The sequence below is a fragment of the Sphingopyxis sp. Soil_C_28 genome, assembly GCF_057657055.1.
Genome location: NZ_JBDGJE010000001.1, coordinates 1,416,113 through 1,472,051 on the forward strand (window position 1 = coordinate 1,416,113; position 55,939 = coordinate 1,472,051).

General features: G+C 63.6%; 57 protein-coding genes and 1 tRNA gene (2 of these 58 cut by a window edge). 29 read left to right on the top strand and 29 right to left on the bottom strand.

What is annotated here, in order from left to right; all coding sequences use genetic code 11:
• Positions 1–37: the 5' portion of a 3-hydroxybutyrate dehydrogenase gene (locus AC3A43_RS06690; RefSeq protein ID WP_487791734.1), read on the bottom strand. 749 nt of this gene lie to the left of the window's left edge; the window shows 37 of its 786 coding nt (coding positions 1–37); it begins with the start codon at positions 35–37; its stop codon lies off the left edge, out of view.
• 27 nt (positions 38–64) lie between these two features.
• Positions 65–1,222 carry a patatin-like phospholipase family protein gene (locus AC3A43_RS06695; protein WP_487791735.1) on the bottom strand — a complete coding sequence of 386 codons (1,158 nt, stop codon included), beginning with the start codon at positions 1,220–1,222 and terminating at the stop codon, positions 65–67.
• A 152-nt stretch (positions 1,223–1,374) separates the two neighbouring features.
• Between AC3A43_RS06695 and ypfJ the strand changes: the two genes are divergently transcribed.
• Positions 1,375–2,280, top strand: a complete 906-nt coding sequence (gene ypfJ, locus AC3A43_RS06700) for a KPN_02809 family neutral zinc metallopeptidase (RefSeq protein WP_487791736.1) — start codon at positions 1,375–1,377, stop codon at positions 2,278–2,280.
• Positions 2,253–3,536, top strand: coding sequence for a metal-dependent hydrolase family protein (locus tag AC3A43_RS06705; protein ID WP_487791737.1), 1,284 nt, complete (start codon positions 2,253–2,255; stop codon positions 3,534–3,536). Before ypfJ ends, AC3A43_RS06705 begins: the two co-directional genes overlap by 28 nt.
• A 5-nt stretch (positions 3,537–3,541) precedes the next feature.
• Here the strand turns inward: AC3A43_RS06705 and AC3A43_RS06710 are convergent, their stop codons facing one another.
• Positions 3,542–4,213 carry an HPP family protein gene (locus tag AC3A43_RS06710; protein WP_487791738.1) on the bottom strand — a complete coding sequence of 224 codons (672 nt, stop codon included), beginning with the start codon at positions 4,211–4,213 and terminating at the stop codon, positions 3,542–3,544.
• A gap of 186 nt (positions 4,214–4,399) precedes the next feature.
• On the opposite strand from AC3A43_RS06710, the gene AC3A43_RS06715 reads away from it, so the two are divergent.
• The 6 genes from AC3A43_RS06715 (at position 4,400) to AC3A43_RS06740 (ending at position 13,294) form a co-directional block, all read left to right on the top strand.
• Entirely contained in the window at positions 4,400–6,466 is a 2,067-nt protein-coding gene (locus tag AC3A43_RS06715; RefSeq protein WP_487791739.1) for a S9 family peptidase, read from the top strand.
• A gap of 148 nt (positions 6,467–6,614) precedes the next feature.
• Positions 6,615–9,350: a valine--tRNA ligase gene (locus AC3A43_RS06720; protein WP_487791740.1), complete on the top strand. Its 2,736-nt coding sequence runs from the start codon at positions 6,615–6,617 to the stop codon at positions 9,348–9,350.
• A complete protein-coding gene (locus AC3A43_RS06725; RefSeq protein WP_487791741.1) occupies positions 9,347–9,835 on the top strand; it encodes a hypothetical protein in 489 nt (162 codons plus the stop codon). Before AC3A43_RS06720 ends, AC3A43_RS06725 begins: the two co-directional genes overlap by 4 nt.
• A complete protein-coding gene (locus AC3A43_RS06730) occupies positions 9,832–11,292 on the top strand; it encodes an MATE family efflux transporter (RefSeq protein WP_487791742.1) in 1,461 nt (486 codons plus the stop codon). The genes AC3A43_RS06725 and AC3A43_RS06730 overlap by 4 nt, the downstream gene beginning before the upstream one ends.
• 94 nt (positions 11,293–11,386) lie before the next feature.
• Complete coding sequence (locus AC3A43_RS06735; protein WP_487791743.1) at positions 11,387–12,559, top strand: sensor histidine kinase; 1,173 nt, start codon at positions 11,387–11,389, stop codon at positions 12,557–12,559.
• Between the two features lie 3 nt (positions 12,560–12,562).
• Positions 12,563–13,294 (top strand): LytR/AlgR family response regulator transcription factor, encoded by a 732-nt coding sequence (locus AC3A43_RS06740; protein ID WP_487791744.1) that lies wholly within the window; start codon positions 12,563–12,565, stop codon positions 13,292–13,294.
• Positions 13,295–13,355: 61 nt separating this feature from the next.
• On the opposite strand, the gene AC3A43_RS06745 is transcribed toward AC3A43_RS06740, so the two are convergent.
• Positions 13,356–13,706: a UrcA family protein gene (locus AC3A43_RS06745; RefSeq protein WP_487791745.1), complete on the bottom strand. Its 351-nt coding sequence runs from the start codon at positions 13,704–13,706 to the stop codon at positions 13,356–13,358.
• Positions 13,707–13,992: 286 nt separating this feature from the next.
• Between AC3A43_RS06745 and AC3A43_RS06750 the strand changes: the two genes are divergently transcribed.
• Positions 13,993–14,442, top strand: a complete 450-nt coding sequence (locus tag AC3A43_RS06750; protein ID WP_487791746.1) for a hypothetical protein — start codon at positions 13,993–13,995, stop codon at positions 14,440–14,442.
• A 4-nt stretch (positions 14,443–14,446) separates the two neighbouring features.
• Here the strand turns inward: AC3A43_RS06750 and AC3A43_RS06755 are convergent, their stop codons facing one another.
• A complete protein-coding gene (locus AC3A43_RS06755) occupies positions 14,447–14,845 on the bottom strand; it encodes a hypothetical protein (RefSeq protein WP_487791747.1) in 399 nt (132 codons plus the stop codon).
• A gap of 134 nt (positions 14,846–14,979) precedes the next feature.
• Here AC3A43_RS06755 and AC3A43_RS06760 point away from each other — a divergent pair, with 134 nt between their 5' ends.
• Positions 14,980–16,512, top strand: a complete 1,533-nt coding sequence (locus AC3A43_RS06760) for a BCCT family transporter (RefSeq protein WP_487791748.1) — start codon at positions 14,980–14,982, stop codon at positions 16,510–16,512.
• Between the two features lie 16 nt (positions 16,513–16,528).
• Here the strand turns inward: AC3A43_RS06760 and AC3A43_RS06765 are convergent, their stop codons facing one another.
• Positions 16,529–18,604: a M13 family metallopeptidase gene (locus tag AC3A43_RS06765; protein ID WP_487791749.1), complete on the bottom strand. Its 2,076-nt coding sequence runs from the start codon at positions 18,602–18,604 to the stop codon at positions 16,529–16,531.
• A gap of 242 nt (positions 18,605–18,846) precedes the next feature.
• On the opposite strand from AC3A43_RS06765, the gene uvrA reads away from it, so the two are divergent.
• The 3 genes from uvrA (at position 18,847) to AC3A43_RS06780 (ending at position 23,454) form a co-directional block, all read left to right on the top strand.
• Positions 18,847–21,738, top strand: a complete 2,892-nt coding sequence (uvrA, locus tag AC3A43_RS06770; protein ID WP_487791750.1) for an excinuclease ABC subunit UvrA — start codon at positions 18,847–18,849, stop codon at positions 21,736–21,738.
• Positions 21,739–21,875: 137 nt separating this feature from the next.
• Positions 21,876–22,580 carry a hypothetical protein gene (locus tag AC3A43_RS06775; protein WP_487791751.1) on the top strand — a complete coding sequence of 235 codons (705 nt, stop codon included), beginning with the start codon at positions 21,876–21,878 and terminating at the stop codon, positions 22,578–22,580.
• A gap of 190 nt (positions 22,581–22,770) precedes the next feature.
• A complete protein-coding gene (locus tag AC3A43_RS06780) occupies positions 22,771–23,454 on the top strand; it encodes a DUF1444 domain-containing protein (RefSeq protein WP_487791752.1) in 684 nt (227 codons plus the stop codon).
• A gap of 90 nt (positions 23,455–23,544) precedes the next feature.
• Here the strand turns inward: AC3A43_RS06780 and AC3A43_RS06785 are convergent, their stop codons facing one another.
• The 4 genes from AC3A43_RS06785 to AC3A43_RS06800 form a co-directional block, all read right to left on the bottom strand.
• On the bottom strand, positions 23,545–24,096 hold the full coding sequence (locus AC3A43_RS06785; RefSeq protein WP_487791753.1) for a hypothetical protein: 552 nt from the start codon (positions 24,094–24,096) through the stop codon (positions 23,545–23,547).
• Between the two features lie 389 nt (positions 24,097–24,485).
• On the bottom strand, positions 24,486–24,794 hold the full coding sequence (locus tag AC3A43_RS06790; RefSeq protein ID WP_487791754.1) for a putative quinol monooxygenase: 309 nt from the start codon (positions 24,792–24,794) through the stop codon (positions 24,486–24,488).
• Positions 24,795–24,811: 17 nt separating this feature from the next.
• Complete coding sequence (locus AC3A43_RS06795; protein ID WP_487791755.1) at positions 24,812–25,300, bottom strand: hypothetical protein; 489 nt, start codon at positions 25,298–25,300, stop codon at positions 24,812–24,814.
• Between the two features lie 12 nt (positions 25,301–25,312).
• On the bottom strand, positions 25,313–26,290 hold the full coding sequence (locus AC3A43_RS06800) for a hypothetical protein (protein ID WP_487791756.1): 978 nt from the start codon (positions 26,288–26,290) through the stop codon (positions 25,313–25,315).
• 190 nt (positions 26,291–26,480) lie between these two features.
• Between AC3A43_RS06800 and AC3A43_RS06805 the strand changes: the two genes are divergently transcribed.
• The 6 genes from AC3A43_RS06805 (at position 26,481) to phoB (ending at position 32,467) form a co-directional block, all read left to right on the top strand.
• Positions 26,481–27,530, top strand: coding sequence for a substrate-binding domain-containing protein (locus tag AC3A43_RS06805; RefSeq protein WP_487791757.1), 1,050 nt, complete (start codon positions 26,481–26,483; stop codon positions 27,528–27,530).
• A gap of 80 nt (positions 27,531–27,610) precedes the next feature.
• Entirely contained in the window at positions 27,611–28,987 is a 1,377-nt protein-coding gene (gene pstC / locus AC3A43_RS06810; RefSeq protein WP_487791758.1) for a phosphate ABC transporter permease subunit PstC, read from the top strand.
• The gene (gene pstA, locus AC3A43_RS06815) at positions 28,980–30,236 is read left to right on the top strand and encodes a phosphate ABC transporter permease PstA (RefSeq protein ID WP_487791759.1); all 1,257 of its coding nucleotides are present in this window, start codon (positions 28,980–28,982) and stop codon (positions 30,234–30,236) included. Before pstC ends, pstA begins: the two co-directional genes overlap by 8 nt.
• Positions 30,237–30,241: 5 nt before the next feature.
• Positions 30,242–31,024, top strand: a complete 783-nt coding sequence (gene pstB, locus AC3A43_RS06820; RefSeq protein WP_487791760.1) for a phosphate ABC transporter ATP-binding protein PstB — start codon at positions 30,242–30,244, stop codon at positions 31,022–31,024.
• A 25-nt stretch (positions 31,025–31,049) separates the two neighbouring features.
• Positions 31,050–31,769: a phosphate signaling complex protein PhoU gene (gene phoU / locus AC3A43_RS06825; RefSeq protein ID WP_487791761.1), complete on the top strand. Its 720-nt coding sequence runs from the start codon at positions 31,050–31,052 to the stop codon at positions 31,767–31,769.
• Complete coding sequence (gene phoB, locus AC3A43_RS06830) at positions 31,769–32,467, top strand: phosphate regulon transcriptional regulator PhoB (protein ID WP_487791762.1); 699 nt, start codon at positions 31,769–31,771, stop codon at positions 32,465–32,467. Before phoU ends, phoB begins: the two co-directional genes overlap by 1 nt.
• Positions 32,468–32,479: 12 nt before the next feature.
• Here phoB and AC3A43_RS06835 read toward each other — a convergent pair whose 3' ends face one another.
• Both AC3A43_RS06835 and AC3A43_RS06840 read right to left on the bottom strand, forming a co-directional pair.
• A complete protein-coding gene (locus tag AC3A43_RS06835) occupies positions 32,480–33,418 on the bottom strand; it encodes an alpha/beta hydrolase (RefSeq protein ID WP_487791763.1) in 939 nt (312 codons plus the stop codon).
• A gap of 228 nt (positions 33,419–33,646) precedes the next feature.
• Positions 33,647–35,005: an OprO/OprP family phosphate-selective porin gene (locus AC3A43_RS06840; protein ID WP_487791764.1), complete on the bottom strand. Its 1,359-nt coding sequence runs from the start codon at positions 35,003–35,005 to the stop codon at positions 33,647–33,649.
• A gap of 200 nt (positions 35,006–35,205) precedes the next feature.
• Between AC3A43_RS06840 and AC3A43_RS06845 the strand changes: the two genes are divergently transcribed.
• The 3 genes from AC3A43_RS06845 (at position 35,206) to AC3A43_RS06855 (ending at position 37,972) form a co-directional block, all read left to right on the top strand.
• Positions 35,206–36,108 (top strand): SDR family NAD(P)-dependent oxidoreductase, encoded by a 903-nt coding sequence (locus AC3A43_RS06845; RefSeq protein ID WP_487791765.1) that lies wholly within the window; start codon positions 35,206–35,208, stop codon positions 36,106–36,108.
• 59 nt (positions 36,109–36,167) lie between these two features.
• Positions 36,168–36,821, top strand: coding sequence for a DUF4328 domain-containing protein (locus AC3A43_RS06850; RefSeq protein ID WP_487791766.1), 654 nt, complete (start codon positions 36,168–36,170; stop codon positions 36,819–36,821).
• A gap of 77 nt (positions 36,822–36,898) precedes the next feature.
• Complete coding sequence (locus AC3A43_RS06855) at positions 36,899–37,972, top strand: hypothetical protein (protein ID WP_487791767.1); 1,074 nt, start codon at positions 36,899–36,901, stop codon at positions 37,970–37,972.
• Here AC3A43_RS06855 and AC3A43_RS06860 read toward each other — a convergent pair.
• The 7 genes from AC3A43_RS06860 to eno form a co-directional block, all read right to left on the bottom strand.
• Complete coding sequence (locus tag AC3A43_RS06860; RefSeq protein ID WP_487791768.1) at positions 37,950–38,297, bottom strand: DUF2794 domain-containing protein; 348 nt, start codon at positions 38,295–38,297, stop codon at positions 37,950–37,952. The two genes, AC3A43_RS06855 and AC3A43_RS06860, sit on opposite strands and share 23 nt — an antisense overlap.
• Positions 38,297–39,007 (bottom strand): serine O-acetyltransferase EpsC, encoded by a 711-nt coding sequence (gene epsC, locus AC3A43_RS06865; protein WP_487791769.1) that lies wholly within the window; start codon positions 39,005–39,007, stop codon positions 38,297–38,299. Before epsC ends, AC3A43_RS06860 begins: the two co-directional genes overlap by 1 nt.
• An 84-nt stretch (positions 39,008–39,091) precedes the next feature.
• A complete protein-coding gene (locus AC3A43_RS06870) occupies positions 39,092–39,688 on the bottom strand; it encodes a hypothetical protein (RefSeq protein ID WP_487791770.1) in 597 nt (198 codons plus the stop codon).
• A 28-nt stretch (positions 39,689–39,716) separates the two neighbouring features.
• Entirely contained in the window at positions 39,717–41,105 is a 1,389-nt protein-coding gene (locus tag AC3A43_RS06875) for a pyruvate dehydrogenase complex E1 component subunit beta (protein WP_487791771.1), read from the bottom strand.
• 1 nt (position 41,106) lies between these two features.
• Positions 41,107–42,177, bottom strand: a complete 1,071-nt coding sequence (gene pdhA / locus AC3A43_RS06880) for a pyruvate dehydrogenase (acetyl-transferring) E1 component subunit alpha (RefSeq protein WP_487791772.1) — start codon at positions 42,175–42,177, stop codon at positions 41,107–41,109.
• Positions 42,178–42,315: 138 nt separating this feature from the next.
• Complete coding sequence (locus tag AC3A43_RS06885) at positions 42,316–42,642, bottom strand: FtsB family cell division protein (RefSeq protein ID WP_487791773.1); 327 nt, start codon at positions 42,640–42,642, stop codon at positions 42,316–42,318.
• A gap of 69 nt (positions 42,643–42,711) precedes the next feature.
• Positions 42,712–43,986, bottom strand: coding sequence for a phosphopyruvate hydratase (eno, locus tag AC3A43_RS06890; RefSeq protein WP_487791774.1), 1,275 nt, complete (start codon positions 43,984–43,986; stop codon positions 42,712–42,714).
• 202 nt (positions 43,987–44,188) lie between these two features.
• Between eno and AC3A43_RS06895 the strand changes: the two genes are divergently transcribed.
• The 5 genes from AC3A43_RS06895 to AC3A43_RS06915 all read left to right on the top strand — a co-directional run bounded on the left by AC3A43_RS06895 (position 44,189) and on the right by AC3A43_RS06915 (position 46,233).
• Positions 44,189–44,734, top strand: coding sequence for a hypothetical protein (locus AC3A43_RS06895; protein ID WP_487791775.1), 546 nt, complete (start codon positions 44,189–44,191; stop codon positions 44,732–44,734).
• A gap of 7 nt (positions 44,735–44,741) precedes the next feature.
• The gene (locus tag AC3A43_RS06900) at positions 44,742–45,209 is read left to right on the top strand and encodes a phage holin family protein (protein WP_487791776.1); all 468 of its coding nucleotides are present in this window, start codon (positions 44,742–44,744) and stop codon (positions 45,207–45,209) included.
• Positions 45,193–45,582, top strand: coding sequence for a DUF3618 domain-containing protein (locus AC3A43_RS06905; RefSeq protein ID WP_487791777.1), 390 nt, complete (start codon positions 45,193–45,195; stop codon positions 45,580–45,582). Before AC3A43_RS06900 ends, AC3A43_RS06905 begins: the two co-directional genes overlap by 17 nt.
• Positions 45,566–45,928, top strand: coding sequence for a hypothetical protein (locus tag AC3A43_RS06910; RefSeq protein ID WP_487791778.1), 363 nt, complete (start codon positions 45,566–45,568; stop codon positions 45,926–45,928). Before AC3A43_RS06905 ends, AC3A43_RS06910 begins: the two co-directional genes overlap by 17 nt.
• An 86-nt stretch (positions 45,929–46,014) precedes the next feature.
• Entirely contained in the window at positions 46,015–46,233 is a 219-nt protein-coding gene (locus tag AC3A43_RS06915; protein WP_487791779.1) for a DUF4170 domain-containing protein, read from the top strand.
• Between the two features lie 30 nt (positions 46,234–46,263).
• Here the strand turns inward: AC3A43_RS06915 and AC3A43_RS06920 are convergent, their stop codons facing one another.
• The 4 genes from AC3A43_RS06920 to AC3A43_RS06935 form a co-directional block, all read right to left on the bottom strand.
• On the bottom strand, positions 46,264–46,542 hold the full coding sequence (locus AC3A43_RS06920; RefSeq protein ID WP_487791780.1) for an ETC complex I subunit: 279 nt from the start codon (positions 46,540–46,542) through the stop codon (positions 46,264–46,266).
• A gap of 66 nt (positions 46,543–46,608) precedes the next feature.
• Positions 46,609–49,074 (bottom strand): ATP-dependent helicase HrpB, encoded by a 2,466-nt coding sequence (hrpB, locus tag AC3A43_RS06925; RefSeq protein ID WP_487791781.1) that lies wholly within the window; start codon positions 49,072–49,074, stop codon positions 46,609–46,611.
• The gene (locus AC3A43_RS06930) at positions 49,071–49,457 is read right to left on the bottom strand and encodes a DUF1801 domain-containing protein (RefSeq protein WP_487791782.1); all 387 of its coding nucleotides are present in this window, start codon (positions 49,455–49,457) and stop codon (positions 49,071–49,073) included. The genes hrpB and AC3A43_RS06930 overlap by 4 nt, the downstream gene beginning before the upstream one ends.
• A gap of 7 nt (positions 49,458–49,464) precedes the next feature.
• On the bottom strand, positions 49,465–50,478 hold the full coding sequence (locus tag AC3A43_RS06935; RefSeq protein ID WP_487791783.1) for a polyprenyl synthetase family protein: 1,014 nt from the start codon (positions 50,476–50,478) through the stop codon (positions 49,465–49,467).
• Between the two features lie 104 nt (positions 50,479–50,582).
• On the opposite strand from AC3A43_RS06935, the gene AC3A43_RS06940 reads away from it, so the two are divergent.
• Together AC3A43_RS06940 and AC3A43_RS06945 are read left to right on the top strand one after the other, a co-directional pair.
• Positions 50,583–50,870, top strand: a complete 288-nt coding sequence (locus AC3A43_RS06940) for a chorismate mutase (RefSeq protein WP_487791784.1) — start codon at positions 50,583–50,585, stop codon at positions 50,868–50,870.
• A complete protein-coding gene (locus AC3A43_RS06945; RefSeq protein WP_487791785.1) occupies positions 50,867–51,562 on the top strand; it encodes a glutathione S-transferase N-terminal domain-containing protein in 696 nt (231 codons plus the stop codon). The genes AC3A43_RS06940 and AC3A43_RS06945 overlap by 4 nt, the downstream gene beginning before the upstream one ends.
• Here AC3A43_RS06945 and AC3A43_RS06950 read toward each other — a convergent pair.
• The 6 genes from AC3A43_RS06950 to lon form a co-directional block, all read right to left on the bottom strand.
• Positions 51,559–52,863, bottom strand: coding sequence for a sensor histidine kinase (locus tag AC3A43_RS06950; protein WP_487792036.1), 1,305 nt, complete (start codon positions 52,861–52,863; stop codon positions 51,559–51,561). The genes AC3A43_RS06945 and AC3A43_RS06950 overlap by 4 nt on opposite strands.
• 105 nt (positions 52,864–52,968) lie before the next feature.
• A complete protein-coding gene (locus AC3A43_RS06955) occupies positions 52,969–53,631 on the bottom strand; it encodes a response regulator transcription factor (protein WP_487791786.1) in 663 nt (220 codons plus the stop codon).
• Positions 53,632–53,745: 114 nt separating this feature from the next.
• On the bottom strand, positions 53,746–54,054 hold the full coding sequence (locus AC3A43_RS06960; RefSeq protein ID WP_487791787.1) for a PepSY domain-containing protein: 309 nt from the start codon (positions 54,052–54,054) through the stop codon (positions 53,746–53,748).
• An 87-nt stretch (positions 54,055–54,141) separates the two neighbouring features.
• Positions 54,142–54,216, bottom strand: a tRNA-Val gene (locus AC3A43_RS06965).
• A gap of 172 nt (positions 54,217–54,388) precedes the next feature.
• Positions 54,389–54,661 carry an HU family DNA-binding protein gene (locus AC3A43_RS06970; RefSeq protein WP_037510426.1) on the bottom strand — a complete coding sequence of 91 codons (273 nt, stop codon included), beginning with the start codon at positions 54,659–54,661 and terminating at the stop codon, positions 54,389–54,391.
• Between the two features lie 174 nt (positions 54,662–54,835).
• A protein-coding gene (gene lon, locus AC3A43_RS06975) for an endopeptidase La (RefSeq protein WP_487791788.1) crosses the window boundary here: on the bottom strand, positions 54,836–55,939 show its 3' end. 1,293 nt of this gene lie beyond the right edge of the window; only the last 1,104 of its 2,397 coding nucleotides appear in the window; its start codon lies beyond the right edge, outside the window; it ends in the stop codon at positions 54,836–54,838.

Below are 55,939 nucleotides of genomic sequence, written 5' to 3' on the forward strand. Positions count from 1 at the left end.
ATCCGGTGACAAGGGCGGTCTTTCCTGTGAGGCGCATGGATTGGGTCCTTTCGGTGGGGGAGAGTCAGGAAACGTCGGGGATGATCTTTGGTCGCAATGCATTCGATTGCACCGCAAAACTGTCCGACCGCCCCTCGGCGATGCTGTCGGCGAGCAGGTGGCCGTCCTTCATCGCCGCCTCGACCGCATCGCGGCCGAGGGCCCAATTGACCTCCATCGTCGATCGCGAGAATTCGAAATCGCGCGCGCCCGTCTGCCACGCCGGCGGCTGGTGGACCAACTGCACGACGTTGAGTGCCTTGCTGTCGACCATTTTGCGCACGGCCTTGGCCTCGGGCAGGTCGGAAAACTCCGGTGGCAGCTTCTTGAGCAACCGGTCGATCAGCCGATGTTCCTTGCGCCGGCGCACCAGACCATCCGAAATCCGGCGCGTGCGGCTGGAGTAGCGGATGTCCTTCTCGCGCGACCATGCCTCTTCCATATCGTGCGGTCGTTCCCCGCGCGCGGGGAACAGGTCGACCTGGAACACCAGCATATCCTCTTTCCCCGCCTCGACGACATGTTCGAGCGGGGTGTTCGACACGAGCCCCCCGTCCCAATACCAGGTACCGTCGATCTCGACCGGCGGCAGGCCGGGCGGCAGCGCGCCAGAGGCGAGGATGTGCCGCGCGTCGATCGTATCGGATTGCGTATCGAAATAGCGGAAATTTCCTGTCTCGACCGCAACCGCACCGACCGATAGCCGCACCTTGCCGTTATTCACCCGGTCCCAGTCGATCAGCCGGTTCAGCGTCTCGACCAGCGGCGCGGTGTCGTAAAAGCTGACAGCCTCGGGCGTCTGCCGCGTCGCGAAGGCGGGTGGCGGAAAGCGCGGGGTGAAAAAGCCGGGCACGCCGAACGCCGTCACCTGCGCCGCCGCCGCCATATGCGTCCACTCGCGCGCCCAGTCGTTGTCGATGGTCGGCAGCGAGGGCAGCGCCGACGACACGCCTTGCCAGAAGGTCCGCATCTTTCCGACCGCCTGGTCACGCTCGTTGCCGGCGATGATGGCCGCGTTCACTGCACCGATCGAAATCCCCGCGACCCAATCGAGTTCGATACCAAGCTCGATCATCGCCTCATACACGCCGGCCTGAAACGCACCGAGCGCACCGCCGCCCTGAAGAACAAGGACGACGAGGTCGGGCAAGGGCAATGCGGCACGGGCAGCGCGACGGGGCATGGACTCGGGAAAACCTCAAATTGGCGGAGAGCGATTTGTGCACTGCAACACAGCCTATTGCAATGGCTCGATTATATGCGAAGCCCCTTCCAATTGCCCGGCGCTGCTGTAACTATCGGGGCGAAACGACGATTTACCGGTGGAGAAGCCCCATGCGCCTCGACGATTATGATCCCGGCGACGACATTCGCGATCTGGGCCGGAGCGGCGGAGGTTTCGGTGGCGGCGGAGGCGGCGGACTCGGCGGGCTGCTGATCGGTTTTCTTCCGATGCTGCTCGGGCGTAAAATGGGCTGCGGCACAATTCTGCTGATTGGCGCGGTCGCCTTTTTCCTTCTCGGCCCCGGCGCGAACATGCTGAGCAGCGGAAGCGGCACGGCAGATCCGGCTGCCGATAGCCGCGGCGGTGCGAATGTGGCGTGCGATACCGAATCCGAGCGATTTGCCTGCAACGTGTTTGGATCGACGCACACCGTTTGGGGCGGGCTGATCAATGGATATCAAAAGCCGACGCTCAATTTCTTCACCGAATCCAACCGGTCTGGCTGCGGCGCGGCGCAATCAGCGATGGGTCCCTTCTACTGCCCCGCCGATCAGGGCGTCTATCTGGACACCAGCTTCTTCCGTGAGCTCGACCAGAAGTTCGGCGCCGCTGGCGACGCGGCGCAGGCCTATGTGATCGCGCATGAAGTCGGCCATCATATCCAGACGGTCAGCGGAATTTCCGACCAGGTTCGCCGCGCCCAGCAGCGCGCCTCGCAAGCCGAGGGCAATGCGTTGCAGGTTCGCATGGAGCTTCAGGCCGATTGCTATGCCGGGGTGTGGGCCGCGCGCGCCAAGAACAGCGCCGGCCAGCCCGTTATGGAGGCCGGCGATATGGAAGAAGCGATGCGCGCCGCCAATGCGATCGGCGACGATACGCTGATGCGTTCGGCGGGCCAGCGTCCGGTCCCCGAAAGCTTTACCCATGGAACAAGCGAGCAGCGCATGAACTGGCTGCGCCGCGGCCTGCAATCGGGGGATCCACGCCAGTGCGACGCGTTCGCCGCGGCCAACTGATCGCGGCGATCGCGGCGGCGCTCGCCGCGGCGCCTGCATCGGCCGAAACGCTCTATATCGAAGCCGGCCGGCTGATCGACGGCGTCTCCAGCGACGTGCGCACCGGGCAGTGCATCACGGTCGTCGCCGAACGCGTCAAGGCGGTCGGGCCATGCGGAGCAACGCCCGAGGGCGCGACGCGGCTCGACTGGTCGGATTTCACGGTCCTGCCCGGTCTGATCGACCTCCACACCCACCTCGCCGACCTTGGCCAGAGCGCCGATCTCGCCGCGCCGATGAAGGCCTCGCCCGCCGAAACCGCGCTCGTCGGCGCGCGCAACGCGCGGGTCACGCTCGATGCCGGTTTCACCAGCGTTCGCGACGTCGGTACCTATCGGGGCCTCACCGACGTGACGCTGCGTAACGCGATCGAGCGCGGCGACGTGCCGGGACCGCGCATGTGGGTCGCTGGCGCTTATGTCACGATCCCAAAGGGCGGCGGCGAATTGAACGGCGTCGTCCCGAACGAGCAGTTGCCGCCCGACATGCGCCTCGGCGTTGCAGCTACGCCCGAAGAGGCGGCGCAGAAAACCGCCTATCTGCTCGACCATGGCGCCGATTTCATCAAGACGATTGCCACCGGCGCGGTGCTCGCGATCGGCACCGAACCCGGTGCGGTCGAGCTGAGCGAGGATTATCTACGTGCGGTCGTCAAGGTCGCACACGCCCGCGGCAAGCGCGTCACTGCGCACGCGCATGGCGCCGAGGGCATAAAGAATGCGATCCGCGCCGGGGTCGACAGTATCGAGCATGCGAGCCTCGCCGACGAAGAGTCGCTGCAACTTGCGAAGAAGCACGGCACCTGGCTCGCGATGGATATTTATAACGGCACCTATATCGACGATGTCGGCACCAAAGAGGGCTGGCCCGAGGAATATCTGCGAAAGAACCGCGAGACGACCGATACCCAGCGCGCCGCCTTCCGCCGTGCGGTCGAGCTTGGGGTGAGCATCGGCTATGCGACCGACGCGGGGGTCTATCCGCATGGCCTCAACGCGCGCCAGTTCCGCAATATGGTCAAATATGGAATGACCCCGATGCAGGCGATCCAGTCGGCCACCGGCCGCGCGGCAGTCGAAATGGGTCGCGACGATATCGGCGCGATCGTTCCCGGCCGCTATGCAGACTTTGTCGCGGTGAAGGCCGATCCGCTCGCCGACATCGGCGTGCTCGAAAAGATCGACCATGTGATGAAGGGCGGCGCGCTGGTGCGATAGGCTTGCTATTGCTTTTTGCTTCGCTCGGTCGCGTGAAGCTCAGCACGCTCCAGCAGCAGCGCGAGATCCTCACGGCTGATGTCAAAGGTTTCGCCTAGGTCGTCGAGCGCCTTGTCGATATCGCCCATCAGCAGCCCCGAAGAGGGTGCCGTAGCAAGCGCCTTGCCTTCGACGGGCTTGGCGCGGTGCGGATAGGAGTGGCCGGAAAAACGGTGGAATATCAACCCGATCGCGACGAGCAGCAGCGAATTGACGAGCACGACGATCAGAAAATCGACCACATGCGCCGAAAACAACGCGTAACCGCCGAGCACTGCACTGAGTGCCGCAGCACCGCCCGGCGGATGCAGGCAGCGAAGCAGCGACATAGTCAGGATCGCGCCCGCAACGGCCACCGCGGCGGCAATCGCCGGGTCGGGAATGATTTGCGCGACCACAGCGCCCACGATCGCCGAGACGACATTGCCGCCGGCGATCGACCACGGTTGCGCAAGCGGGCTGGCGGGGACGGCGAACAGCAGCACCGCCGATGCGCCCATCGGCGCGACGATCCAGGGGATCGACGAGGGGAATAGCGCGACGCAGAGCACGCCGACAAAGCCGATCCCGAGCACGGCCCCGATGCTGGCGATCACGCGATCGCGGAGACTCGCCCCTGCCAGCAGTGGTACGAACAAGCGGCTTCTGTTCAATATGGTCCGAAACATGCGCAATCTTCTCGCTTCACGATGAGCGCGATGCGACCTTTGGAGCCGCGCAGCCAGAGAGGTTTAATTGCGGGTCCGCAAGCCAGATTGTTGCCCGCCCCCGAACCGGCTCGCGTTCGCGCTTGAACGTGCGCGCGGCATCGCTAAACCGCTTTCATGCGAAACCAATTCCTTTGCAGCGCGATCGCGCTCGCCACCGCCCTTTCGACCCCCGCTTTCGCCCGGCCGATGACCGAAGTCGACCTTGCGACGCTGAAGCGCGTTGCTGCGCCGACTGCGTCGCCCGACGGCCGCTGGGTCGTATTTCAGATGACCGAGACCGAGGGTGAGACGTACAAACGCTCGACCGGCCTGTGGCTCGTCGACCGCAATGCAAAGGACGGAAAGCCGGTCGCGATCGCCGACACCGCGGGCAAGAATGAGACCGCACCCGCGTTCGACAAGGACGGCAATCTCTTCTTTATCTCGAACGCATCGGGCGGCGACCAGGTCTGGTGCATCGATCTGAAAGCGAATACTGCCGCAACGCAGGTCACCAGCGCAAAAGCCGAGGTCGCCGGTTTCAAAATCTCGCCCGACGGCACAAAGCTGCTCGTCTGGGGCGACGTGCCGCGCGAATGCACCAGCTTCGGCTGCGATGCCAAGGACAAGGGCGCGCTGACGGGCCCCGGCAGCGGCCGTCTCTACAAGGATGGTGCGGGCTTCGTCCGTCATTGGGATAGCTGGGAAACCCCCGGCACCTACAGCCGCCCCTTCGTCTTCAATCTGGTGGACGGCAAGGCGACAATGGACCGCGCCGTCGATGCCGGCCTGACCGGCGACAGCCCGTCGAAGCCTTTCGGCGACGGCAGCGAACTCGCCTGGGGCGCCGACAGCCGCACCGTCTTCTTCACCCTGCGCAAGGCCGACAAGAACGAGCCGACCTCGACGAACCTCGATATCTATAGCTGGCTGGTCGACAGCCGGATGATGCCGACCAATCTGACGCAGGACAATCAGGCGACCGACACCCTGCCCACCCCGTCCGCCGACGGGAAATGGCTCGCCTATGCCGCGATGGCGCGGCCGGGTTATGAGGCCGACCGGCAGGTGTTGATGCTACGCAACCTCGAAAGCGGCGAAACGAAGAAGCTGACTGACGCGTGGGACCGCTCGGTCGCCTCGATCGCTTGGGCGGCTGACGGCAAGTCGCTGCTCGTCACCGCGCAGGATACGCTGGAGCATCCGGTGTTCCGCGTCGATACCGCCACCGGGAAGGTCGAGAAGCTCAAAGCCACGACCGAGGCGTTCGAAGGCAATATCGGCGACGTTACCCCGCTTGCCGGCGGCGGACTTCTCTATTCGCGCAACACCGCACTTGCGCCGACCGATCTTTTCGTTCGCGATGCCAAGGGCAAGGTGAAGCAAATCACCGCGATCAATGCCGCGAAGCTTGCCGAATTCGACGCCGTCGAACTCGACCGCATCCAGTTCGCCGGTGCGAACGGCGACAAGGTCTGGGGCATGATCCTGAAACCCGTCAGCCCGGTCCAGAAGCTGCCGGTCGCCTTCATCGTCCACGGCGGACCGCAGGGCAGCTTCGGCAACAGCTGGTCGACGCGCTGGAATCCACGTCTGTTCGCGCAGCAAGGCTATGGCGTCGTCACCGTCGATTTCCACGGCTCGACCGGATATGGTCAGGCCTTCACCGACAGCATCAACAAGGATTGGGGCGGGAAACCGCTCGAAGACCTCAAGCTCGGCCTCGCCGCGGCGGGCAAGCAGGATCCCCAGCTCGACCTGAACAACGCCTGCGCGCTCGGCGCGTCGTACGGCGGTTATATGATGAACTGGATCGCGGGCCAGTGGACCGACGGCTTCAAATGCCTCGTCCAGCACGACGGCGTTTTCGACCTTCGCGCGATGGCGTTCGAAACCGAGGAATTGTGGTTCGACGAATGGGATCATGGCGGCCCCTGGTGGGAGCGCACCGATCCCGAAAAGTGGAACCCGGTCAATCATGTGACGAAGTGGAAGACCCCGATGCTGGTCATCACCAGCGAAAAGGATTTCCGCATACCCTACAGCCAGGGCCTCGCCGCCTTCACCGCGCTCCAGCGCCGCGGCGTCGAGAGCCAGCTTCTCGTCTTCCCCGACGAAAATCATTGGGTGCTCAAGGGCGCGAACAGTGTCCAGTGGCACCAGACGGTGTTCAGCTGGATGGGCAGCCACCTGAAGAAATAAGCGGCTTTCCTCTCGTTCGTCACCCCGGACTTGATCCGGGGTCCATCTCTGCGACCGCGGAATGGATGCCGGATCAAGTCCGGCATGACGAACGAGGGATGGGTTCCCCCTTGCCGCCTCGCCCCCCGGCTGGCAAAGGCGCCCGGCTATGCCGATGGAAAAAACATTCGATCCCGCCGCTATCGAGGCGAAATGGGCCCATGAGTGGGAAAGCCGCGGGCTGTTTCGCCCGTCGCGTCCCGACGCGACACCCTTCACGATCGTCAACCCGCCGCCGAACGTCACCGGCGCGCTGCACATCGGCCACGCGCTCGACAACACGTTGCAGGACGTCCTCGTCCGCTACGAACGGCTGCGCGGCAAGGACGCGCTGTGGGTCGTCGGCATGGACCATGCCGGCATCGCGACGCAGATGGTCGTCGAGCGCCAGCTGGAGGCGCGGCAGGACAAGCGCACCAATTACAGCCGCGAAGATTTCATCGACAAGGTGTGGCAGTGGAAGGCCGAAAGCGGCGGCCAGATCACCGGCCAGCTCCGCCGCCTCGGCTGCTCGATGGACTGGAGCCGCGAACAGTTCACGATGGACCCGCATTTCACCGCCGCGGTGGTCAAGGTGTTCGTCGACCTCCACAAAAAGGGCCTGATCTACCGCGACAAGCGCCTCGTGAACTGGGATCCGAAGCTCAAGACCGCGATCTCGGATCTCGAGGTCGAGACGCACGAGATCCAAGGCGGCTTCTGGCACTTCAAATATCCGCTCGCCGACGGCGTGACGCTGGATGACGGGCGCGATTATATCGAGGTCGCGACGACGCGCCCCGAAACGATGCTCGCCGACATGGCGGTCGCAGTGAACGCCGATGATGCGCGCTATCAAAGCGTCATCGGCAAGTTTGTGACCTTGCCGATCACCGGACGCCGCGTCCCGATCGTCGCCGACGAACACGCAGATCCCGAACTCGGCTCGGGCGCGGTGAAAATCACGCCTGGCCATGATTTCAACGACTTCGACGTCGGCAAGCGCGCGGGCTTCAAGGCTGGCGAGATGCTCAACATGCTGGATGGCGACGCGAATGTCATCCAGACCGCCGACGGGCTGATCCCCGCGGAATATCTCGACCTCCACCGCTTCAAGCGCGACGGCACGGACGGCGCACGCGAACTCGTCGTCACGCGGATGAAGGAAGCGGGCTTCCTGATCCCGCACACCGACAAGGACGGCGGCGAGCATGACGCCGAGCCGCGCACGATCCAGACGCCGTTTGGCGATCGCGGCGGCGTGGTGATCGAGCCCTGGCTGACCGATCAATGGTATGTCGACGCCGAAACGCTCGCGCAGCCGCCGATGGCTGCGGTGCGCGACGGGCGGATCAATATCGTCCCCAAGACGTGGGAAAAGACCTTCTTCAACTGGATGGAGAATATCCAGCCCTGGTGCGTCTCGCGCCAGCTCTGGTGGGGGCACCGGATTCCGGCATGGTATGCCGAAGACGGCCGCATCTTCGTCGCCGAGACTGAAGAGGAAGCACAGGCAGAAGCCGGTGCAGGCGTCATGCTCAAACGTGACGAAGACGTCCTCGACACCTGGTTCTCCTCCGCCCTCTGGCCCTTCGCGACGCTCGGCTGGCCCGAGGACAGCGACCTCGTCAAACGCCACTATCCCAACGACGTCCTCATCTCGGGCTTCGACATCCTCTTCTTCTGGGATGCGCGCATGGCGATGCAGGGGATGGAGTTCATGGGCGATGTGCCGTGGAAGACGCTGTATCTCCACGGCCTCGTCCGCGCGCCCGATGGCGCGAAGATGTCGAAGTCGAAGGGCAATGTCGTCGACCCGCTCGGGCTGATCGACCAATATGGCGCCGACGCGCTGCGCTTTTTCATGGCGGCGATGGAAAGCCAGGGCCGCGACATCAAGATGGATGACGCGCGCCTTGCGGGTTATCGCAATTTCGCGACGAAGCTGTGGAACGCCGCGCGCTTCTGCGAAGCCAATGGCATTTCGGCTTCGACCAGCTTCGAAGCCCCAACCGCAACGTTGCCGGTCAACCGCTGGATCATCGGCGAGGTCGCCGCGACCGTCGCCGCGATGGACAAGTCGCTTGCGGATTATCGTTTCGACGAAGCCGCGAATGCGATCTACAGTTTCGCGTGGGACCGCTTCTGCGACTGGTATCTCGAGCTGATCAAGGGCGCGATCGACGACGAGACCAAGGCCGTCGCCGGCTGGGTGCTCGACCAGATCCTTGTCATGCTGCACCCCTTCATGCCCTTCATCACCGAAGAGCTGTGGACGGGCCTTGGCGACCGCGCAGACTATCCGCTGATCACCGCGAAATGGCCCGAATCGGCAGCGACGCAGACTGTCGAGCCACCGCTTTTGGATAATGCGAACAAGTTTTTCTCGCCAACGGTGACCCAAGAGGCCGTTGAAGATGTAAATTGGTTAATCAAGCTGGTCAGCGAGCTGCGCACGGCGAAAGCCGAACTCGGCTTGCCACCGGGTGCACGCCTGACCGCGCATTTTCCGGCTTCGCTCAAAGGCCGCGCCGATAAGCTCGCAGCGCAGCTCGACCGCCTCGCGCGTCTCGAAGCGATCAGCTTCGATCCCGCACCCGCGGGCGCCTCGGCGCAGCTCGTCGTCGAGGGCGAGACGATCACCGTGCCGCTCGAAGGCGTGATCGACATCGCCGCCGAGCGTGACCGCCTGACCAAGGCGCTCGCCGCCGCGGCGAAGGAGCGCGACGGCCTTGCCGGACGCCTGAACAACCCGTCGTTCGTCGAGCGCGCCAAGCCCGAAGCCGTCGAAAAGGCACGCGCCGACCATGCGGCCAAGGAAGCCGAGGCCGATCGACTGACCGCCGCGTTGGCGCGGCTGGGATGATCTCACGCTGGCAGGCCCCGATTGCGGCAATGGCGATGCTTATCGCCGCGCCACTCGCGGCCAAGCCAGCGACCCCATATACTCCCGCGGTTGGCAGCGCCGAACGCACGGCCGTCATTCGGGCGTTGCGGTGGCACCCGGATGCGCGCTTCACTTTTCGCCATCTCCGGATATGGCACAGCGGCGACCGCGCCATCGCTTACGCCGAGGGAGACAATGGCCTTATCGGCGGTTTCAAGATCATCCTGACCCGCGATGGAAAATCCGGCTGGCGCGAAGTCTGGGCCGAAGGCGATGGCGGCAGCGACAGTTGCGTCGCCGGCGCGCGTCATTATGGATGGGCGTTGAAGCTGATCCAAACCTATCAAATCGCGCCCGACGCTCTTGTTCCGGGCATTACAAAACAGACCGCCGCACTCGATCGCATGGCAACGAAGGACCCGGAACTCCAATGTGTCGGCGATCTCAGCGGGGGTCCGACATGAGCGAAGAAATCCCCGTCACGCCAACGCCGGTTGCGGCTGCCGCCGATCCGGCGGCCGGACCTGTCTTGCCACGCCAGACCGCGCGCGACGGCGGGCGGATGGATCTGACCAGCGGGCCGATCACCAAGACGCTGATCATCTTCGCGCTGCCGACGCTCGCGTCGAACATCCTCCAGACGCTGTCGGGATCGGTAAACTCGATCTGGGTCGGGCAATTCCTCGGCGAAGGCGCGCTCGCCGCAACCGCCAATGCGAACATCATCATGTTCCTGATGTTCGGTGCCTTCTTCGGTTTCGGCATGGCGGCAACCGTGCTGATCGGGCAGTCGATGGGCCGCGGCGATATCGATGCGGCGCGCCGCGCGACGGGTGGCGTGATCGGCCTTGCGCTGATTTTCTCGGTCATCATCGCAATCCTCGGCTGGTTCGCGTCGGATCAGATCCTGCGCTGGCTCGAAACCCCGACCGAAGCGTTCGCGCTCGCGCATGATTATCTCCGCGTCACCTTCCTCGCCGTGCCCGCTTCGATGCTGTCGGTCACGCTGATGATGGCCTCGCGCGGCGCTGGCGATGCGGTGACGCCGCTACGCTTCATGATCCTCGCGGTCGTGCTCGATATCGTGTTCAACCCCGTCCTGATCCTCGGCCTCGGCCCCTTCCCGCGCCTCGGTATCGCGGGCAGCGCGCTCGCCACCGCAGTCGCCGGCACGATCAGCCTCGCAGGCATGATCGCCTGGTTCTATGCCAAAAACCATGTGCTGCGCCTGCGCGGTCATGAACTGTCTTACCTCGTTCCCAAATGGAGCGAGCTTCGCTTCATCATCGGCCGCGGCCTGCCGATGGGCGCGCAGATGCTCGTCATCTCGGGCGCCGGGCTTGTCATGGTCGGGCTGGTCAACCGGGAGGGGCTGGTGACCGCCGCGGCTTATGGCGCGACATTGCAGCTCTGGAACTACATCCAGATGCCCGCGCTCGCGATCGGCGCCGCGGTAAGTTCGATGGCGGCGCAAAATATCGGCGCCGGGCGCTGGGATCGTGTGTCGTCGGTGACGAACAGCGGCGTCGCGATCAACCTCGCGATGACCGGCATTCTCATCGGCCTCCTCCTCCTGTTCGACCGCGCCGCGCTCGCGCTGTTCCTCGGCGGCGCCAGCCCGGCGATCGACGTCGCGCGCAACATCCAGTTGATTGCGACCTGGACCTTCCTGCCTTTCGGCACGACGATCGTCCTGATCAGCACGCTACGCGCGAACGGCTCGGTCGTGCCGCCGCTGGTCATCCTGTTCCTGTCGATGTTCCCGATCCGCCTCGGCATTTATTATTTCGGTTATCCGGTGATCGGCAGCGATATCCTCTGGTGGAGCTTTCCGCTGTCGTCGCTCGCTTCGCTGGCGATGGCGTGGGCGATATACAAACGCGGCAACTGGCGCCGCGCGCTGCCCGAACCTGCGCGGTAGCCGGCGCCGGATTTCGACCAAGGCGCGCGCAGCTTCGACTGGCGGCCCGGTGCCCGCTAGCCTTGACGCCGCCTTTCGCGTTAAAGCAGCGCCAATGAACATGACAAACCGCAAGGATGCGCTGCGTGACCAGCGTGCAAAAATGCTGGCTGCGGCGCCCGACTGGCGCGCCTCCGACGCTCGCGTCAATCCGCGCGTAGCGATCGGATCGATCATCGCCATGTGGGTCATCTATTTCCTGATCACCTCGGGGCTTGCGATGTTGACCGGCGTCGCCGAACAATGGCCTTCCGCCGGACGCCGTGCGATCGTCGTGGTCGCAGGCATCTTGTGCACCTTCGTCCTCTATCAGCTTCTCCAGCGCGCCCAGCCGCAAAGCTTTGGCGCCCGGTTGGCGGCGGCTCTTGGCGCCGCGGTCCCGCTCGTCATCGTCTACGCGACCGTCAATTTGCTGGTTTTCTACTATTGGTTTCCCGTCTCCGACAGCGCCAAGATCATCGAGGAGATGCAGTCGAAATATCCGGTCGCGTGGGAGACGATGCTGATCCTCGACAGCTCGATCCGCTGGTATTTCTTCTTCGCCGTATGGGCCGCGCTTTATGTGGCGTTCGGTTATGCCAACGAGATGCGCGCACTCGAACGGCGCGCCAATCATTTCCGGATGGAAGCGAAGAATGCCCAGCTTCGCGCGCTGCATTATCAGGTCAACCCGCACTTCCTGTTCAATACGCTCAATTCGCTTTCGACGCTGGTGCTCAAGGGGTCGAAGAGCGAAGCCGAAACGATGATCATGAACCTGTCGTCGTTCCTCCGCTCGAGCCTCGCCGTCGATCCGGAACAGCTCGTCAGCCTCGACGAGGAAATCGCGCTACAACGTCTCTATCTCGATATCGAGCAGACGCGCTTCCCCGACCGGCTGCAGGTCGAGGTGACGATGCCAAAGGAACTCGAAAACGCCTGCGTCCCGGTCCTGATCCTGCAACCGATCATCGAAAATGCGATCAAATATGGCGTGGCGCCCAGCAAGGGGAAGATCGCGATCCGCCTGCACGCCAGCGCAGAATACGGCCTGCTGGTGCTGCGTATCGAGAACGACATCGACCCCAAAGCGCCGGCTCCCGCTTCGGGCACCGGCCTTGGCCTCGGCAATGTCCGCGAACGTCTTCTGACACGCTATGGACCCGCCGCCGGATGCGAATGGGGCAAATCAGACAGCGGCGGCTTCGTGGTGTCGCTGTGGCTGCCACAGGCACGGGAGGCCTGCTGAACGATGATCCAGACGCTTCGCACCCTGATCGTGGACGATGAGCCACTGGCGATCGAGCGATTGCAGATATTGACCGGACAGCAGGACGGCGTCTCGCTGGTCGGCACCGCCAGCGACGGCGCCTCGGCACTTCGCATGGTCGATGCGCTCGCACCCGACCTTGTGCTCTGCGACATCGCGATGCCCGGCCTCAACGGGCTGGAGGTTGCTGCAGCGATCGAGCGGCTCGACAATCCGCCCGCCGTCGTCTTCGTCACCGCCTTCGATCGCTATGCCGTGGCCGCATTCGATGTCGCCGCGGTCGATTATCTGCTCAAACCCGTCTCACCCGATCGCCTCGCCCGCGCCCTTGCCCGCGTGCGCGAGTGGCGCGCAACCGAGCGCGCGCCGGCCCAAAAAAGCAAGTGGATCAATGAATTCTGGGTCCAGAACCGCGGTGAGATGCTGCGTATCGATGCGGGTCAGGTTGATCTGATTGAGGCGGAACGCGACTATATGCGCCTGCATGTCGGCGGCCGCAGCTGGCTGATCCACCAGACGATCAAGTCGCTCGAGGCGCGTATGAACCCCGACCAGTTCATGCGCATCCACCGATCGAAAATGATCCGCCGGGAAGGCATCGTCGGGCTGAAGCACCATGGCGACGGGGCCTGGAGCGTCGATCTGGGCGAGGGCGGAGTGCACCGTATCGGCCGCACCTATCTGCACGATGTAAAGGCGATCATGCACGCCTGACGAAAAGGCGGCCATGCCGCCGGGGCATGACCGCCTTTTGGGCGACCGGATCGGCGCGTCGTCAGGGAGCGGCGACGATGACGATCCTGCCGCGATCGGCCAGCCGGGCGACATCGCCATTGAACAGCCCGGCCAGTTTTACATCGGCATCGGCCAGCGTCGCTTTTTTGCAGCGTTGCGCAACTGAGCGTTCGGACAACGGCTGCCGGTAAAGCGCGCGACTGCCGCACACTTTCTGCACTGCCGTCCTGACCCGCGTGGTGAGCCGCTCGCGGCCATCGACGCTTGCCAGGTTCAGATCATGATATCGCACGACAACGCTACGCCGTTCGCTATCGTCCTCGGCCGCAACCGGTACGGCAAAGCCGACGAGGGCCATCGGCGTCGCCAGCAGCAAGGAAAATTTCGTCATGGGGGAGTCCTCTTCATTACAAGGATGCGGAATACCGGACGGCGGACCGGGGAGACCGTCGTCCGATATCCCGCAAGGTGGTGATATCCCCTAGACGTCATGAGAATCGCCATTGGATCGATCGGCGCGAACCATCGCTCGATTTACGGACGAAAGCCGTTGATCCGCCGACCAATGGCCGACCGGCGGGCAATATCGCGGCGCCAGACTTGCATCGGACGATCCGTCGTGGCCAAATCCACCAATGGTGAGGAAATTAGCTGTCGCCGCGAGTCGAAACGCGGGCGTGCGACTGTTCCGCTGGTCGGTGTTCTTGCTCGCGGGTGTCACCGGCGGGATGATGCTCGGTGAAATGGCTGTCGGAACCAGTCTGGGCCGCGCGACTGGCGAACCGGTGACCTATTCGCACCTGAGTGCGAATCCGGGCGCGCTTGCGCCGGAGGGCGACGCATCGTTACCCTGCCGTGACTGCCTGGACAGCTATGGAGTCGCCGTGCGGCTGCGCGCGCATCGCGAAGACCGGATGAACGATCAATTTCGCGCGCTGGGCGCGGTGAACCCCGACCCTGTCCTGCCGGACGATCTGGGCGACGCTTACCGGTTTGGCGGCCGGTTTCCCGATCCTGGGCCGTCGACCGCGACCGCGACCGCGAACGTCGGCGAAGAAATACCCGCCGAGCCCGCGGGTGGCGCCCCGTTCGATGAGAACGAGGCACCACCAGCCGGCGAATATTGAGGGCTCAGCGTGGCGGCGTTGCCGGCGCAGCGCAGCGGGTCGTGTCGCCGCTCTTGCATGCCGCGACATCGGCCTCCCACTTCATCCGCTCTTCGGCCGACATAGCAGCAACGCGAGCCTTCTCGGCCTCATAGGCCGCCGTTTCCTCTGTGAACACGGTCTGATCGTGCACGACCTGCTGCTGGGCCGCGGACACTTCCTGCTCATAGGTCGTGTTGTCTGCCTTCGCGCGTGAGGCCTGTTCGGCGTTGAGCCGCGCGGTATTCGACCGTTCCTCGGTCGTGGTACCGTCCCTGACCGGTTTCTGCGCGGCCGCCGCGTCGGTGGGCGTCTGGAAGGCTCCAGCCGGACCCGAGGCGAGCAGCGCGAATGCAGCGGTGGCTGCCAATATGCTTCTGGTCATCAAAGCTTCTCCTTCAATCCATTTTTTAACTGCCGCTCCAACGCTTGGCCCGGAGTCCCGTTCCCGCGACGTTTGACCTGATGCAGGGCACGCGGCATGCTGAACATCCTCCTCATGTCCGATCGGCCGATCATTTGCCAGCACCACCGAAGCATCCGCTCAATCGTCCGGTATTTTTCACGCCCCTCGGGGTCCTTCTCGCCGCCGTCATCCTCAGCCTGTGGCAAGGCGCCTCGGTCGTCGCAGCCGAGACGGCGATCAACGACTGGATCCTGAGCAATTTCTCGCCGCTGTTCGCCTGGGCCGGGATCGGCTTTCTGGTGCTCCTTGCGGGCATCGCGCTGTCGCCGCTCGGCGGGCGAATCATCGGTGGGCGCGATGCCAAACCGATTCTCACGCGCTGGCGCTGGTTCGCGGTGACGCTCTGCACGACGATCGCCACCGGAATCCTGTTCTGGGGCGCCGCCGAGCCCCTTTTTCACCTGAACGATCCGCCTGCGATGCTCGGGTTGGAACCGGGCAGCGACGCCGCGGCGACCTTCGCGATGTCGACGATGTTCCTGCATTGGACGCTGACGCCCTATGCCATCTACACCGTCGCCGGGCTCGCCTTCGCGCTCGTTTATTACAACCGCCGCGAACCCTTCAGCCTGTCGTCGCTCTTCGTGCCGCTGATCGGCCAGCGCGCGCACGGGCCGGTCGGGACGGGCATCGACATCATCTGCCTTTACGCGCTGGTCGCGGGCATGGCGGCATCGCTCGGCGCCGGCCTGCTCGCACTCGCGGGCGGGATCGAGGGGATCGGCGGGTTTGAAGGCGGCGCCGCGCTGCGCTGGGGAATCGCTGGGGCCATCGTCGCGAGCTTCCTGATTTCAGCCGCGACGGGCCTTCAGAAAGGCATCGCTGGCCTTTCGGTGCTCAACACCTGGCTGTTCTTCGCGATCATCGCCTTTGTTTTGATCGCGGGTCCGACCGCGCACATGCTCGGCCTGTCGCTGCGCGGCGCGGCCGATTATTTCCAGACCTTCGTTCCGCGCAATCTGGGCCTCGATGTCGATACCGACTGGCATCGGCAATGGACGATCTTCAACTGGGCCAACTGGTTTGCCTGGGCGCCGGTAACCGCTCTGTTCCTTGGCCGGCTCGCGGTCGGCTACAGCGTTCGCGCCTTCATTCTCTACAATCTGATCCTGCCGTCGCTGTTCGGTGCCGTGTGGATGACGGCAATCGCGGGTGCGACGATCGCGCTCGACCAGCAAAGCGGCGCCAGCCTCTACGCCATATTGACGGCGCAAGGGCCCGATCCCGTGCTGTTCCGGCTGTTCAGCGCGCTCGGTGGCGGTCCCGTCGTCGCCGGAATCGTGCTGTTCGCAATTTTCCTGTCTTATGTCGCGGGCGCCGATGCGAACGTCTCGGCGATGAGCGCGTTATCGACGCGCGGCATATCGCCCGACGCGCCCGAGGCGCCGCTCTGGGTTCAGGCGGTGTGGGGAATCACCGTCGGACTGGTTGCGATCGTTCTGGTCGCGGGCGGCGGCATCGACGGTATCCGCATGATGTCGGTGCTCGGCGGCTTCCCCGCGCTGTTCGTCATTGTCGGCGCCGCACTGTCGCTGGCGGTGATGGCGATACGGGGACGGCACGAAGCCGCCCCCGCCCAATCCTGAGAAAGGGGTCTCAGGACTACCAGATCCGCGTGCGGTCCTCGGGCTTCAGATAATATTTGGCGCCCGCGGCGACGCTGAATGCCTTGTACCACGCATCGACGTTGCGCACAGGCCCGATGATGCGCCAGCGCGCCGGGCTGTGCGGATCGCTCGCCACCTGCTGCTTGATCGCATCCTCACGCTGCTTGGTCCGCCATGCCTGCGCAAAGGCGAGGAAGAAGCGCTGATCGCCGGTCAGCCCGTCGATCACCGGCGCGGGCTTGCCCCCGAGCGAGCGGCGATAGGCGTCATAGGAAACCTCCAGTCCCGCCAGATCGGCGATATTCTCACCCATCGTCAGGTCGGGGTTAATGAAGGAGCCCGGCGCCGCCTCATAGGTCGCATATTGCGCGCCGAACGCCTTGGCCTGCGCATCGAAGCGTGCCGCATCTTCGGCAGTCCACCAGTCGCGCACCGCGCCTTCGGCATCGATCTTGCGACCCTGGTCGTCGAAGCCATGGGTGATCTCGTGACCGATCACCGCACCAATCGCGCCATAATTAACCGCATCGTCGACGCTTTCGCTGAAATAGGGCGCCTGCAAGATGCCGGCCGGGAACACGATCTTGTTCTCCAGCCCGCCGTTATAGGCGTTGACCTCCTGCGGGTTCATCGACCATTTTTTGCGATCGACGGGTTTGTTGAGGTCGGACAGCGCATAGGCATATTCGAACGCAGCGCTGCGCTTCACATTGCCATAGAGATCGACGGGATCGATCTTCAGCCCCGAATAGTCGCGCCATTTGTCGGGATAGCCGACCATGACGTCCATCTTCGCGAGCTTGGCCAGCGCGGCTTCCTTTGTCGCGGGGGCCATCCAGCTGTTGTTCCGGATGCGGTCGCCCATCGCGAGCTTCAGGTTGGTGACGAGCACCTCCATCTTCGCCTTCGCACTCGCCGGAAAATATTGCTTCGAATAGGTCTCGCCGACCAGTTCGCCAAGGCTCCCGTCGACCAAGGTCAGCCCGCGCTTCCAGCGCGGGCGCAGCTCGCCGACCCCGCTCAGCGCCTTGGTATATTCGAACCGGCTGTCGACAAACGCTTTCGACAGATAAGGCGCGGCGTTGTCGGCAACGTGGAACTGCTGCCACAGCTTGATCGTGTCGAGCGGGGTCTTGGCATAAAGCGCGGCAATATCGCGAACCGCCGTCTTTTCGTTGACGATGATGCGCTTTTGCGGCGCGATGCCCGATCCCGCGAACCAGGCATTCCAGTCGAGGCCGGGCGCATAGGCCGCGAGTTCTTCCGCCGACATCGGGTTATTGATCTTGCCGATATCGCGGCGTTCGGCAATCGCCCAGCTGACTTTCGCGATCTCGGTCTCGAACGCCATGATCGCATCGGCCGCCTTTTCGGGGTCGGCATTGCCCGCCATCTTCATCGTCCGCGCGATATAGGCGCGGTACGCGTCACGCTGCGGCTTGAAGCTGTCGTTGAGATAATAGTCGCGTTCGGGAAGCCCGATCCCCGCCTGCCCCAGCCACAGCACGTTGACGGTCGGATCGGCGGTGTCGGCATAGGGACCGCCGCTGACGATGGTCGAGCCGAACGTCCCCTGCGTGCCCCCCATGAAGCGCGCCATTTCACTCTTGTCCTTGATCGCCGCGACCGCGGCGATGTCGGCCATCAGAGGCTTGGCGGCAAGCGCTTCGACGCGCGCCTCGTCCATGAAGCTTTGATAAAGCCCGCCGACCTGGCTTGCCGCCGGCGCGCCCGCAACCACGGCGCGCAGCTGGCGCTGGGTCAGGTTATAGACGTCGTAATCGACGCCGGCTGACGCCTGATCCGGAGGAATTTCGGTGCGCGCGAACCAGCCGCCATTGGCATAGCGGTCGAAATCGTCGCCCGGCTTCACCGACGGATCGCGCGCGTCGAGATCGACCCCCCATTTGCCGAAGGTGAGCGCCTTGAGCGATCCCTCCGAAGCGGCGCCCTCGTCGGCCGCCTTCGCGACGAGCGTCGCGTTCGTACCGGCGTCGCTCGCGATGGCAGGCGCGGCGGTCAGCGCGGCGGCGATAGCCATCCCCGCAACGCTCGAATAAAAGCTCTTCATTCCCCAGTCTCCCGATTGTCTGCGCCATCGGGTCGAGACGGCGCACATGGCCATTCTTGTCCGCCGGTGACGCCAAGCGGTCAAGCGAGCGATACGACGCTTGGTCGAAGCGCTTGGTATGTTGGTGGAAAGACCACAGGCGCCGCCTCGCATTGCGGTGTGCCTCCGCCCACCCTATCTAGGGCCCAACCGCGCAAAACCGCACTTGCGCCGATAGAACAAATCTGGAACACACCTCTCCCATGAGTCTCACCCACATTAAAGTGCGCGGCGCGCGCGAGCATAATCTCAAGGGCGTCGACGTCGATCTGCCGCGCGATGCGCTGATCGTCATCACCGGCCTGTCGGGCAGCGGCAAATCGTCGCTCGCCTTCGACACAATCTATGCCGAGGGGCAGCGGCGCTATGTCGAGAGCCTGTCGGCTTACGCGCGCCAGTTCCTCGAGATGATGCAAAAGCCCGATGTCGAGCATATCGACGGGCTGTCGCCGGCGATCAGCATCGAGCAGAAGACGACGAGCCGCAATCCGCGCTCGACCGTCGCGACGGTCACCGAGATCTATGATTACATGCGCCTGCTGTGGGCGCGCGTCGGCATCCCCTATTCGCCCACAACCGGCGAGCCGATCAGCGCGCAGACGGTCACTGACATGGTCGATCGCGTGATGGAATTGCCCGAGGGGACGCGTGCCTATCTGCTCGCCCCTGTCGTGCGCGGGCGCAAGGGCGAGTATAAGAAAGAACTCGCGCAGTGGCAGAAGGACGGCTTCACGCGCGTTCGCATTGATGGCGAATTCTACGAGATCGGCGAGGCGCCGGCACTCGACAAGAAATATAAACATGACATCGAAGTCGTCGTCGACCGTATCGCGGTGCGCGAAGGTCTCGGCACGCGGCTCGCCGACAGTTTCGAGACTGCGCTGAAGCTCGCCGAAGGCCTAGCCTATATCGACCTCGCCGACGGGCCGGTGCCGGGACGCGAGGAGGAAGACACCGGCGGCGCGATGAAAGGCGCGGGCATCCCCGCGAACCGGCTGATCTTCTCCGAAAAATTCGCCTGCCCCGTCTCGGGCTTTACGATCGCCGAAATCGAACCGCGCCTGTTCAGCTTCAACGCGCCGCAGGGCGCGTGCCCCGCCTGCGACGGGCTAGGCGAACGGCAGGAGTTCGACCCCGACCTCGTCGTCCCCAACCATGCACTCAGCCTGAAAAAAGGCGCGGTCGTGCCGTGGGCGAAATCGAACCCGCCCTCGCCTTATTATATGCAGGTGCTCGAAAGCCTCGGCAAAGCCTATGGTTTCGACCTCACGACCCCGTGGCAGGATTTGCCCGGCGAGGTGCAACTGATCATCCTTTATGGCAGCGGCGGCAAGCCTGTCGAGCTGACCTTCAAGGACGGACGCCGCAGCTACACGACGCACAAGCCGTTCGAGGGCGTGATCGGCAATCTCAACCGCCGCCTGCTCCAGACCGAAAGCGCGTGGATGCGCGAGGAACTGAGCAAATATCAGGCGCCGCACCCGTGCGAGACCTGCCACGGCGCGCGCCTGCGCCCCGAACCGCTCGCGGTGAAGATCGCGGGCGAGGATATCAGCATGTCGGCGCAGCGCAGCGTCGCCGACGCGCTCGGCTGGTTCAGCACGCTCGAAGAGAAGCTCAACGACACACAGAAACAGATTGCCAAGGCGATCCTGAAAGAGATTAACGAACGCCTCGGCTTCCTCAACAATGTCGGGCTCGACTATCTCAACCTCAACCGCACCTCGGGCACGCTCAGCGGCGGCGAGAGCCAGCGCATCCGCCTCGCGTCGCAGATCGGTTCGGGACTGTCGGGCGTGCTCTACGTCCTCGACGAACCGAGCATCGGGCTGCACCAGCGCGACAATGACCGGTTGCTCGCGACGCTCAAGCGCCTCCGCGACCTCGGCAACACCGTGATCGTCGTCGAGCATGACGAGGATGCGATCCGCCATGCCGATTATGTCGTCGACATGGGTCCGGGCGCGGGTCTGCACGGCGGCGAGATCGTCGCCGAGGGCACGCTCGAACAGGTGCTGGCGAACAAGAACAGCCTGACCGCAGCCTATCTGACCGGCGCGAAGAAGATCGAGATTCCGAAGACCCGCCGCAAGGGCAATGGCTTCGACCTCGTGCTCAAGGGTGCGCGCGCGAACAACCTCCAGAATGTCACCGCGAAGATTCCGCTCGGCACCTTCACCTGCGTCACCGGCCTGTCGGGCAGCGGCAAGTCGAGCCTGATCATCGACACGCTCTATGCCAGCGCGGCGCGCGTGCTCAACGGCGCGCGGATGATCGCGGGACCGCACGACAGCCTGAAGGGGCTGGAGCATTGCGACAAGGTCATCGACATCGACCAGTCGCCGATCGGCCGCACCCCGCGCTCGAACCCCGCCACTTACACGGGCGCCTTCACGATCATCCGCGACTGGTTCGCGGGGCTGCCCGAAAGCCAGGCGCGCGGTTACAAGCCCGGGCGTTTCAGCTTCAACGTCAAGGGCGGGCGCTGCGAGACCTGCACCGGCGACGGGCTGATCAAGATCGAGATGCATTTCCTGCCCGACGTCTATGTGACGTGCGAGACGTGCCACGGCAAACGCTACAACCGCGAAACGCTCGAGGTGAAGTTCAAGGGCCACAGCATCGCCGATGTGCTCGACATGACGGTCGAGGATGCGGCGGAGTTCTTCAAGGCGGTGCCGTCGATCCGCGAGAAGATGGCGATGCTCGTCCGCGTCGGCCTTGGCTATATCAAGGTCGGGCAACAGGCGACGACGCTGTCGGGTGGCGAGGCGCAGCGCGTCAAGCTCGCCAAGGAATTGTCGCGGCGTTCGACCGGGCAGACGCTCTACATCCTCGACGAACCGACCACCGGGCTGCATTTCGAGGACGTCCGCAAGCTGCTCGAGGTGCTGCAGGCGCTGGTCGATCAGGGCAACAGCGTCGTGGTGATCGAGCATAATCTCGATGTCATCAAGACCGCCGATTACATCCTCGACCTCGGCCCCGAGGGCGGGGTCAAGGGCGGCGAGATCGTCGCGGCGGGGACGCCCGAACAGGTGGTGAAGGAAAAGCGCAGCTTCACCGGGCAGTATCTGGCGCCATTGTTGAAGTAATTGCCGATCCGCCAAATATCGGTTGAATTGACAAGCCACTTACAGCCTTGCAAGTTGCTCCCGGCTGCACTCTGCAGCTTGGGGGAAAATAGATGTCTTACCTGAGGGGCGCGTCCGCTTTTGCGGTCTCTTTCGCTATGCTTTCGATTTCAGTTCAGGCGCAGGAAGGCGCGGCACCGACCGCCGCCGCCGAACCCGCTGTTGTCACGGAAACGGCCGCTGCACCGGCTGCGGTGCCGGCGGTTGCCGCGCTTGCCATCGCGGCGCCGGCGCCCGGCCTGATGTTGCCTTCCTACACCGAAATTATCCTGACGCCCGATGCCGAGGCGAGCAGCAAGAAATTGCGCGAGGGGCACACCGTGCCGATGCACACGGTGTTCGACGTGATGCACAATGGCGTCGTCGTGATCCCGAAGGGAACGCGCGGGCTTGGCACGGTGACGTGGCGCACGGGCAAGGGCGCGTTCGGCAAGTCGGCGAAGATGGAGATCACCTTCAATGAGCTTACGCTGCCGAACGGCCACCGCCTGCCGCTGTCCGGCATGCACCGGCAGGAGGGTCAGGGCAACACCGGTGCCGCGGTCGGCGCGGCGATCGCGGTCGGCGTGTTCGGCGCCTTTGTAACCGGCAAGTCGGCGATCATCCCGACTGGCCAGCATCTGACGGCGCGGACCAACGAAACGCTGGCTTACAGCATTCCGGCGGGCACGGTGATCGTCCCGACCGCACAGCTTGCGCCCGCCGCGCCGGTCGCAGTGGTGACGCCTGCCGCCGCGACGGCGGAGGCCGCACCCGCAGCACGCGCCGAACCGGTCGCGGCCACGAAGCCGACCGAAGGCTAAGAAATCCGGGCCCCGGACGCGATCCGGGGCCCATCACCTTTCCCCGCCCGTCATGCTGACCCCGGACCGGGCCCGGGGCAACGACAGGTGGTGCAGCTCCTCGGCAACATGACCTAGTACATTGCCTGCGGTTCCTGCGGTCGCCGCGCGCCGTTACGCTGGCCGCCTTTGCGCAAAGGAACGGATCCCCATGGCGGCTGGCAAATCGATATTCGGCAAGGCGATCGGCTTTGCCGCGGGTCTGGTGGGCGCAGGAGCCGGTCCGGTCGCGGCGCAGACCACCGATGAAACCACCGCAAGAGCCCAGGCCGAAACCGAGCATGAGCGCATATTGCGCAGCCTGCGGCTCGTAATCCGCGAAGCCGGTTCGACGGCTTATCGGAACAAAATTCTGGTCGAACACGGGGCCAACGCCGACGATGTCATCTTTACCACCCCTTATGCCGAGGGGCTGGAGCTGATCCTGGTCGCCGACCAGCCGACCACCAGCAAGCCGTGGATGCAGCGTGACCTCAACCTGTACAAGGTCACGCAGGACGAGATCATGGCGCTCGGACGCCGTCAGGTGCTGGCGATCCTGCCGTCGCTGCCGCCCGCGGAGGCGGTTGCGGGCGGTGTCGTGATGGTCCCCAAGATGGACTATCTGGCCAGTTTGATGCTCGCGGACGGGTGGGACGATCTCGACGCAGCGCTCGGCGGCAATCTGCTGGTCGCGGTGCCGTCGGACGATGTACTGATCGTCGCCGACGGCGGATTTGCCGATACGCGCGTCAAGCTGCCCGACTTTGTCAAAGCGCAGTTCGACGACGCCAACCGGTCGGTGTCGCCGCTGGTATACCGGCGGCAGGGCGGCGCGTGGGTGGCGGTGGAGTGAGCATGGCTTGCCGCCCCTCTCCTTCCCCATCCTTACCCCGCACTTGACCCGGGGTGATGGAGGGGTGGTGGGTGAGCCACCCTCGCCGGATCAATGCCACACCGCCGACAGCGGGTAGAGCGCGATCAGCCAGACGAGGCAGGCGATCACGACGCGCCGGTCCTTCGCCGCGATCGCCAGCAACGCGACGGGGAAGAAGGACCAGCTCAGTACGATCGCCCGCAGGTCGCCGGCCTTTGGCAGCCCGGTGAACCACGCGACAATGGCGATCAGCATGACGTTGCACAGGAAGATCCCGCCCAGCACCTTGCGATAATGCTGGTCGAAATGCGCGTTGAGGTCGCTCCATCCCTCGGGATCGTCGGGGAAGACGAGCGACGCGGCGACATAATAGATCGCGCAGACGATAAAGCCGCCGAACATCACCGGCCAGCCGAGCGGCAGCAGGTCGCGGATCGCCCAGCCGTACATCCAGAAGGTGACGACGTCGCACGACACGAACAGCCCGAGCAGCGCGGTCGGCCAGCCGATCCGCACGCGGTGGCTGGCCTTCAGCGCGCGCGCCAGTCCGCCCAGCCCCTCGGCGAGCGCGAGGCCGAGGATCAGCCCGAACAGCGAAAAGATGAATTCGAACCCGCTCATATGCCCCCGCAATCAAGCTGTTGTCGTGCCCGGTGCGATCCGCGGCCGATCACCCTGCCCTAACGATCCCGCGACGCCGATCAAGCCCAGCGCCGGGGGCGCGCCCGCGCAACAATATTCCGAAGTTCACAAAGGTCACGCTCCCCTAGGGTAGAATGATACCCGCCGCACGGCGCGCGTCCGAAAAAACGGTGAGGAAGCCGACGATGCGAAAGAGCGGCGGCGACGCTGACACGGTGCGATAATGTAGGACAGATGTTTTTTGCGGAGCCCGACCCGTCGTCATGTCGGTCTCGACCCGGCATCCATTGCCGCGGCGTCGATGACCCCGGATCAGGTCCGGGGCGACGAGGTGGGGAAAAGCCCGTCGCGCAAGCGCGAGGGCCATATCACCCCATCAGCTTCGCGGTGATATCCTCGGCGGCATAGATGCGGATCACCGGCGGCTGCGGCGAGAGGGCGCGCATGTCGGCGACGAAGCCGCGCGCGGCGGGCACCGCGAAATGGGCGCGCACCGCGGCGATATCCGCCCACTCCTCGATAAAGACGAGGCGGTCGGGCTGTTCGACATCGACATGGCAGCGATGCCCCAGACACCCCGCCTCGCCGCGCGACCGCGCGCTATGCTCGGCGCCGAGCGCGATCATGCGCTCGCGATGCTCGGGGGCGAGGAGGACGTGGCCGGTGATGAGGATCATGCTATCGTCGGCCCAACCTACGAAAGCACTTGAGATAATAAAACCCAAAGTCCAGTTGCGATCAAAGAAGCAAAAATTCCGCCTACAAATCCGATAATTCTCTCGACATTCTTGCTTCCGATTCCTGCCATTTCTTGAAATCCAGAAATTTCCTCGGCCTTCATTCTCTTAATCGATTCGAGCTTATTAGCTTCGTTCTGCTGTTTGAATTTTACATCCTTTAGCTTCTCTAAAAGTGCCTCCAAATCAGATTTTCTTTTACTTGCTTCTTCCTTCATTTCGTTCAATGCGGAAAGTGCTGAGGCTAAACTCTGTCGAGCCGTGTCGATGTGAGCAATCCTCTCATCCACCGACGGAGGAAGGAAGGGACCGAAGGCTTTAGGGAACCGCCGATAAAGAGTTGGCGCCAAGACTGTGAACAAGTCCTCTATCGGAGCGAAGTATGCTCTTAATAGTTTAGTGAATGCGGCTGCCAATGCTGCCGCGATACCTGATTCAAAGGACATCTGTGTTCGACCTTAATCTTCAATAGGATTCACATCGATCACGATTATCCGCAAGGGAACGAGAGCCGTGCTTCGAACGATATAACAATCCACGGAAACTCCATTTAACCTCATAGAAGCTACCAATTCTTGACGTAACTCATCAAGAATATCGGCAGGGACTGAAAAAGAAGCCAACCCCTCCCATTCCTCGTTTCGGAACTTGCCCCATCCGTTTTCTTTGTTGAATTGAACGACATTGATATCGATGGTCGTAACATGCCTATCCACAACCGCAACGTCGACCTCATCGGTCATCCGCTTATCGGCATATAGAAGCCTGCGCGCTCGTCCGTCGACAACCGAAGAGACTGAAACATGCGAAGCACTTCGCCGGAGAGGAACATTCATTTCCTTGAGCAGTGGGGCCGACATGGTAACCAGATCCGCACGCTGCTCCTCAGTCATCCTTCGCAGTACATCTCGCTCGCCCTGAACAAGTAAGCGACGCTCCTGTTCTGCAAGCAGACGTTCATACAAATCTTTGTTTTCTTGAGACAATTCACGATCATGCGCCAGTTCATCTCTAAGAAGATCGAGCGTTCTTGTTATCGTGTCATCGCGCCCTCGTATCGCTTCATCAAACGTCTCCGCAAGCTGACGTTGAGTAGCCAGTGCGTCGCGGATTACATCGTCATCCGCGCTCTTGAATACTCTATCAACTACATATGAGAATATCGCCGAAACTGAAGCTTCGAAAACGGCCGGGCCAGCGGCCAGCAAGGCCGGTATCAAAATTTCGATACCAAAACTTCCTTGCTGGAAAGCGCGAATTTGGATGTCATGAATATTTTTTGAAGAAATTTTAGAAGGAAATGATCCAGTTCGCCGGAAATTATCTATTTTAACCAATAACCTAGATGCAGAATATTGAAATCTCGCAGATTCGTAAAACTCCATCCTATGCATTGATGCCAGCTTGCCATCGAAAACGAACTTCATTTGTTCCATGCCAGCCCCCAAGCGTTTATCTTATCCTTTATTAGGTAAAGCGCTCGGACTGTCAAAGCCCACCGTGAATGACACTTATATGACACTCCCTGTCACATACACGTCACACAACTCCCCCAAATGGCCCTCAGCGAGTCGCCGCGGGGGTGGTGGCTTGGATCGGTAACGACCCCCACCACAGGATTTTCCCATGTTGCAGAAATTCGCTCTTATCGCTGGCGCCGCGACGTGCGCGCTCGCGCTTTCCGCGTGCCAGGATCAGGCGTCTTCGGGCGGCGGCGCGCGCGATTATATCAGCGCGGTTGGCTCCTCGACCGTCTATCCCTTTGCCACCGCGGTCGGCGAGAAGTTCGCCGAAGCGACGGGCAACAAGACCCCCAAGATCGACAGCACGGGCACCGGCGGCGGTTTCGAGCGCTTCTGCGCCGGCGTCGGCGGCGACACCCCCGACATCGCGAACGCATCGCGCCGCATCAAGAAGAAGGAATTCGACACCTGCGTCAAAAATGGCGTGAAGGACATCGTCGAAGTCCAGATCGGCATCGACGGCATCGCGCTGGGCGAAGCGACGCGCGGCCCCGGCTTCAAGCTGTCGGAAGAAGATGTCTACAAGGCGCTGGCCGCCAACCCCTATGGCAAGCCGAACACCGCAAAGACGTGGAAGGACGTGAACCCCGCGCTTCCCGCGGTCGCGATCTCGGTATTCGGCCCGCCGTCGACCAGCGGCACCTATGACGCGTTCAAGGAACTGATCCTCGGCAAGGGCTGCGACGCCAATCCCGAGATGAAGGCGCTGAAGGACAGCGACAAGGACAAGCATGAGGCGGTCTGCACCGCGTTGCGCGGTGCGCCCTTCTATGTCGAGCAGGGCGAGAATGATAACCTCATCATCTCGAAGCTCGACAAGAACCCGACCAGCCTCGGCATCTTCGGCTTCAGCTATCTCGATGCGAACAAGGACAAGATCAAGGCGGTCCCGGTGCAGGGCGTCGCCCCGACCTATGCCGCGATCGCCGACGGCAGCTATCCCGGTTCGCGTCCGCTGTTCATCTATATCAAGAAGGCGCATGTCGGCGTCGTCCCCGGTCTCGCCGAATATGTCGCCGAGTTCCTGAAGGGCGCGGGCGAAGGCGGCTATCTGAACGCCAAGGGCCTGATCGTGTCGCCGAAGGCAATTGCGGACACCGCGGCGGCCAATGGCAAGGGCATGACCGCGCTCGACGGTTCGGCGCTGAAATAAGTTTCCTCCCGCTGGTGGCCGGGCGGGTTCGCCCCTTCCGGCCACCGTCTTTTTGATTGTTGCAGGACGGATATCGCGACGTGACCTTTAACGCCGCCGCCCTTTTGCTTTTGATTGCGGGTCTCGCGCTGATCGGCTGGCTGGCCGGTCGCGCACGGTCGAACCTGCTTGGGGGCCGTTCGGGCACCAAGCTGCATTCGCGCCCGCAATATCATGGCTGGTATGTCGCGCTGTGGCTGTTCGCCCCCGCCGCGCTGTTTCTTGCGGTGTGGGCGAGCGTATCGCCCGCGCTGATCACCAATCAGGTGCTGTCGAGCGAGGCGGCGCAGAGCCTGCCCTCCTTCGGCTTCGAGCGCGGCGCGATCCTGTCCGACGCGCGCAATGTCGCGCTGGGCGGCCAGGACAAGGTGCGCCTGCCCGCCGCGGCGGGGCTGGTGAAGCCCTATGCCGACGCGAGCCACAAATATGCGTGGATCGGCATTGCCGCGATGCTGGCGCTGGCGCTGGCCGGGGGGCTTTATGCCTTCACGCGCATCCGCCCCGATTTCCGCGCGCGGACGCGGGTCGAAAAGATCGTGATGCTGCTGTTGCTGCTGGCGTCGCTCGTCGCGATCCTGACGACGTTCGGCATCGTCTTGTCGCTGCTGTTTGAATCGATCCGCTTCTTCCGCCTCGTCTCGCCCGCCGAGCTGTTGTTCGGGACGACATGGGCGCCGCAGAGCGGGGCGCCGCAGCCCGACACCTTCGGCGGCATTCCCCTGTTCTGGGGCACGGTGCTGATCGGCGCGATCATCGCGATGATCGTTGCCATTCCCATCGGCATGATGACCGCGGTCTACCTCACCCAATATGCCGCGCCGGTCGTGCGCAAATGGGTGAAGCCGATCCTCGAGATTCTCGCGGGCGTGCCGACGGTCGTTTACGGCTATTTCGCCGCGCTGACCGTGGCGCCCGCGCTGCGCGAATTTGCGGTGATGCTGGGTATTCCCAACGCATCGACCGAAAGCGCGCTCGCCGCGGGTATCGTGATGGGGGTGATGATCATCCCGTTCGTCTCCTCGATGGCTGACGACAGCATCAACGCGGTGCCGCAGGCGATGCGCGACGGATCGCTCGCACTCGGCGCGACGCCGAACGAGACGATCCGCCAGGTGCTGATCCCCGCCGCGCTTCCGGGCGTGATGGGCGGCATATTGCTCGCGGTCAGCCGCGCGATCGGCGAGACGATGATCGTGGTGATGGCGGCAGGCCTGTCAGCCAACATGACCGCCAACCCCTTTGCCAGCGTCACCACGGTGACCGCACAGATCGTCAAGCTGCTCACCGGCGATCAGGAGTTCGACAGCGCGAAAACGCTCGCCGCCTTTGCGCTCGGCCTCGTCCTGTTCATCGTCACGCTGTTGCTCAACATCGTCGCGCTGCGGATCGTCAAAAAATATCGGGAAGCATATGAATAGGCAGACCGCCCCGACCGACTGGAAAGGCTCCGTGATGCAATCGCGCATCGCGAAGCGCTATGCCGCCGAACGCCGCTTCAAGCTGTTCGGGCTGGGCGCGGTGCTGCTCTCGGGCGCTTTCCTCGCTTTCCTGCTGTTCGTGATGGTCGGCAACGGCGCACGCGGCTTTACCTATACGCATGTCGCGGTGCCGGTCGATTTCAAGGCGATGCCGCTGACGATCGACACGGCGCGGCTCGGCGATGCCGACGCCGACCAGGTGATAGCGAACGCCGGGTTGGCCGACATCGTCGCCTTTGCCGCCGACGAGGCGCTGGGCAGCGGCGGATCGGAGCTGATTTCCGAGAATGCGTGGAAAGAGGTGCGTTCGCAGATCAAGGATGATCCCGAATTGCTGAACGGCAAGACGGTGTTCGAACTGCCAGCCTCCTCCGCGGTCGACATTGCCGCCAAGGAAGGTGCCAAGGGCGCGCTCGGCGCAAAGGTCGATGCGCTGGAGAAGGACGGCAAGCTGTCGACCGGCATCCACTGGCCCTTCTTCAAGAATGCCGATGCCACCGATCCCGCGGTCGCGGGCATCTGGGGCGCGCTCAAGGGATCGGTGCTGACGATCTTTATCGCCTTCCTGATCGCCTTCCCGACCGGCGTGCTCGCGGCGCTGTATCTGGAAGAATATGCGGCGAAGAACCGCTGGACCGACCTGATCGAAGTGTCGATCAACAACCTTGCCGCAGTGCCGTCGATCATCTTTGGCCTGCTCGCGCTCGCGGTGTTCATCAACTGGTTCGGATTGTGCCAGGCGAGCCCGCTCGTCGGCGGCTTGACGCTCGCGCTGATGACGATGCCGGTGATCGTGATCGCCAGCCGCAACGCGATCAAGTCGGTGCCGCCGTCGATCCGCGACGCCGCTTTGGGTGTGGGCGCCAGCCCGGTGCAGGTGGTGTTCCACCACGTCCTGCCGCTCGCGCTCCCCGGCATCCTGACCGGCACGATCATCGGCATGGCGCGCGCGCTGGGCGAGACCGCGCCGCTGCTCCTCGTCGGCATGCGCGCCTTCATCGGCGACGTTCCGGGCGGCATCTGTTCGCCGTCCACCGTGCTGCCGATGCAGATTTTCCTCTGGTCGGACGAAGTCGACCGGGGCTTTGTCGAGAAAACCTCCGCCGCGATCATCGTGCTGCTTATCGTGCTGCTGTCGATGAACGCCTTTGCGATCTATCTTCGCAACAAATTCGAAAAACGCTGGTGACCCCCATGACCCAAGACGATCTTACCATCGCCGACCCCAAGATGAAGGCGCACGGCGTCAATGTCTTCTATGGCGAGAAACAGGCGATCAACAACGTGTCGATCGACGTCGGCACCGACCTCGTCACCGCCTTCATCGGCCCGTCGGGCTGCGGCAAGTCGACCTTCCTGCGCTCGCTGAACCGCATGAACGATACCGTCGCGAGCGCGAAGGTGACCGGCCAGATCGAGCTCGACGGCGAGGATATCTATGCGCCGTCGATGGACGTCGTGCAGTTGCGCGCACGCGTCGGTATGGTGTTCCAGAAACCGAACCCCTTCCCCAAGTCGATCTATGACAATGTCGGCTATGGCCCGCGCATCCACGGCCTAGCACCGAGCAAGGCCGACCTTGATGTGGTTGTCGAGCGCGCGCTTGTCCGCGCCGGCCTGTGGGACGAGGTCAAGGACCGGTTGGCCGAAAGCGGCACCGCGCTGTCGGGCGGCCAGCAGCAGCGCCTGTGCATCGCGCGCGCGATCGCGGTCGACCCCGAAGTCATCCTGATGGACGAGCCCTGCTCGGCGCTCGACCCGATCGCGACCGCGAAGATCGAGGAGCTGATCCACGAATTGCGCGGAAAATATGCTATCGTGATCGTCACGCACAATATGCAGCAGGCGGCCCGCGTGTCGCAGCGCACCGCCTTTTTCCACCTCGGGACGTTGGTCGAATATGGCAAGACCACCGATATCTTCACCAACCCGAAGCAGGAACGCACCAAGGACTATATCACCGGCCGCTACGGTTGATCCGTAGCCGCGAAAGGACAGAGTGATGGCACTAACGAACGATCATACCGTCAAGGCTTTCGACGAAGATCTCAACCGCCTGCGCGGCCTGATCAGCGAAATGGGCGGTCGCGCCGAACAGGCGCTGCTCCAGGCGATGACCGCGCTCAACAAGGGCGACCTAGACCTCGCCGCACAGGTCGTTCGCGACGACAAGAAGATCGACGCGCTCGAAAGCGAAGTCGAGCAGCTCGCGGTGCAAACGATCGCCCTGCGTGCGCCGATGGCCGACGATCTGCGCGAGATGATCGCGGCGCTCAAGATCGTGTCGGTGGTCGAGCGGATCGGCGATTATGGCAAGAATATCGCCAAGCGCGTCGCGCTGATGGACCAGACGCGGTCGATCGAGGCGATCCCGCTGTTGATGTCGATGTCGTCGATCGTCGCCGAGCTGATCCATGATGCGCTCGACAGCTTCGCCGCACGCGACGCCGAACTCGCGGTGCGGGTGACGGTGCGCGACAAGAATGTCGACGATTTCTACAACAGCATCTTTCGCACGCTCGTCACCTTCATGATGGAAAATCCGAAATATATCTCGGAAAGCGCACATCTGTTGTTCGTCGCCAAGAACCTCGAGCGCATGGGCGACCATGCGACGAACATCGCCGAGATGGTCTATTATGTCGTGACCGGCGAACGGATGGAGGAACGCGAGCGCGGCGAACAGCCCGAAGATGGCGCCGCGGAACAGGAGCAAGGCTGATGCCGCAGCCCGACCTGCTGCTCATCGAAGATGACGAGGCAATCGCCGAGCTCATCGTCTGGCATTTCGCCCGCGAAGGTTTCTCGGTCCGCCAAACCCCCGACGGCGAACAGGCGCTCGTCCTCGTCGAGGAGCGCGTTCCCGACATCGTCCTGCTCGACTGGATGATCGAAAGCCTGCCCGGCATCGAAGTGTGCCGACGCCTGCGCCGCAACCCGAAATCGGCGAACGTCCCGATCATCATGCTCACCGCGCGCGGCGAGGAAGAGGATCGCATTCGCGGGCTGGAAACCGGCGCCGACGATTATGTCACCAAGCCGTTCAGCCCCCGCGAACTGGTTGCGCGCGTATCGGCGGTGCTCCGCCGTCTACGCCCGGCGCTCGCCGGCGAAATGCTGACCTATGCCGACATCGAACTGGATTCGGTCGCGCACAAGGTCGTGCGCGCGGGCCAGATCGTCGCGATGGGACCGACCGAATTTCGCCTGCTCCGCCATTTCATGGAGCATCCGGGCCGCGTCTTTTCGCGCGGACAATTGCTCGACAGCGTCTGGGGCCAGGACAGCGACATCGAGCTGCGTACCGTCGACGTCCATATCCGCCGCCTGCGCAAGGCGATCAACCTGCCAGGTACGACGGATATCATCCGGACGGTGCGGTCGGCGGGTTATGCGCTGGATTCAGGGAAGAGCGTCTGAGCCGATCGGACGTTATTTTGCGGGCACGGGGAGCAGATATTTCAATCCGTGCGTAAAGCCGCGCGGCGCGACCGTGACGTGATCTTCGTCGTTCAACACCTCGACCTCCATGCGCAGCGACGGATAATTGCGCGACCGCAGGACACGATCCATGGTCCTTGTATCGGTCACCATATCGACGTCTTTGGCATAGCGCGGGTCGCCCGGCCGCATCTCTTCATATTCGCCGACATACATGTAAATGCGTGCGGGCAGGTCGTCGTGCTTGGCGGCATAGGCCTTTTCCCGGTCCGCCATATGATGACGGTCGTACCAGAAGGAGGGACTGCCGAGGATATAGCCGTCAAACAGGCGGGGCTCGCTAAACAATATTTCCGTGCCCAACAGCGCGCCATAGGAATGGCCAAGGAAAAGCCTGCGACGTTCATCGGTTCGATAGCGTCCGGCCACGAAGGGTAAAACCTGATCGCGAACATAGGCGGCATAGGGGGCCGCCTTGCCATGTTCGGCGTCGGCGGGCGCGGTACTGGGTCCGTTCGGTGTCGGCGTATAATCGCGCCGACGACTTTGCATGCCGCCCTCTCCCTTCGCGTAGGAAAGGCCGACCAGAATAAACTCTTCGACGGTGGGCCGCTCGACGTTGAGCCGCCGGCCGATCTGCTTGATCAGCGGGAAGGCATAATCGGCATCGGTGACATAGAGCACCGGATATCGGCGCCCCGGCTGCTCGCGGTACGATGGCGGCAGCGCCACGAAAACCTGATATGCACGCCCCGAAACAGGATCGGGGACATCCCAGACTTCGGTGTCGGAAACTTCATAGGGCAGCCCCTCACCGCGCTGCGCGGGAACAGAGGGCTGGCCCGAAGCGACGGCCTGCCCGTTGGCTGCGTCGGAACAGCTCGCAAGGAGCAGGCTGGCCAAGGCGCCGAACAAGATGCTTTTAATCAATGTCGTGCTCCGTACAGATTATCGGGCTTTTTGCCGATGCCGTCGCCACGCCTCGGCAGATAGGACCGAATATCCATAATCTGGCGGCACGCCGAAGGAAGAAGATTCTTGCACCGGTTCGGCGTTGTGTGGCGATTATTTCCCGGAGCGGGGTGCGCATGATTCCGAAGCGAGAATGGCCGGAATTGATCGATTACCGCCAATCCTGGTTCGACGCCCCCCGTCTGCTTAAAAGTCGACCTGCGTGCGCAGCCCGAACGTATCCGCCGAATAGCTGCGGTCGCCGGTCGCTGTCGCGATCCGCGCGTCGTCGAGCCACACTTTGCCATAGTTGGCGGTGATGCGGATATAGTCGATCGGTGCCCAGACGAGCCCGATCAGTGCCGTCCTTTGCTGGCCGCCGACGATGCCGGCGTCGTTGAGATCAAGATAGTCGTAGCGTGCGTTGACCTCAATCGCACCGATCCCGCCGGCGGTGATCGGCTTCGACGGCTTGAGACGATCGAATGCGCCGTCCTTGTAGCCACGCGTGTCACCGCCGGTCAGCACCATTCCGACCTCGGCATAGCCGCCGAAGAAGGTAGGATCGCCGGCGGTGCTGCGCTTGACAGTCTGCCAGAAAGCTTCGCCGGCCGCGTGGAAGGGCCCCGCAAGCACCGCGCCCTCAAGGCCGAGGCCACGCTCGCTGGATATGTCAATCAGTCCGGTATCCACCAGCCGGACATCGGTCGTGTGAACGAACGGTCGCGCGCGATAACGGTTCGTGGCCGCAGGATCATTGGGGTCGCGGTAATGGGCTGACGCCCCAAGGTGCAACTGCGTGTCGCCGAGCTTCGGCATCCAGACGACGCGTCCGTCGACGCTCATGCTGTGGTTGGCGTCGCTGAGCAGGTCGCGTGCATTGTCGCCAAATACGCCGCCCTGCACGAGCAGGGCTTTGCCCTTATATTGCGCCGACAGGCCCACGCGGCGCTCGAATCCGAACGCCTGTGTGAATGCAGCCCGCTCGGTGAAGCTGGTGAACAGGTCGCTGGTCATGTCGTCGAGCGACCAGAAGGGTTTGATCTGGCCCGCGGTGACCGACAGCGGTCCGGTCCCATAGGTCATATAGATGTCGGTCAGTTCGACCTCGCTGTTCGCGATATCAGCCTCGACCCGATAGGAGAAACCCCCGGGAATCTTGCCGTCGACGCCCAGATAGACGCGTCGGAACTCGGTCGCGGTGCCGCCGCGAATGCCCGTTACGCCAGCCGGCGCATCGATGCTTGCGACGTCGAGCTGGATGCGGCCGCGCGGCTTGAAGCTCCAGCCGTCGGCGGTCTTGATCTCGGGTGCGCCCTTCCAGCTGATGTCGGTCGCAGGCTTTGCCGTCACCGAGGGCGGCGGCAGTACGGGAGCCGGAGCGGGCGCCGGTTGCGCGGTCGCCGCATCGAGCCGGGTTTCAAGCGTCTGCACCTGCGCTTTCAGCGCGGCGAGTTCGGCACGGAGCTGCGCCGCCTCTTGGGCGGTCATCGCCTGAGCGTGCGCCGCGGTCGGCAGGCTGAACATTGATGTGGCCAGCAAGGCGGCGGTCAGGGCGTGGCGCATGAGGGATTTGCTCCGTTGCGAAAGGTTACAATCTGACGGCGCTGCTATGACGCTTAAGTGACAGATGCACGTCAATTTCATGACATTTTTGTTGCATCCGTCGATTTTCACACCCTCTTGCCAGCGAGGTGCGAACGGCTAAGGACGTTCCAGTTTTTTCGGGCAACCTTTTCTCGGGGAGGCCCTTTCGGGAGACCATCATGACGATCAAGTTTGACGGACGTGTTGCAATTGTTACCGGCGCCGGCGGCGGCCTCGGCCGTGCCTATGCGCTCGAACTCGCGCGCCGCGGCGCCAAGGTGGTCGTCAACGACCTCGGCGGATCGCGCGATGGCACCGGCCATTCGGACGCCGCACTGCAAGTCGTCGAGGAAATCCGCGCCGCGGGCGGCACCGCGATGTCGAATGGCGGCAGCGTCACCGAATATGATCAGATGGTCGAAATGGTCGCCAAGGCGAAGGAAGAATGGGGCGGCGTCCACATCGTCATCAACAACGCCGGCATCCTGCGCGACAAAAGCTTCGCCAAGATGGAGCCCGCCGATTTCGACCTGGTGCTGAAGGTGCATGTGAGCGGTAGCGCCAACGTCACCAAGGCAGTGTGGGACACCATGCGCGAGCAGGCTTATGGTCGCCTGCTGATGACCGCATCGTCGACCGGCCTTTACGGCAATTTCGGCCAGGCCAATTATGGCGCGGCAAAGCTCGGCCTCGCGGGCCTGACCAAAACGCTGCATCTCGAGGGCGCGAAGTACAACATCCGCTGCAACACGATCGCGCCGGTCGCGGGCACCCGCATGACCGAGGACATCTTCCCCGCCGAACTGTTCGAAAAGTTCACGCCCGAGAATGTCGTTCCGGCCGCATTGTATCTCGTCAGTGAAGACGCGCCGACCAACATGATCGTCGGCGCGGGCGCGGGCGCATTCCACGCCGCTTTTGTCACGATGACCCCCGGCGTCGCGCTGCCCGAAGGCGAGCGCACGCCCGAAGGCGTCGCCGCCGCGTGGGAGAAGATCATCGACCGCAATGGCGAGACCGTTCCGCAGTCGGGCAGCGAGCAGTCGATGAATGTCATGAAGGCATTGATGGCGCTGGGCTGAAGCTTATACATCTTACCGCACTGGGACGCCGGGGCGGCGTTCCTGTGCGGGGGGATGATATGGCGGAGATGGGGCTGGCAGAAGGTATCGACCTTCTTCAACGCCGCGCAAAGATCGTCAAAGCGATGCTCTTCGGCAACTTGGTGCTGACCGTCGCTATGCTGGTCGGCGAGATTGCCGAATTGCAGGGCGTGATAGACCTCGACAATGCCGCCGAGCTGACAAGTCTCGATGGCCTTTACGTCATGGTTCTGCTCGCCAATTGGCTGTTGCTCATCGCCACCTATGTCGTCTTCGGCATGTGGATATATCGCGCCGCTGCCAATGTGGCTGCGGCGATGGTGCCGGGGTTCGACTACACCCCGGGCTGGGCCGTCGGCTGGTATTTTGTTCCATTCGCCAATCTGTTCAAACCATTTGCGGTGATGCGACAGATCTGGAACGCGAGCCATACCGGCGGTAGCGATCTGGATCGCGGCGAACCCCTGCTCGTTTACTGGTGGGGAATATGGACGCTCACCAACATAGCCTCCTACGCGGCCCTCCGGTTCGGCCTCAATCCCAGGAATGCGGCCGATGCCCGAAGCGCGCTGGAAATCGAGACCTTCTCGTCGGCGCTGTGTCTCGCGCTCTATCCCCTCGCCTATTTTCTCGTCGATCGTGTCACGCGCGCGCAGAAGGAACGGCTGACCTCGGCGCAAATCTTTGCCTGACTTATTGTGTTGCATCACCAATACAGCGATGCTAAAAGCGCTGCGGGGCAAGGGGATCGGACAGAAGGACGACCCCGATGTATAGTGAAACCGACCTGCAAGCCGCGGTCGATGCAAAGGTACTGACGCCGGAGGCCGCGCTGGCTTTCCGCTCGCATATCGCATCGGTGCGTGCCGCCCCCGGAGCGGATGAGGAATCATTCCGCCTTATCACCGGCTTCAACGATATTTTCGTCAGCATCGCGGCGGTGATCCTGCTCGTCGCGGTGGCGTGGATCGGCGCCTCGATCCATCCCGCGCTCGGCGGCGCGTTCGTCGCCGCCTCGGCGTGGTTCCTCGCCGAATATTTCACCCGCCAACGCCGCATGGCGCTACCCAGCATCGTGCTTGTCCTCGCCTTTTCGGGCGGCGTCTTTGCGACGATGGTCGGCTTTCTTGTCGAGCATGGCGAATCCATCTTCGGAAGCGATCTCGGCGAAACGACCGGCGCGATCGTGGTCGGATCGATGGCGGCGGTTACCGCCGGAGCGACATGGCTTCACTGGAAGCGCTTCATGGTACCGATCACCGTCGCTGCCGGCACCGCCGCGCTCGCTGCCACAGCGGTGGCGCTGGTGCTCGCGATCACTGGAATGCCCAGCCACGACGGCACGCTGCCGATGATATTGGTGCTCATCGCCGGGCTCGGTGTGTTCACCCTCGCCATGTGGTGGGACCGCAGCGACAGGGTCCGCCAGACGCGCCGCAGCGACGTCGCCTTCTGGCTCCACCTGCTCGCCGCCCCGATGATCGCGCATCCGATCTTCCACCTGCTCGGCGTCACGCGCGGCGACGATATCGGCAGCGCGGCAGCGGTGATGGTAATCGGCGTCTATATCCTGTTCGGGCTGATCGCGCTTGCGATCGACCGCCGCGCCCTGCTCGTCTCCGCCCTCGCCTATGTGCTGTTCGCGATGACGCAGTTGTTCAACACCTTTGGTGCGGTCGAACTCAATGTCGCGCTGACGGCGTTCGTGATCGGTTCGGCGTTGCTGCTGCTCTCGGCCTTCTGGCAGAATGCGCGGGCGATGGTGGTCGGCTTCCTGCCCGACAATCTGGCGAACCAGCTGCCCGCGACGATCCGTCCGGTCAGTCCGATACCAGCTTCATAAGCTTGCGTTCGACGGGGGCGAGCACATTGGAAAGCTCGTCCCCGCGCTTCAAAATCGCCCCGGCTTCGGAGACAAGGGCCCACATGCCCTGCCTGCTCCGCAAGGCGGGGCGTTTTTCTATGCGATATTCGGGGCGCTCGGCCGCACGGCGGAAGGCCGAGAATATCGCGGCATCGCGGTGGAAATCCATCGCATAATCGCGCCAGTGCCCCGCGGCGACCATCCTGCCATAAAGGTCGAGGATGCGCATCAACTCGGGGCGCTCGAAACCGGTCTGCTGCGGGAGCGCCCTGTTCGCGAACGGCAGGGGCGTGACGGTTCCCATCAGGCTCTGGTCCGGCTCCCTTTGCGCGGCGGGGCTTCATCCGCGGCAACCGCGTCGCGTTCGGCGATCAACTGGGCGAGTTGCTTCTGCATCTGCTCTAGCTGGCACTGGAGCAGCTCGACCTTTTGCGTCGACGGATCGAAAGTCTCGTTGCAAGTGCCATAAGGCACAAATTCGCGCGCATATTCAGCGGCATCGACCAGCGTCGAGCGCGCCGGGATGCCGACCATCACCGCCCCTTCGGGCACGTCCTTGGTCACCACCGCATTGGCGCCGATGCGCGCGCGGGGGTTGACGGTGATCGGGCCAAGGATCTGCGCGCCCGATCCGACAATGACGTCATCGGCCAGCGTCGGATGGCGTTTGCCCGCAATGCCGTTCGCGGGATCGGTCCCGCCCAGCGTCACGCACTGATAGATGGTGACATTGTCGCCGATCTCGGCGGTTTCACCGATGACGGTAAAGCCGTGATCGATGAACAAATGGCGGCCAATCCTGGCGCCCGGATGAATGTCGATCGCGGTCATCCAGCGCGACAGATGGTTGACGAAGCGGGCGAGAAAGAACAGGCGCGCCTCGAACAGCCAATGCGCGATACGGTGCATTCCGACCGCAACAATGCCCGGATAAAGAAGGATTTCCCAACGCGACCGCGGCGCCGGATCGCGCGCCTTGATCGAATCGAGATAGGCGATCAGCCCGTTGAACATGCAGATGTCCCCTGCGACCCTATTTTATACCGGACAAGATAGATGTTTGGTCGCGGCATTTCCACCCCCGGCGCGCTTTTATCGTCAGCGTCCAAATAAACCGACGCGGAACAGCAGCATTCCCTCGCTACGCCAGCGCCGCTCGCCATCGTTTTGCGCAATCGCGCCAGCCCAGCGATCAAGCATCAAAAGCGCCCGATTTCCGGTAAAAAGGCTTCGCGGCGGCGCGTCGACCTTGGCGTCGGCGAGCAACCGCCGTGCTTCGGGCTCGCTCGCGTCGACACCGGCGCCCCATAGCAATCCCCAGCGTTTCCCGCCGGCCGGATCGCCGCCCGACAGCGCGAACAGCCGCATCCCGAAGCTTGTCGACGCGGAACGGCGGTCGTCGGGGTTTTCGGCGAGCAGCATCGCTTCGGCGGCGTCGACGAGCGCGTCGAGACCGCCCTGCCCGGCCCACGTCGCCTGAAGCTCGGCAAGCAGCGGTTCGCCCTTTGGCAAAGCCGCGGGATCACTCGCCAGCATCGCCGCCATGTCGCGCCACCAGGCAAGCTTGATCTGGCCGATCAGCGGTTCGCGCGCGTCGATCAGCAGCTTGGTCAGCCGCGCCGCCAGTCCCCACAGCGCCGTCACGGCCGCGCGCCGCGCGTGCGGTACCGAGACCATCACGCGCGGATCGCGCATATCGGGGTAGAACGCCGCCTCCGGGTCGTCAGGCGCGATTGCGAACCGCCTTCACCGCCGCGACGACGCGCGGCGTGTCGATCAGTGCCAGTTTTTCGAGATTGTGCGCATAGGGCAGCGGCACATCCTCGTTGCACACGCGCATCACGGGTGCATCGAGATCGTCGAAACCTTGCTCCATCGCGACCATCGCGAGTTCGCTGGCGATCGAACAGGTGGGCCAGCCTTCCTCGACGATGACGAGGTGGTTCGTCTTCTTGAGGCTCGCGAGCACCGTCGCGGTGTCGAGCGGACGGAGCGTGCGCAGATCGATGACCTCGGCGTCGATGCCCTCGGCCGCCAGCTGGTCGGCCGCCTCGAGCGCCAGCCCGACGCCGATCGAGTAGCTGACGATCGTCACATCGCTGCCCGCCCGCATGATCCGCGCCTTGCCGATCGGCAGGACGAAATCATCGACCTCGGGCACGTCGAAGCTGCGGCCGTAGAGCAGTTCGTTTTCGAGGAAGACGACGGGATCCTCGGTGCGGATCGCGGCCTTCATCAGCCCCTTCGCATCGGCGGCGTCATAGGGCGCGATCACGATCAGGCCGGGGACGCTGGCGTACCAGGGCGCGAAATTCTGGCTGTGCTGCGCGCCGACGCGCGCCGCGGCGCCGTTCGGTCCGCGGAACACGATCGGGCAGCGCATCTGGCCGCCCGACATATAGTTGGTCTTCGCCGCCGAGTTGATGATGTGGTCGATCGCCTGCATCGCGAAGTTGAAGGTCATGAACTCGATGATCGGACGCAGCCCGCCCATCGCCGCCCCGGTGCCAAGACCGGCGAACCCATATTCGGTGATCGGCGTGTCGACGACGCGCTGGGCACCGAATTCCTGGAGCAGGCCCTGTGTGACCTTGTACGCGCCCTGATATTCGGCGACTTCCTCGCCCATCACGAACACGCGGTCGTCCTTGCGCATTTCCTCAGCCATCGCATCGCGCAGGGCTTCGCGGACCGTCAGGCGGACCATCGCGGTGCCTTCGGGGATCGCAGGGTCGGAGGCACGTTCGGCGGCAGCGGGGGCCACAACCGCAGCCGGCTCGGCGGCAGCGGGTGCCGGAGCAGGCGCCGGCGTTTCGGCCTTCGGTTCAGGCGCGGCGGCGGGCGCAGACGCCGGAGCAGCCGCTTCGTCACCCTCGCCCGTGATTGTTGCGATGACGGTGCCGACCTTCACATTGTCGGTGCCTTCTGCCACGAGGATCTGGCCGATCGTGCCCTCGTCGATCGCCTCGAATTCCATCGTCGCCTTGTCGGTTTCGATCTCGGCGAGGATGTCGCCCGATTTGACCGTGTCGCCTTCCTTGACGAGCCACTTGGCGAGCGTGCCTTCTTCCATCGTCGGCGACAGTGCCGGCATTTTCAATTCGATGGCCATCTCAATATTGCTCCACCAGCACGTCGGTATAAAGTTCGTGAAGTTCGGGTTCGGGCGCGCTTTCCGCAAAGTCGGCGGACTCGGCGACGATCGCGCGAATTTCCTTGTCGATATCCTTGAACTTGTCCTCTGTGATGCCCGCGTCGGTCATCAGCTTTTTCAGATGTTCAATGGCGTCGGACTTGTCGCGTACCGCCTGCACTTCTTCGCGGCTGCGATATTTGGCGGGGTCGGACATCGAATGGCCGCGATAGCGATAGGTCTTGAGCTCCATCAGCACCGGCCCCTTGCCCGCGCGCACCCATTCTAGTGCCGCTTCGGCGGCGCCGCGCACCGCGAGCACGTCCATGCCATCGACCTGCATCCCCGGAATGCGGAAACTTTCGCCGCGGCGATAAAGCTGGTCCTCGGCCGACGAGCGGTTGACCGAGGTGCCCATCGCATATTGGTTATTCTCGATCACGAAGATGATCGGCAGCTTCCACAGCTCGGCCATGTTGAAGCTTTCGTACACCTGGCCCTGGTTCGATGCGCCGTCGCCGAAATAGGCCATCGCCACCCCGCCATCGCCGCGATATTTGTGCCCGAACGCCAGCCCGGTGCCGAGCGAAACCTGCGCGCCGACGATGCCGTGGCCGCCGTAAAATTTCTTCTCGACGCTGAACATGTGCATCGAACCGCCCTTGCCGCGCGAGATCCCCGCGGCGCGGCCCGTCAGTTCGGCCATGATGACCTTGGGATCGATGCCGTAAGCGAGCATATGGCCATGATCGCGGTAACCCGTGATGACGCTGTCCTTGTCGCCGTCGAGCGCCGACTGCAGGCCGACCGCCACCGCTTCCTGTCCGATGTAGAGGTGACAGAAACCGCCGATCAGGCCGAGACCGTAAAGCTGACCCGCCTTTTCTTCGAAGCGGCGGATGAGCAGCATTTCGCGATAGAATTTTTCCAGCTCTTCGGGCGTCGCGTCATAAGAAACGGGATCGCGCGGTTGCTCGCGATTGTTCGCGGGGGCCGGAGTGGATGCAGTCTTTTTTGGCGCGGGGGAGGTGCGCGCAGGTGCTTTGGCCAAGACGGGTTCCTTTGCATTTAGCCGTTACGGCAAGCCGCCATATAGGAGAGCCGCGCCGCACTTGGCAACGCCCACCGTGGAACGGGGCTGGGCCCACTTACGTATGCAGCATGGGTGCAGCAAAGCTGCGGCAGAAGCTCAGGGCTTCGCGGCCTTGTCCATCGGGATGATATATTCGTCCTGATGATATGCGCCGAGTTTCTCGCGCACATATTCTTCGGCCAGATCGGGATCGACGCTTCGCCGGTCGAGCAGGTTGACGCGGTTCTGAAGCTCACTCTGCTTTTTGCTCAACTCGCTCAACTCGACGCGCTTTTTCTCGACCGACTGACCATAATCGCCCCAGGCATAAAGCCCGGTCGGACCGAAAATAATATAGCCGATCATCGCCAGCACCACCATCACCGCGATGGCGGGACCGGCGGCCCGGTTCATCGATTTACGGAATTTGTGGCGCTGCGTCATTCCGGCCCTTGAATCAGAGTTGATTCGTGGCGTCAAGGCATCAGGTCACAGTTTTCCGCAGCTTTGCGCTCAACCGAAAATCGTCGCGCCCGGGTAACGCGCCATGTCGCCCAGCTCTTCCTCGATGCGGATGAGCTGGTTGTATTTCGCGAGCCGGTCGGAACGCGCGAGGCTGCCGGTCTTGATCTGGCCGCAGTTGGTCGCGACCGCGAGGTCGGCGATCGTCGAGTCTTCGGTTTCGCCCGAGCGGTGCGACATCACCGCGGTGTAGCGCGCGCGGTGCGCCATATCGACCGCGTCGAGCGTTTCGGACAGCGTGCCGATCTGGTTGACCTTGACGAGCAGCGAGTTGGCGAGGCCGTCCTTGATTCCCTGCTCCAGCCGCAGCGGGTTGGTAACGAAGAGATCGTCGCCGACGAGTTGGCACTTGTCGCCAACGAGGTCGGTGAGCGCCTTCCAGCCCGTGAAATCATCTTCGCTCATGCCGTCCTCGATCGACTTGATCGGGTAATCCTTGACGAGCGCGGCGAGATATTCGGCCATCTGTTCGGGGCTGAGCGACAGACCTTCGCCGCTGATCTCGTACTTGCCGTTCTTGAAAAATTCGGTCGCGGCACAATCGAGCGCGAGAACGACGTCGGTGCCGAGCTTGAAGCCCGCCTGATCGACCGACGCGGCAATGAAGTCGAGCGCGGCGCGCGTCGACGCGAGGTTCGGGGCGAAGCCGCCCTCATCGCCAACTGCGGTTGCGAGGCCCTTCGCCGACAGACCTTTCTTCAGCGTGTGAAAAATCTCGCTGCCCCAGCGCACCGCTTCCGCGATGCTGCCGGCGCCGACGGGCATGATCATGAATTCCTGCACGTCGATCGGGTTGTCGGCATGCTCGCCGCCGTTGATGATGTTCATCATCGGCACCGGCAAGGTGCGCGCCGACACGCCGCCGACATAGCGATAGAGTGGCAGGCCGCGCGCGTCGGCGGCAGCCTTGGCGGCGGCAAGGCTGACGCCGAGGATCGCGTTCGCGCCGAGGCGGCTCTTGTTCGGCGTGCCGTCGAGGTCGATCATCGCCTGATCGAGTTCGCGCTGGTCCTCGGCATCGAGGCCGATCAGCGTTTCGGCGATATCGCCGTTCACCGCAGCCACAGCTTTGATCACACCCTTGCCAAGGTAGCGGCTGTTGTCGCCGTCGCGCAGTTCGACCGCTTCATGCGCGCCGGTCGAGGCGCCCGACGGCACGGCAGCGCGGCCGAAGCTGCCGTCTTCAAGCAGGACATCGACTTCGACAGTCGGGTTGCCACGGCTGTCGAGGATTTCGCGGCCGTGGATGTCGATGATGGCGGTCATGAGTTTTGTCCTGCTGGCGGCCAGCGACGGGCCGGTAGGGAAAGGCGCCCGCCTGTTATCGGCGGGGTGCCCTTAGTGCAACCACTGCATAGGAATTTTGCTGGCCTATGGAACCATTGGGCCCGCTTTGCTATATATTGAGGCAGGACCAAAGGGATGCGCGCTCATGCGGCACCCGAAATAAAAGAAGAGGACAACGCCGATGGCCAAAGCCGCTACTCCCGCGACGAAGAAAGTTGCCGCTCCCCGTCCCAAGGCGCCTGCAAAGGCCGCCGCAACCAAGGCTGCGCCTGCGCGCAAGCCCGCGACCGTGAAGGCCGCCAAGGATCATCCGATCCGCGACCAGATCGCCGCCACCCGCGACACCATCAAATCCGAAGCATCGAAGAAGGCCGCTTCGCTGAAGCAGGAAGCCTCGACGCTGAAGAATCAGGCCTCGGTCAAGGCGCGCGACGCCGCGACCAAGGGCAAGGACAAGGCCGCCGAAGCCGTCGGCAGCCTCGCCAAGCTGCTCGAAGACAGCGCCGGCACCGTCGATACCAAGTTCGGCAAGCAATATGGCGACTATGCGCGTTCGGCCGCGACGACCGTTGCCGGCCTTGCCACGACGCTCGACAAGAAGGATCTCGACGAACTCGCGGCATCGACCCGCGACATGGTGAAGAAGAATCCGGCGATTGCCGTCGGCGCCGCCACGGTGATCGGCTTCGTGCTCGCCCGGATGCTCAAGGGCAGCTCGAACGATTGACAGGGCGTTGGCATCTTCAGATCCAAACATCCCGTCGACGTCCGACGAGCGCAGCTTTGATGGCATAAGTCATGGCTATGCGCCCGACGGACGGCCGGTCACGCCTCCGCCCGTTCCGCTCGAAAAGATTGTCGGCGACGTCGTCGACAATCTTTCGGCGACGGCGAGGGCTGAGCTTGCACTGATCGAGGCACGCGGCGAACTGGCGCTGCACGGTGCCAGTCGGGCCACGATATGGGGCGGGGTAGCCGCTACCGCCGCCGGCGTGGCTTTGCTGGCGCTGGCGTTCGGCGCGATATTGGCGTTGTCGCCGCATCTCGGGCCGCTTCTGGCGACGTTGATCGTGGTCGGGTTCTTGCTTGCCATCGCCGCTTTGGCAGGGTGGCGCGCGCACCTCAGCTATGGCGACATTCGCACCGCGCTGCGGCGCGACCTGACCAACGAAGGAATCGATACCGATGCCGCGGACGCGTAATCGCCTGATCGCCGCCGCGCGCCGTTCGATGCTGCAGCGTGCCGAATTGCACCGTCGGCTCGACGTCGCCAAAGCTGCGCTCAAGCCCGGCGCGCTCGTCGATCGAGGCAAATACCGGGTTGGCGAAAAAGTCGACGATGCCGCGCATGCCGTGCGCGAACAGTTTCGCAACAATCGCCTGCCGATCGCGATTGCCGCGGCAGCAGGGATCGTCTGGCTGCTGCGCGAACCGATCAAGGAACAAGCGCCCGCGCTGGTGAGCAAGATTCAGGACCTGGCGGCGCGTGTCGCCGATCATTTTCATTCCGCCGATGTGGCGGAGGAAGATGAAATCGAAAATGTGGAGGAACAAGATAATGAAGCCGTTCGGTGAAACTGCCCGCGAGACCCGTGCAAAAGCGAGTGAACTTGCAGAGAAAACCGCCGAAAATGCGCGCCTGACCGCCGAGGCGGCGAAGGCGCGGATTCAGGACGGCTATGGCCGCGCTCGCGCCGCGACCGGCGACCTTGCCGCAAAGGCGAGCGAACAGGCCGAGGTCGCCCGCGAGGCAGCCGGACAGGCGTTCGAAAAGGGCAAGGCGCAGGCGAAGCGCGCGAACGGCAAGCTCAAGGACGCCGCCGAGAAGCAGCCGCTGGTCCTCGTCGCCGGCGCCGTTGCGATTGGTGCGCTGCTCGGCTCGCTGCTGCCCAAGGGCCGCAAAGAAGACCCCGACGGCTGAAAGACAGCTTACTTGCTTATTGGCCCGTTGCGGAATAGGGGGCTGCGCGTCCCCTCCCCAAGACTTTTACCGGCAGGAATCCGAAGATGAGCAAGCTTCACCTGGTTTTCGGCGGACGCGTCAGCGATCCGCAGGGCCTAGACTTTACCGACCTTCACAACCTCGACGTCGTCGGCCTCTATCCCGATTATAAGTCGGCTGAAAAGGCGTGGCGCAGCGCCGCGCAGCGCACGGTCGACGATGCCGAAATGAAATATGTCGTCGTCCACCTGCACAAGCTGTTGCAGCCCGACAGCGAAGCCTGATGTCGACGGCCCTTCGGGGCCGTCCTTTTATCAGCGGAAATTGTCGGCGTAGGCCTGTATCTTGAGCGTCCGCACGGGGGGCGCGGTCACTTCGACCTCGATACCATTGCGCGCGGCATAGGCGATTGCCTCTTCCTGACTGGCGAAGCCCAGTCGCAGCTGCCGCTGCGTGTCGCCACTGCCCGCCCAACCCATCAGCGGATCAGCCTTGCGCGCTTCGGCGGGGGCGAACTCCAGCATCCAGCGTTGCGTTCCGGCACGCCCCGACTGCATGGCATTTTTGGGCTTCTGGAAAATACGCGCTGTCATGGGGGTCGTCCTGTAGTGGTGCCTGTACCGCCGCCTTAGCGCCTTGGCGCTTCGCCGGAAAGAGGGCTATTGCGCGTCACGCCGGGCCTGCGCCGCTTTGGTCATCAACGTCGGGCGCGCGTTCGCCGGATCGTCGGGCCAGCTGTGTTTCGGATAGCGGCCGCGCATCTCGCGCGCGACATCGTGCCAGCTGCCGCCCCAGAAAGACGCAAGATCACGCGTCGTCTGGATCGGCCGGTGCGCAGGCGAGGTCAGCGCGAGCACCAGCGGCACCGGCGGATCGCCGATCGTCGGATGCCGCGCCAGCCCAAACAATTCCTGCACCCGCACGCTGACCGTCGGCCCGCCGTCGGCGCCATAGTCGATGGGATGCCGGCTACCGACGGGTGTGGCATAGTCGGCCGGCGCATGTTTTTCGAGCAATTGGCGTGCCGGCCAGTCGAGCAGCGCGGTCAGCGCATCGGTGAGCTTGCGGTCGCCGATATCGCGCAGCCCGCGGCATCCCGCCAGCAGCGGTTCGAGCCAGATTTCAATACTGTCGGCGAGCGCGCCCGTCGACAGGGCATCGAGGCCCGCGAAGGATGCGCGCTGACGCAATGCCTGCGACGCGGGGCCCCAGCCGATCAACCCCAACCCCTTGCTGCGCACCGCCGCCATCCGCACCGCGACGTCGTCATCGGCATTTTCGGTGCGCCCCGCCTGCCCGCTGGTCAGTGCAATCGCGCCGAGCCGCCGTTCGCGGCGATGGTCCACGCGGTCGTTCGCAGCGTCGTAGCTGCTGGCCGAATGCTGGGCGATGCGGTCGGCAAAAAGCGCCTCGACCTCTGCCTGATCGATCGGCGCCGCGGCGAGGATGCGCACACCCGCAGCATGCCCCTGCGCGTCGGCGATCGCCAGCCATTCGCTTCCCGCCAGCGCATCGACCGCATCGATGCGATAGGCGCGGCCACCGACGCTTAGATATTCGCCGCGCTGCCCCGCGCGCTGCCGAGCGACGCGATCGGGCCAAGCCGTCGCGATCCAGCCACCGATCGAGCGCGGTTCGACGCCGTCGGTCCCGGCCGCCAATTTTTCCCCGATTGTGGCCAGTCTTCGCGCGAGCCGCCAGGCCCCTTCACTGCGGTCGTTACGCTGGCCGCGCCAGCGTCCCAGCCGCGCCTCGACATCGACGCCGCGTCCGCCAAGCCCCGGTTCGGTGAGCAGAACCGCCAGCCGCCCTGCCATCTCCGCCTCGCCTGCGCGCGCCGCATCGAGCAGCATATGCGCGAGCGGCACGGGGAGCGGGATCGCAGCGAGCGCCTTGCCGTGCGCGGTGATACGGCCGTCGCCGGTCAGCGCATCGATTGCCTGCAGCCGCGTCTTCGCTTCCGAAATCGCGGCGGGTGACGGCGGGTCCAGCCAGCCGAGCTGGCGCGGATCGACGATGCCCCAGCTTGCACAGTCGAGCACAACGGGCATCAGGTCATTTTCATGAATTTCGGGCGGATCGAAGGGCGGCATCCCCGCGGTCGCCGCAGCTTCCCACAATCGGTACGCGACCCCCGGCCCCTGCCGCGCGGCGCGGCCAGCGCGCTGCGTCGCCGACGCCTGGCTGGCGCGTTCGGTGACGAGCCGTGCGATGCCCGCCGCCTTGTCGAAGCGCGGACGGCGCGACAGGCCTGCGTCGATCACGATCCGCACCCCCTCGATCGTCAGGCTGGTCTCGGCGATGCTCGTCGCGAGGATCAGTTTGCGCCGCCCGTCGGCGTCCCGAACGAGCGCTTTGCGTTGCAGCGCCGGGTCGATCTGTCCGTGCAGCCTGTGGACGGCGAGCGGCAGGCGCGCCTCCTCTACCGCAGTGGCGGCTCGCTCAATATCGGCCGCGCCCGGAAGGAAGGCGAGCATGTCGCCCTCGACCTCGTCGGTCAGCGCCTGCCGCACCGCCGCAAGTATCGACGCTTCCAGCCTGTCCTCCGGCCGTCGCCCGATATGGCGCAGATCGAGCGGCCAGATCTTGCCCTCGCTTTTCACCACCGGCGCGTTGCCGAGCAGCGCGCCGAAACGTGCGCCGTCCAATGTCGCCGACATGGCGAGGAGGCGCAGATCGTCACGCAAGCCCTGTTGCGCGTCGATCGCGAGCGCGAGGGCGAAATCGCCATCGAGGCTGCGTTCGTGCACTTCGTCGAACAGCACCGCCGACACGCCCGCAAGTTCGGGATCGGCGAGGATGCGATTACGGAACAGACCCGGCGTCATCACCAGCAGGCGTGTCGCCGCCGATTGTTTGCTGTCGAGGCGCGTTGCGTAACCGACACGTCCGCCGACCGCTTCGCCCATCTCCTCGGCGATCCGTTCGGCAGCGCCGCGCGCCGCAAGCCGTCGCGGCGACAACAGCCACACCGCGCCGTTGCACCACGGCTGGTCGAGGATCGCGGGAGCGACGCGCGTGGTCTTACCCGCGCCCGGCGGCGCAATGACGACGGCGTTGGGCTTTAGTGCCAGCGCGGCCATGATATCGGGCAGCACCGCATCGATCGGTAGCGACTGTATCATGCGCGCGCCGCGGGATTGCCCAGTTCGGCATTGAGGTGAAAGGCTTCGGCGGCGAGTTTTTCGACGGTCCCGGGCGACACCTCGGTCGCCTCGATCATCACCAGATTACCGAGCTCATATTTGCCACTCGCCTTGATCCGCGGCTCCAGCTCGCGCAGTCTCTTTCCGCGCCAGAAACCAAGCAGGACGCGATGCTCTTCTGCGCGGATCAGGATCGATGGGCCGTTCGCCATGAAGACGAGGTTCGTCCATTTGATCGTTTCTTCGAAGGGCGCCGCGCGCAGGATCGCGGCGCGCATCATCTCGGCGCGTTCGCGCTGCCAGCCCGACAGCGCGGCGATATAGGCGTCGGGGCTTTCTGCCGCTGGGCCCATCATCGCCATAGGAGGCTCAATAGGCGCGCGCGACGGCGAAGGCGACCGCTTCGGTCAGCGCCGATTTCGCCTGGCTGGCGCGGAAGCCACCGATCGCATCGACAGCGCGCTGCCCATAATGACGCGCGCGTGCCAGCGTGTCGGCGATCGTGTCGTGCTTGCGGAGCAAGCTCGTCGCATAGGCAAGATCTTCGTCGGACGTCTTGTGGCCGGTGATCGCCAGTTTCCAGAACTCGCGCTCTTCGGCGCTGCCGCGCGCATAGGCGAGGATGACAGGCAAGGTGACCTTGCCGTCGCGAAAATCGTCGCCGACGCCCTTGCCCATCGTTTCGGCGTCCGAAACATAGTCGATCGCATCGTCGACGAGCTGAAACGCAATGCCGAGATTGCGGCCATAGGCGTCGAGAGCGGCTTCGGTGGTATCGTCGCGTTCGGCAACGACCGCAGCGATCTTGCACGCGGCGGCGAACAATTCCGCGGTCTTGGCATTGATGATCGCGAGATACTGGTCTTCGCTCGTTTCGATCCGGCGCTGCGCCGAGAGCTGGTTCACCTCGCCCTCGGCGATCACCGCCGACGCGCGCGAGAGAATCTTGAGTACCTTGAGCGACCCATCCTCGACCATCACCTCGAACGCCCGGCTGAACAGGAAATCGCCAACGAGCACCGACGCGCTGTTGCCCCAGATGAGGTTCGCGGTCTTGCGGCCGCGGCGAAGGTCCGATTTGTCGACGACGTCGTCATGGAGCAGGGTCGCAGTGTGGATGAACTCAACCGCCGCCGCGAGCTTGCAATGGCGGCGCCCGGGATAATCGAGCAGCTTTCCGCACGCGAGCGTCAGCATCGGCCGCATCCGTTTTCCGCCGCCCGCAATCAAATGCCCCGCGAGTTCGGGGATCAGCGGGACTTCGGACTGCATGCGGTCGAGGATGACCGCGTTGACCTCGTTCATGTCGGCGGCGACAAGCGCCATCATCGGGTCGAGCGAGGGCGGCGTCTGCCCATGAAGCTGGTGGATTTCGGCAGTCATAACGGGGGGAGCCTTGGCGCCGCGGTCGCGATTTTGCAATGACTTTCGGCTTGCATGACGCCCCTGCCCGGTGCCAAGCGTGCCGGACATCAGAGGAGCCGCGCATGGACGATCAGCTAAGCCATTACCGCCAGAGCATCGACAATATCGACGCGGCGCTCGTCTATATGCTGGCCGAACGGTTCAAGGTGACCAAGGCGGTCGGCGAACTCAAGGCGCGCGACGGCCTGCCTCCCGCCGACCCCAGTCGCGAGGAGCGCCAGATCGAACGGCTGCGCAGCCTGGCCCGGGACGCCGATCTCGACCCCGACTTCACCGAGAAATTCCTGCGCTTCATCATTGACGAGGTGATCCGCCATCACCAGCAGGCGAAGCGGGAGCAAAGCGCATGACTCTGTCCCATCCCGTTTTTTCGCGCTGGCCCGCACAGCATCCCGATCGGCTCCAGCTCTTTTCAGCACCGACGCCGAACGGCGTGAAGGTGGGCATCATGCTCGAGGAAACGGGTGTGGCCTATGAGGCCCACCGGGTCGATATCATGGCGAACGAAAGCCACGATCCAGCGTTTCTCGCACTCAATCCCAATGGCAAGATTCCGGCGATCTATGATCCCGATGGCCCGAGCGGAACGCCGCTCGCGCTGTTCGAATCGGGCGCTATCCTGCTCTATCTTGCGGACAAGAGCGGGAAGCTGCTCTCCGCCGATCCCAACACGCGTTATGAAACGATCCAGTGGGTGATGTGGCAGATGGGCGGCGTCGGGCCGATTTTCGGCCAGCTCGGCTTCTTCCACAAGTTCGCCGGCCGAGACTATGAGGACAAGCGTCCGCGCGACCGATACGCCGCCGAATCGACGCGGTTGCTGGGCGTTCTCGACGCCCGGCTCGCCGAGCGGGCATGGATAATGGGTGCCGATTACAGCATCGCCGATGTCTCGCTGCTCGGTTGGGTCCGCAACCTGATCGGCTTCTATGACGCACGCGAAATCGTCGGCTTCGATCGTTTCACCCACGTTCAGCGCTGGCTCGACGCGGGTCTGGCCCGACCGGGGGTCCAGCGGGGGCTCGAAGTCACCGCCGCCTAGGCCGCGGGCAGCCTCAAACGCACCAGAAGACCGCCCAAATCCTCGCTCTCTTCAAGCGTGATGCTGCCGCCATAGATTTCGGCGACGTCGCGGACGATCGCCAGGCCCAGCCCGGTTCCCGGCTTGCCGCTGTCGAGGCGGACGCCGCGATCGAAAATACGCGTACGATCGGCCGGTGAAATACCGGCGCCGTCATCCTCGATCAGGATTTCGGCCATCCCGTCCGCGCGTTGAACCGTGACGAAGACGCTGCCCCCGCCATATTTTGCCGCGTTTTCGAGCAGATTGCCGACGAGCTCGTCGAGGTCCTGCCGCTCGACCCGGACAATCACCGCCTTGTCGCCTTCGGCATCGAGCCGCGCGTTCGGATAGAGCGCCGCGACGGCGCGCGACACGCTGTTGACGCTGTCCCAGACGACGGCGCGTGCCTGCGCCGCGCCGCGACGCCCGACGGCGCGTGCACGCGCAAGGTGATGATCGACCTGACGCTGCATCGTCGCCGCCTCGCGCCGCACCGTTTCGGCGAGCTCCGAATCCGAGCTCGTTGCGCTGTTCACAAGCACCGTGAGCGGCGTCTTCAACGCATGCGCGAGATTGCCCGCGTGCAACCGCGCCTCTTCGGCCTGCTTCTCATTATGCGCGAGCAGCGCATTAAGCTCGTCGACCATCGGTTGCACCTCGAGCGGCAATGGCGCGTCGACACGGCGGTTCTGCCCGCCGCGCATCGCTGCGATCGCGCGCCGGATATGGCGGAGCGGCCACAGACCGTAGAAGGTCTGGAGCGCAGCGAGGATGATCAGGCCGAGGCCCAGCAATGCCAGGCTGGGGATCAGCGTCGCGCGTACCGCGCTATTCTGGGTATCGAGTGCCTCGCGCGACTGCGCGATCTGAAACCGCCAGCTGGTCTTGCTTCCCGGCAGGATGACATTGCGCTCGAGCACGCGCAGCTCCTCTTCGGGGAACTGGTTGCTGTCATAGATATGGATCTGGTTGTCGATATGCGGCGTCGGCGCCTTCAGCGAGCGCTCCCACAAAGAGCGCGAGCGATACGGCTCCTGATCGCCGCCGCTGATCTGCCAGTAAAGCCCACTATAGGGCTCAAGGAAACGCTGGTCACCGAGCGGCTCGACCAATCGGACCTCGCCATCGGGGCCGATTTCCGACGAGCGGATCATCGCGATCAGCACATATTCGAGGCTCGAATCGAAATTGCGCGTGATCGCACCGGTCAGCACCCGGTCGAGCGCAAAACCGCCGCCGATCAACAGCACCGAAATCCATAGCGCCGCGATCGCAATCATGCGCCGCGCCAGCGAACCGGTGATGCGGCTGGTCAGCGCCTCCGGTTTTTCCGCCGCATCCGGGTTCACTTCGACCGCCGGGGCGACGTCGGCCTCTGCCATAAGTTACTGCGGATCGTCGAGCTGGTAACCGAGCCCGCGGATCGTCGTGATGATGTCGGCGCCAAGTTTCTTGCGGATTCGCGTCACGAACACCTCGATCGTGTTCGAATCGCGGTCGAAATCCTGATCGTAAATATGCTCGATCAACTCGGTGCGCGACACGACCTTGCCCTTATGGTGGAGCAGATACGACAAAAGCTTATATTCCTGCGCGGTCAGCTTGACCGGTGCGCCATCGAGCGTCACGCGGCCCGACCGCGTATCGAGCCGCACGCTGCCCGCGATGAGTTCGCTCGACGCATTGCCGGCGGCGCGCCGGATCAACGCGCGCAAACGGGCGATCAATTCTTCGGTCTGGAACGGCTTGGCCAGATAGTCGTCGGCGCCGGCATCGAGCCCCGCCACCTTGTCCGACCAGCTGTCGCGTGCGGTGAGGACGAGCACCGGGAAGTTCCGCTTTTCGCGGCGCCAGCGATCGAGCACCGTCAGCCCGTCGATTTCGGGCAAGCCGAGATCGAGGATCGCCGCGTCGTAATTTTCGGTCGCGCCAAGGAAATGGCCGTCCTCGCCATCGGTCGCAAGATCAACGGCATAGCCGGCGCCTTCCAGCGTCGCCTTGAGCTGCGGGCCCAGCGTCGGTTCGTCTTCTACAATCAAGATCCGCATTCAGGCGCCTTTCCTTTGCGTACCGGACACGCCGGCCGCATGTTTCGACTGTGTATCAAGTCCGGACGATCATCGCAAAATCTCGTTGCGAGAAAACGCCGGTTCAATGGAATGTCAGGGTTTGCGTCCGACGATCCGCCCGGTTCGGGCATCGACATAGACGACAACCACCTGGCTGCCATCCATGAATTTCAGCGCATAGATCATACGTCCCGCGTCGAACTGCGGGCCGCCCAGATAGGTCATTTCATTATAGGGCGGTCGCGAGCGGACATCGGCAATCAACCGATTGAGCGGGATCACCTGTCCCTGCGCCGCGGCTTCGCGCAGATTATCCTGATCGCGATCACCGCGCGCGATCGCAGGCACGCCTGCCGACAACAGCAGGGCGGAAACGAGGGAAAGGGTCAGTGTACGGATCATGGCCCGTGCTTTAACGCGAAAGCATTGAATAGGCGATGAATGGCCGGGTCAGCCCCGGTTCGGTTCCGGCCATGACCAAGGAGGCCATGGTGGGCGCGACAGGGATTGAACCTGTGACCCCACCCGTGTGAAGGGTGTGCTCTACCGCTGAGCTACGCGCCCGTTCGGGAGCGGACCGAAGTCCGGCGTCCGAAAGCTGGACGTCCATAGCTGCTGCGACGATGATTGCAACGGGCATTTGCTCAATCTTCACGCACAAACCACCTTGGCATATACAAATCGGGCCGCGGCTTTCGCCGCGGCCCGATGTATTCACCAGAAGGTGCCTGTCAACTTAGTTGACGGCGTCCTTGAGGGCCTTGCCGGCCTTGAACTTGGGCTGGTTCGACGCCGCGATGGTCATCGTTTCGCCGGTGCGCGGGTTGCGACCGGTCGATGCCTTACGCTTGCTGACCGCGAAGGTGCCGAAGCCAACGAGACGGACTTCGCCGCCCTTCTTCAGCGAACCGGTGATTGCATCAAAAACCGCCTCAACGGCTTTGCTCGCATCACCCTTGGTCAGGCCGCTCGAGTCAGCGACGGCGGCGATCAGGTCTTGTTTGTTCATGCCTAAGGAACCCCTGCGTTATGGTTGGTTTAAATTGATTCTCATGGCCCGAAGCCATGGCGCGCCACTAACGATGTTTCGCCCTGCCTTGTCAAAGCAAAAAAGGGCGCAAAACGCCCCAAAACGTCGATTTTGCGACGAATTCGGGGCGAAATGCGGTCCGGTGACGACGACTTAGTGTCGAATCGTCGTTTCGGGATCACTTCCAGGCGCAATTGGCGGCGAAGCGGCAAGTTCATCGGCCTCGGTCCATTCGATCGGCACGATCGGGCTGACCAACGCCACCGCCAACACCTCGTCCACGTGGCTGACCGGGATGATCTTCAGCCCGTTCGTGATATTTGCCGGAATTTCAACGAGGTCCTTCTCATTTTCTTCCGGGATCAGCACCGTGGTGATACCGCCGCGCAGCGCCGCGAGCAGCTTTTCCTTGAGCCCGCCGATGCCGAGCACCCGCCCGCGCAGCGTGACTTCGCCGGTCATCGCGACATCACGGCGCACCGCGATCCCGGTCAGCGTCGAGATCATCGCGGTCACCATGCCGACACCCGCCGACGGGCCGTCCTTTGGCACCGCACCTTCGGGAAGATGGATATGGATATCCTTGCGCGCGAACAGGCTGGGCTTGATGCCATAGCTCGGCGCGCGCGCCTTGACGAACGACAGCGCCGCCTGGACCGACTCGGTCATCACTTCGCCGAGCTTGCCGGTCGTGCGGACCTGGCCCTTGCCGGACGCGGTAACCGCCTCAATCGTCAGCAACTCGCCGCCAACCTCGGTCCACGCCAGCCCCGTCACGGCGCCAATCTGATCCTCCAGATCGCCCATGCCGTGACGGAATTTACGGACGCCGGCAAATTCGTTGAGATTATCCGACGTGACCGTGACGCTTGTCGCCTTGCCTTCGAGAATGCGGCGCAGCGCCTTGCGCGCCAGACGCGCAATCTCGCGCTCGAGCGTACGGACGCCGGCTTCGCGGGTGTAATAGCGGATCAGGTCGCGCAGCCCCTCGTCGGTCAGCTCGAACTCGCCAGCTTTCAGCCCATGCGCCTCGACCTGCTTGGCGATCAGGTGCAGCTTGGCGATCTCGACCTTTTCGTCCTCGGTATAGCCTTCGAGCCGAATGATCTCCATGCGATCGAGCAGCGCCTGCGGCAGGTTGAGCGAGTTCGCAGTGGTGACGAACATGATATCCGACAGGTCGATATCGACCTCCAGATAATGATCCTGGAATTTGCCATTCTGTTCGGGGTCGAGCACTTCGAGCAGCGCCGAGGC

Coding starts and splice junctions, on each gene's coding strand:
- AC3A43_RS06695 (WP_487791735.1), bottom strand. CDS start 1,222: ATGCCCCGTCGCGCTGCCCGTGCCGCATTGCCCTTGCCCGACCTCGTC.
- ypfJ (WP_487791736.1), top strand. CDS start 1,375: ATGCGCCTCGACGATTATGATCCCGGCGACGACATTCGCGATCTGGGC.
- AC3A43_RS06715 (WP_487791739.1), top strand. CDS start 4,400: ATGCGAAACCAATTCCTTTGCAGCGCGATCGCGCTCGCCACCGCCCTT.
- AC3A43_RS06720 (WP_487791740.1), top strand. CDS start 6,615: ATGCCGATGGAAAAAACATTCGATCCCGCCGCTATCGAGGCGAAATGG.
- AC3A43_RS06725 (WP_487791741.1), top strand. CDS start 9,347: ATGATCTCACGCTGGCAGGCCCCGATTGCGGCAATGGCGATGCTTATC.
- AC3A43_RS06730 (WP_487791742.1), top strand. CDS start 9,832: ATGAGCGAAGAAATCCCCGTCACGCCAACGCCGGTTGCGGCTGCCGCC.
- AC3A43_RS06735 (WP_487791743.1), top strand. CDS start 11,387: ATGAACATGACAAACCGCAAGGATGCGCTGCGTGACCAGCGTGCAAAA.
- AC3A43_RS06740 (WP_487791744.1), top strand. CDS start 12,563: ATGATCCAGACGCTTCGCACCCTGATCGTGGACGATGAGCCACTGGCG.
- AC3A43_RS06745 (WP_487791745.1), bottom strand. CDS start 13,706: ATGACGAAATTTTCCTTGCTGCTGGCGACGCCGATGGCCCTCGTCGGC.
- AC3A43_RS06755 (WP_487791747.1), bottom strand. CDS start 14,845: ATGACCAGAAGCATATTGGCAGCCACCGCTGCATTCGCGCTGCTCGCC.
- AC3A43_RS06765 (WP_487791749.1), bottom strand. CDS start 18,604: ATGAAGAGCTTTTATTCGAGCGTTGCGGGGATGGCTATCGCCGCCGCG.
- uvrA (WP_487791750.1), top strand. CDS start 18,847: ATGAGTCTCACCCACATTAAAGTGCGCGGCGCGCGCGAGCATAATCTC.
- AC3A43_RS06775 (WP_487791751.1), top strand. CDS start 21,876: ATGCTTTCGATTTCAGTTCAGGCGCAGGAAGGCGCGGCACCGACCGCC.
- AC3A43_RS06780 (WP_487791752.1), top strand. CDS start 22,771: ATGGCGGCTGGCAAATCGATATTCGGCAAGGCGATCGGCTTTGCCGCG.
- AC3A43_RS06785 (WP_487791753.1), bottom strand. CDS start 24,096: ATGAGCGGGTTCGAATTCATCTTTTCGCTGTTCGGGCTGATCCTCGGC.
- AC3A43_RS06790 (WP_487791754.1), bottom strand. CDS start 24,794: ATGATCCTCATCACCGGCCACGTCCTCCTCGCCCCCGAGCATCGCGAG.
- AC3A43_RS06795 (WP_487791755.1), bottom strand. CDS start 25,300: ATGTCCTTTGAATCAGGTATCGCGGCAGCATTGGCAGCCGCATTCACT.
- AC3A43_RS06800 (WP_487791756.1), bottom strand. CDS start 26,290: ATGGAACAAATGAAGTTCGTTTTCGATGGCAAGCTGGCATCAATGCAT.
- AC3A43_RS06805 (WP_487791757.1), top strand. CDS start 26,481: ATGTTGCAGAAATTCGCTCTTATCGCTGGCGCCGCGACGTGCGCGCTC.
- pstA (WP_487791759.1), top strand. CDS start 28,980: ATGAATAGGCAGACCGCCCCGACCGACTGGAAAGGCTCCGTGATGCAA.
- pstB (WP_487791760.1), top strand. CDS start 30,242: ATGACCCAAGACGATCTTACCATCGCCGACCCCAAGATGAAGGCGCAC.
- phoU (WP_487791761.1), top strand. CDS start 31,050: ATGGCACTAACGAACGATCATACCGTCAAGGCTTTCGACGAAGATCTC.
- phoB (WP_487791762.1), top strand. CDS start 31,769: ATGCCGCAGCCCGACCTGCTGCTCATCGAAGATGACGAGGCAATCGCC.
- AC3A43_RS06840 (WP_487791764.1), bottom strand. CDS start 35,005: ATGCGCCACGCCCTGACCGCCGCCTTGCTGGCCACATCAATGTTCAGC.
- AC3A43_RS06845 (WP_487791765.1), top strand. CDS start 35,206: ATGACGATCAAGTTTGACGGACGTGTTGCAATTGTTACCGGCGCCGGC.
- AC3A43_RS06850 (WP_487791766.1), top strand. CDS start 36,168: ATGGCGGAGATGGGGCTGGCAGAAGGTATCGACCTTCTTCAACGCCGC.
- AC3A43_RS06855 (WP_487791767.1), top strand. CDS start 36,899: ATGTATAGTGAAACCGACCTGCAAGCCGCGGTCGATGCAAAGGTACTG.
- AC3A43_RS06860 (WP_487791768.1), bottom strand. CDS start 38,297: ATGGGAACCGTCACGCCCCTGCCGTTCGCGAACAGGGCGCTCCCGCAG.
- epsC (WP_487791769.1), bottom strand. CDS start 39,007: ATGTTCAACGGGCTGATCGCCTATCTCGATTCGATCAAGGCGCGCGAT.
- AC3A43_RS06870 (WP_487791770.1), bottom strand. CDS start 39,688: ATGCGCGATCCGCGCGTGATGGTCTCGGTACCGCACGCGCGGCGCGCG.
- AC3A43_RS06875 (WP_487791771.1), bottom strand. CDS start 41,105: ATGGCCATCGAATTGAAAATGCCGGCACTGTCGCCGACGATGGAAGAA.
- AC3A43_RS06885 (WP_487791773.1), bottom strand. CDS start 42,642: ATGACGCAGCGCCACAAATTCCGTAAATCGATGAACCGGGCCGCCGGT.
- eno (WP_487791774.1), bottom strand. CDS start 43,986: ATGACCGCCATCATCGACATCCACGGCCGCGAAATCCTCGACAGCCGT.
- AC3A43_RS06895 (WP_487791775.1), top strand. CDS start 44,189: ATGGCCAAAGCCGCTACTCCCGCGACGAAGAAAGTTGCCGCTCCCCGT.
- AC3A43_RS06905 (WP_487791777.1), top strand. CDS start 45,193: ATGCCGCGGACGCGTAATCGCCTGATCGCCGCCGCGCGCCGTTCGATG.
- AC3A43_RS06910 (WP_487791778.1), top strand. CDS start 45,566: ATGAAGCCGTTCGGTGAAACTGCCCGCGAGACCCGTGCAAAAGCGAGT.
- AC3A43_RS06915 (WP_487791779.1), top strand. CDS start 46,015: ATGAGCAAGCTTCACCTGGTTTTCGGCGGACGCGTCAGCGATCCGCAG.
- AC3A43_RS06920 (WP_487791780.1), bottom strand. CDS start 46,542: ATGACAGCGCGTATTTTCCAGAAGCCCAAAAATGCCATGCAGTCGGGG.
- hrpB (WP_487791781.1), bottom strand. CDS start 49,074: ATGATACAGTCGCTACCGATCGATGCGGTGCTGCCCGATATCATGGCC.
- AC3A43_RS06930 (WP_487791782.1), bottom strand. CDS start 49,457: ATGGCGATGATGGGCCCAGCGGCAGAAAGCCCCGACGCCTATATCGCC.
- AC3A43_RS06935 (WP_487791783.1), bottom strand. CDS start 50,478: ATGACTGCCGAAATCCACCAGCTTCATGGGCAGACGCCGCCCTCGCTC.
- AC3A43_RS06940 (WP_487791784.1), top strand. CDS start 50,583: ATGGACGATCAGCTAAGCCATTACCGCCAGAGCATCGACAATATCGAC.
- AC3A43_RS06945 (WP_487791785.1), top strand. CDS start 50,867: ATGACTCTGTCCCATCCCGTTTTTTCGCGCTGGCCCGCACAGCATCCC.
- AC3A43_RS06950 (WP_487792036.1), bottom strand. CDS start 52,863: ATGATTGCGATCGCGGCGCTATGGATTTCGGTGCTGTTGATCGGCGGC.
- AC3A43_RS06955 (WP_487791786.1), bottom strand. CDS start 53,631: ATGCGGATCTTGATTGTAGAAGACGAACCGACGCTGGGCCCGCAGCTC.
- AC3A43_RS06960 (WP_487791787.1), bottom strand. CDS start 54,054: ATGATCCGTACACTGACCCTTTCCCTCGTTTCCGCCCTGCTGTTGTCG.
- AC3A43_RS06970 (WP_037510426.1), bottom strand. CDS start 54,661: ATGAACAAACAAGACCTGATCGCCGCCGTCGCTGACTCGAGCGGCCTG.